This window comes from Serratia sp. NGAS9, assembly GCF_009905295.1.
Classification (GTDB): Bacteria; Pseudomonadota; Gammaproteobacteria; order Enterobacterales; family Enterobacteriaceae; genus Serratia; species Serratia bockelmannii.
The window spans coordinates 286,396-344,066 of the sequence record NZ_CP047605.1 but is presented as its reverse complement, the minus strand read 5'-3'; the positions used below and the strand labels follow the sequence as shown (position 1 = coordinate 344,066).

37 protein-coding genes, 2 tRNA genes, 3 rRNA genes and 1 riboswitch (2 of these 43 only partly in view) are annotated in these 57,671 nt (G+C 60.1%); of the genes, 16 read left to right on the top strand and 26 right to left on the bottom strand.

Translation table 11 applies throughout. The features are described 5' to 3' along the window. From GUC32_RS01515 to fes, 6 genes are all read right to left on the bottom strand, one after another. Positions 1-471 carry the 5' portion of a (2,3-dihydroxybenzoyl)adenylate synthase gene (locus tag GUC32_RS01515; RefSeq protein ID WP_369435512.1) on the bottom strand. It extends 1,158 nt beyond the left edge of the window, so only the first 471 of its 1,629 coding nucleotides appear in the window; the start codon lies at positions 469-471; its stop codon lies off the left edge, out of view. Positions 472-478: 7 nt separating this feature from the next. Then, a complete protein-coding gene (locus GUC32_RS01510) occupies positions 479-1,684 on the bottom strand; it encodes an isochorismate synthase (protein WP_369435511.1) in 1,206 nt (401 codons plus the stop codon). Between the two features lie 211 nt (positions 1,685-1,895). Further along, positions 1,896-3,152 carry an enterobactin transporter EntS gene (gene entS / locus GUC32_RS01505; protein ID WP_369435510.1) on the bottom strand — a complete coding sequence of 419 codons (1,257 nt, stop codon included), beginning with the start codon at positions 3,150-3,152 and terminating at the stop codon, positions 1,896-1,898. Positions 3,153-3,328: 176 nt separating this feature from the next. Continuing rightward, positions 3,329-7,273, bottom strand: a complete 3,945-nt coding sequence (locus GUC32_RS01500; protein ID WP_369435509.1) for an enterobactin synthase subunit F — start codon at positions 7,271-7,273, stop codon at positions 3,329-3,331. 32 nt (positions 7,274-7,305) lie between these two features. Then, complete coding sequence (locus tag GUC32_RS01495; protein WP_025304965.1) at positions 7,306-7,512, bottom strand: MbtH family protein; 207 nt, start codon at positions 7,510-7,512, stop codon at positions 7,306-7,308. Further along, positions 7,487-8,860, bottom strand: coding sequence for an enterochelin esterase (fes, locus tag GUC32_RS01490; RefSeq protein WP_075201420.1), 1,374 nt, complete (start codon positions 8,858-8,860; stop codon positions 7,487-7,489). The genes GUC32_RS01495 and fes overlap by 26 nt, the downstream gene beginning before the upstream one ends. A 284-nt stretch (positions 8,861-9,144) precedes the next feature. Here fes and GUC32_RS01485 point away from each other — a divergent pair, with 284 nt between their 5' ends. Further along, entirely contained in the window at positions 9,145-11,427 is a 2,283-nt protein-coding gene (locus GUC32_RS01485; RefSeq protein WP_369435508.1) for a TonB-dependent siderophore receptor, read from the top strand. A 58-nt stretch (positions 11,428-11,485) separates the two neighbouring features. On the opposite strand, the gene GUC32_RS01480 is transcribed toward GUC32_RS01485, so the two are convergent. The 3 genes from GUC32_RS01480 to GUC32_RS01470 form a co-directional block, all read right to left on the bottom strand. Beyond that, positions 11,486-12,718, bottom strand: a complete 1,233-nt coding sequence (locus GUC32_RS01480) for a YncE family protein (protein WP_342094066.1) — start codon at positions 12,716-12,718, stop codon at positions 11,486-11,488. Positions 12,719-12,765: 47 nt separating this feature from the next. Beyond that, positions 12,766-15,675, bottom strand: coding sequence for a condensation domain-containing protein (locus GUC32_RS01475; RefSeq protein ID WP_369435507.1), 2,910 nt, complete (start codon positions 15,673-15,675; stop codon positions 12,766-12,768). 79 nt (positions 15,676-15,754) lie between these two features. Continuing rightward, positions 15,755-17,848, bottom strand: coding sequence for a TonB-dependent receptor (locus GUC32_RS01470; protein ID WP_025304960.1), 2,094 nt, complete (start codon positions 17,846-17,848; stop codon positions 15,755-15,757). A gap of 534 nt (positions 17,849-18,382) precedes the next feature. Here GUC32_RS01470 and GUC32_RS01465 point away from each other — a divergent pair. Continuing rightward, the gene (locus tag GUC32_RS01465; protein WP_049207227.1) at positions 18,383-19,993 is read left to right on the top strand and encodes a condensation domain-containing protein; all 1,611 of its coding nucleotides are present in this window, start codon (positions 18,383-18,385) and stop codon (positions 19,991-19,993) included. A gap of 33 nt (positions 19,994-20,026) precedes the next feature. Beyond that, positions 20,027-23,107, top strand: a complete 3,081-nt coding sequence (locus GUC32_RS01460) for an amino acid adenylation domain-containing protein (protein ID WP_369435506.1) — start codon at positions 20,027-20,029, stop codon at positions 23,105-23,107. Between the two features lie 42 nt (positions 23,108-23,149). Here the strand turns inward: GUC32_RS01460 and GUC32_RS01455 are convergent, their stop codons facing one another. Further along, the gene (locus GUC32_RS01455) at positions 23,150-24,493 is read right to left on the bottom strand and encodes a condensation domain-containing protein (protein WP_164066309.1); all 1,344 of its coding nucleotides are present in this window, start codon (positions 24,491-24,493) and stop codon (positions 23,150-23,152) included. Between the two features lie 274 nt (positions 24,494-24,767). Beyond that, positions 24,768-26,084, bottom strand: a complete 1,317-nt coding sequence (gltP, locus tag GUC32_RS01450) for a glutamate/aspartate:proton symporter GltP (RefSeq protein ID WP_043142347.1) — start codon at positions 26,082-26,084, stop codon at positions 24,768-24,770. Between the two features lie 901 nt (positions 26,085-26,985). Between gltP and acs the strand changes: the two genes are divergently transcribed. From acs to actP, 3 genes are all read left to right on the top strand, one after another. Then, positions 26,986-28,944, top strand: a complete 1,959-nt coding sequence (acs, locus tag GUC32_RS01445; RefSeq protein ID WP_025304955.1) for an acetate--CoA ligase — start codon at positions 26,986-26,988, stop codon at positions 28,942-28,944. Positions 28,945-29,036: 92 nt separating this feature from the next. Continuing rightward, entirely contained in the window at positions 29,037-29,348 is a 312-nt protein-coding gene (locus GUC32_RS01440; RefSeq protein WP_004930047.1) for a DUF485 domain-containing protein, read from the top strand. Continuing rightward, positions 29,345-30,997: a cation/acetate symporter ActP gene (gene actP, locus GUC32_RS01435; RefSeq protein WP_025304954.1), complete on the top strand. Its 1,653-nt coding sequence runs from the start codon at positions 29,345-29,347 to the stop codon at positions 30,995-30,997. Before GUC32_RS01440 ends, actP begins: the two co-directional genes overlap by 4 nt. 178 nt (positions 30,998-31,175) lie before the next feature. On the opposite strand, the gene rrf is transcribed toward actP, so the two are convergent. The 5 genes from rrf to GUC32_RS01410 form a co-directional block, all read right to left on the bottom strand. After that, positions 31,176-31,291: ribosomal RNA gene (gene rrf, locus GUC32_RS01430) — 5S ribosomal RNA — on the bottom strand. 100 nt (positions 31,292-31,391) lie between these two features. Further along, positions 31,392-34,299, bottom strand: a 23S ribosomal RNA gene (locus GUC32_RS01425). A gap of 207 nt (positions 34,300-34,506) precedes the next feature. Then, a tRNA-Ala gene (locus GUC32_RS01420) sits at positions 34,507-34,582 on the bottom strand. 38 nt (positions 34,583-34,620) lie between these two features. Next, positions 34,621-34,697: transfer RNA gene (locus GUC32_RS01415), tRNA-Ile, on the bottom strand. Between the two features lie 74 nt (positions 34,698-34,771). After that, positions 34,772-36,313 (bottom strand): 16S ribosomal RNA (locus tag GUC32_RS01410). Together the 16S, 23S and 5S rRNA genes with 2 tRNA genes alongside form the textbook arrangement of a ribosomal RNA operon. A gap of 637 nt (positions 36,314-36,950) precedes the next feature. On the opposite strand from GUC32_RS01410, the gene purH reads away from it, so the two are divergent. After that, positions 36,951-38,540 carry a bifunctional phosphoribosylaminoimidazolecarboxamide formyltransferase/IMP cyclohydrolase gene (gene purH, locus GUC32_RS01405; protein ID WP_089180508.1) on the top strand — a complete coding sequence of 530 codons (1,590 nt, stop codon included), beginning with the start codon at positions 36,951-36,953 and terminating at the stop codon, positions 38,538-38,540. A gap of 48 nt (positions 38,541-38,588) precedes the next feature. Continuing rightward, complete coding sequence (gene purD / locus GUC32_RS01400) at positions 38,589-39,872, top strand: phosphoribosylamine--glycine ligase (RefSeq protein WP_015376331.1); 1,284 nt, start codon at positions 38,589-38,591, stop codon at positions 39,870-39,872. A gap of 49 nt (positions 39,873-39,921) precedes the next feature. Here the strand turns inward: purD and GUC32_RS01395 are convergent, their stop codons facing one another. The 6 genes from GUC32_RS01395 to nudC all read right to left on the bottom strand — a co-directional run bounded on the left by GUC32_RS01395 (position 39,922) and on the right by nudC (position 44,297). After that, the gene (locus GUC32_RS01395) at positions 39,922-40,593 is read right to left on the bottom strand and encodes a DUF1481 domain-containing protein (protein ID WP_080271274.1); all 672 of its coding nucleotides are present in this window, start codon (positions 40,591-40,593) and stop codon (positions 39,922-39,924) included. A gap of 36 nt (positions 40,594-40,629) precedes the next feature. Then, the gene (gene hupA, locus GUC32_RS01390) at positions 40,630-40,902 is read right to left on the bottom strand and encodes a nucleoid-associated protein HU-alpha (protein WP_004929874.1); all 273 of its coding nucleotides are present in this window, start codon (positions 40,900-40,902) and stop codon (positions 40,630-40,632) included. Between the two features lie 189 nt (positions 40,903-41,091). Then, positions 41,092-41,682: a YjaG family protein gene (locus GUC32_RS01385; RefSeq protein ID WP_025304951.1), complete on the bottom strand. Its 591-nt coding sequence runs from the start codon at positions 41,680-41,682 to the stop codon at positions 41,092-41,094. A 48-nt stretch (positions 41,683-41,730) separates the two neighbouring features. Further along, positions 41,731-42,417 (bottom strand): deoxyribonuclease V, encoded by a 687-nt coding sequence (nfi, locus tag GUC32_RS01380; RefSeq protein ID WP_127147041.1) that lies wholly within the window; start codon positions 42,415-42,417, stop codon positions 41,731-41,733. Positions 42,418-42,426: 9 nt separating this feature from the next. After that, positions 42,427-43,491: a uroporphyrinogen decarboxylase gene (hemE, locus tag GUC32_RS01375; protein WP_369435505.1), complete on the bottom strand. Its 1,065-nt coding sequence runs from the start codon at positions 43,489-43,491 to the stop codon at positions 42,427-42,429. Positions 43,492-43,529: 38 nt separating this feature from the next. Beyond that, positions 43,530-44,297: an NAD(+) diphosphatase gene (gene nudC, locus GUC32_RS01370; protein WP_025304948.1), complete on the bottom strand. Its 768-nt coding sequence runs from the start codon at positions 44,295-44,297 to the stop codon at positions 43,530-43,532. Between the two features lie 101 nt (positions 44,298-44,398). Here nudC and GUC32_RS01365 point away from each other — a divergent pair, with 101 nt between their 5' ends. From GUC32_RS01365 to GUC32_RS01330, 8 genes are all read left to right on the top strand, one after another. Then, on the top strand, positions 44,399-44,902 hold the full coding sequence (locus tag GUC32_RS01365; protein ID WP_016929420.1) for an Rsd/AlgQ family anti-sigma factor: 504 nt from the start codon (positions 44,399-44,401) through the stop codon (positions 44,900-44,902). 39 nt (positions 44,903-44,941) lie between these two features. Further along, positions 44,942-45,066, top strand: a riboswitch (TPP riboswitch). A 114-nt stretch (positions 45,067-45,180) separates the two neighbouring features. Then, complete coding sequence (gene thiC, locus GUC32_RS01360; RefSeq protein WP_369435504.1) at positions 45,181-47,124, top strand: phosphomethylpyrimidine synthase ThiC; 1,944 nt, start codon at positions 45,181-45,183, stop codon at positions 47,122-47,124. Further along, the gene (thiE, locus tag GUC32_RS01355; protein ID WP_049206077.1) at positions 47,117-47,767 is read left to right on the top strand and encodes a thiamine phosphate synthase; all 651 of its coding nucleotides are present in this window, start codon (positions 47,117-47,119) and stop codon (positions 47,765-47,767) included. The genes thiC and thiE overlap by 8 nt, the downstream gene beginning before the upstream one ends. After that, on the top strand, positions 47,760-48,509 hold the full coding sequence (locus GUC32_RS01350; RefSeq protein ID WP_004929883.1) for a HesA/MoeB/ThiF family protein: 750 nt from the start codon (positions 47,760-47,762) through the stop codon (positions 48,507-48,509). The genes thiE and GUC32_RS01350 overlap by 8 nt, the downstream gene beginning before the upstream one ends. Next, positions 48,506-48,706 (top strand): sulfur carrier protein ThiS, encoded by a 201-nt coding sequence (thiS, locus tag GUC32_RS01345; RefSeq protein ID WP_016929423.1) that lies wholly within the window; start codon positions 48,506-48,508, stop codon positions 48,704-48,706. The genes GUC32_RS01350 and thiS overlap by 4 nt, the downstream gene beginning before the upstream one ends. Before the next feature lies 1 nt (position 48,707). Further along, positions 48,708-49,487 (top strand): thiazole synthase, encoded by a 780-nt coding sequence (locus GUC32_RS01340; RefSeq protein WP_033652706.1) that lies wholly within the window; start codon positions 48,708-48,710, stop codon positions 49,485-49,487. Next, entirely contained in the window at positions 49,487-50,620 is a 1,134-nt protein-coding gene (gene thiH, locus GUC32_RS01335) for a 2-iminoacetate synthase ThiH (RefSeq protein ID WP_043143695.1), read from the top strand. Before GUC32_RS01340 ends, thiH begins: the two co-directional genes overlap by 1 nt. An 823-nt stretch (positions 50,621-51,443) precedes the next feature. Continuing rightward, positions 51,444-52,139 (top strand): response regulator, encoded by a 696-nt coding sequence (locus tag GUC32_RS01330; RefSeq protein WP_346412629.1) that lies wholly within the window; start codon positions 51,444-51,446, stop codon positions 52,137-52,139. On the opposite strand, the gene GUC32_RS01325 is transcribed toward GUC32_RS01330, so the two are convergent. From GUC32_RS01325 to rpoC, 4 genes are all read right to left on the bottom strand, one after another. Continuing rightward, positions 52,125-53,399 carry a sensor histidine kinase gene (locus tag GUC32_RS01325; RefSeq protein ID WP_369435503.1) on the bottom strand — a complete coding sequence of 425 codons (1,275 nt, stop codon included), beginning with the start codon at positions 53,397-53,399 and terminating at the stop codon, positions 52,125-52,127. The genes GUC32_RS01330 and GUC32_RS01325 overlap by 15 nt on opposite strands. 1 nt (position 53,400) lies before the next feature. Then, positions 53,401-53,865 (bottom strand): oxidoreductase, encoded by a 465-nt coding sequence (locus GUC32_RS01320; RefSeq protein WP_043143693.1) that lies wholly within the window; start codon positions 53,863-53,865, stop codon positions 53,401-53,403. Then, entirely contained in the window at positions 53,865-54,311 is a 447-nt protein-coding gene (locus GUC32_RS01315; protein ID WP_025304940.1) for a GNAT family N-acetyltransferase, read from the bottom strand. Before GUC32_RS01315 ends, GUC32_RS01320 begins: the two co-directional genes overlap by 1 nt. A gap of 168 nt (positions 54,312-54,479) precedes the next feature. Further along, positions 54,480-57,671, bottom strand: partial view of a DNA-directed RNA polymerase subunit beta' gene (gene rpoC / locus GUC32_RS01310; protein WP_025304939.1) — the 3' portion only. Its footprint extends 1,032 nt past the window's final position; the window shows 3,192 of its 4,224 coding nt (coding positions 1,033-4,224); its start codon lies beyond the right edge, outside the window; its stop codon occupies positions 54,480-54,482.

The window sequence follows — 57,671 nt, the reverse complement described above, 5'->3', positions numbered from 1 at the left end:
CTGGCTGCGCAGCGCCACAACCCGCAGCGAAGGATGCGCATCGCGGAAGGTATTCAGGAATTGATCGTCGGCATACAGCCCGTGCTGGCGATCGGCGATCAGCAGCGCCGGTTTGATCTGCTCGGCATAGGCATTCAGTTCGCTGCGCTGATGGCTGAACAGCGCGTTGACCGGCGCCACGCCAATCTTCAGCAGCGCGAAGAACACGATATAGAACTCCGCCACGTTGCCCAGTTGGACCAACGCGGTGTCGCCGGATTTCACGCCGCGGCGCAACAAAGCGGCCGCCAGGCGATCGGCGCGCTGCTGCAGCTCGCGGTAGGTCAGGCTGCCCTGGGCATCGATAATCGCCGGGGCGTCGTTGTTGGCCTGGCGGTCGAGGATTTCGGTCAGCGGCTTGTCAGTCCAGTAGCCGCGCTCGCGATAGCGGCTGGCGAACTCCGCCGGCCAGGGGGTAAAGGCAATGCTCATCTTGTCGTTATCCTTGATTCATACCAAAGGCACGCAGAATGGTGCTGAGTTTGGTGCCTGTTTCATGCCATTCAGATTCGGGTGAAGAGTCTTCCACGATGCCGGCGCCGGCGAACAGCCGTACCCGGTTGCCGTCAACGGTGCCGCAGCGGATAGTCACAACCCACTCGCCGTTGCCTTCGTCGTCGCCCCAACCGACGATGCCGCCGAACAGGCCGCGATCGAACGGCTCCAGCTTGCCGATCAGGGCGTGCGCCTCGGCCGTCGGCATGCCGCACAGCGCCGGCGTCGGGTGCAGCAGGCAGGCCAGCGACAGGGCATTTTCGTCAGGAGACGCCGCCTCGCCGTCGATCGGCGTGGAGAGATGCCACAGCGTCGTGGTGGTCAGCAGTTCAGGGGTGTGCGGCACGTTCAGGTAGCGGCAGCGGCCGGCCAGCACGTCACGCATGCTTTCGGTGACGATGCGATGCTCGTGGCGATCTTTCGCCGAGGCCATCAGACGCTCCCCCACTTCGCGATCGCGCTGCGGGTCGGCCTCGCGCCGGGCGGAACCGGCCAGCGGGTTGGAATAGAAACGGCCGCCGTCCTGGCGCAGCAGCAGCTCTGGGCTGGCGCCCAACAGCGCGCCCTGCTCCAGCGGCACATGGAAATGGAAACCGTGCGGGTTCTGGGCGATCACGCGCGCCATTAGCGCATGGCGATCCACCGGCTGGCGCGTTTCGATCTCCAGCAGGCGCGACAAGACCACTTTATCCAGCTCACCGGCCTTCATCGCATCGACGGCATCGCTGACCATCTTCATAAACGGCTGCTGCGGCGGCAGCTCCGTCACTCCGGCCAGTTCAGGACCGTTCGCCGGCGGCCGAACGCCAGCCATAAAAGCGGCGCGATCGAACCAGCGGCTCTGCTGCGGAATAAACAGCGCCGAAGGCTGCCGGGTATCGAACGGGATGGCGCCGCACAGCAGCGGTTTTTTGATGCCGGCCTGACGGGCTTCGGCAAACGCCTGCCGTACGCTGCGCTGGAACTCGCCGTTCAGATCGGCGCCGTCCGCGGCCGGCAGGCGAATGCGGCTGAAACAACCGGTGGTGGTCAAGCTGCGGAAAGGGGAGGTAAAGAAGAAGCCCGACGCCGGAGAAAAATCAGCGGCGAACCGGTGTTCTTCGCGCTCCTGCATTTCCTTTCGATTGATGTCGTTCACGGCAGTATCCATCGCTTCGCCCTCATCTTTTGAAGTGATAACCAATATAATAATGATTATCATTTGAGTTAATTCCGCGCTAAATTACTCGCCGATATTTGCTATGTCAATAAACGTAAGCACTTCTTTCATTTCGAAATCATGACATAAACGCTGTGGGTTTTACGCATGCCGATGATAAGCATTGCTATTTGATCCCACAGCGTTGTCTTAACGCGTTCGACTACTTTTCTGTGGCGGGCTGCGGCTCCGGTTTGTGCAGCGTCACCTGGCGCAAACCGGTCATGGCGAACAGCAACAGGATGCCGAGCAGCGCCGCGCCGAAGCCGAAACCGCTGGCGCTCATCGCCGGCAGCATGAAGGCGCCCATCGCCCCCAGCAGCAGTGCGCCCAGCGCATCGCCCACCACGTTCTGCGCCGTCCACAGGCCGTTGATGCGGCCGAGGAAGTTGTCCGGCGTCAGGCTCTGGATCAGGCCGTATTGCAGCAGCGAGTTCAGCGCGCTCAGGTAGCCGAACGCCACCAGGCACAGCAACGCCAGGCTGTACCACGGTATCAGGCCGAACAGGCCAATGGCGGCGAATGCCGCGATCGCCGTCAGCAGCATCACCCAGCCGGGGCGCGCCACGTGCGCCACGCGCCCGCTGGTAAACGCGCCGATGGCCGCGCCGAGCGGCACGGCGGCGTACATATAACCGAGGTGGGCAGCGTCGATGTGCCAGCTTTCCGCCATCGCCGGGTACAGTACGCGCACCGCGCTGGCCATGGTCAGCAGCGCGCCGATCAGCGCCACCATGCCGATCACCTTGTTCTGGAACAGGAAGGTGAAGCCGCCCGCCAGCGCGCGCAGCGGGTGTTCACGCGGCTGCGGTGGCGGCATCAGCTGCGGCAGGCTCAGCAACGGCAGCAGCGTCAGCAGGGTGCCGAACGCCGCCAGGCCATAGTTCCAGGCAATGCCCATATGGGCGATCACCAGGCCGCCAATCGCCGGGGAAAGAATCGAGCCGAAGCGCACCGTCAGCATGCTGATGGCGCCCGCCTGCACGATGTTTTCGCGGCCCACCAGCGCCGGCGTGGCCGCCAGCAGCGCCGTCACCCCCACCGCGCCGAAGAAACCGTCCCACACCGCCAACAGATAAATGGCCGCCAGCGAAGGCGACGGCAACAGGGCATTGAGGCACAGGCCGACGAAGCCGATGCCGCAGGTGGATCGCGCGAACAGGATCAACCGGCGCCGCTCATAGCGATCGGCCAATACGCCCCCCATCAGCAGCCCGGCGAACATGCCGCCGCCGGCCAGCGTCACCGCCAACCCGACCTGCAGGGTGGAACCGGTCAGCGCCTGGATCTGCACCGGGATGGCGATCGCCATCAACCCCAGCGCCACAATGGAGATAAAGCGCGCGCAGAACACCGCGCGGAAAGCCCGGTTAGTTTTCAACAGGCTGAAATCAAGCAGGATGGAGGGTTTGCTACTCATCGGTTGTTCACCACATCTTTAAACGGGGATTCTGCAATTGCGGAGCGCTATGCTAGCACAGATGACGAAATCAATAATGATAATAAAAATCATTGATATTCAATTGTGAGCAACCGCAAGAAACGCCGCCACACGCGGGGTAATCCCCGTGCCTGGCGGCGAGATGACGGGCGCGATCACAGCGTGCGCAAGATCCGGTTCAGCAGCGGCCCCAGCACTTTGAACGACGCCGGCGAAACGATATCGACATGCGCGCAGTCCAGCTCGTGCGCCTGCAGCGCATCGACGTACTGCGACCAGGTCTGCTGCACGTCCATCCCTTCCTGCAGCGTGCGTTTAGCGACGAACAGCGTCGCCTGGCCGTGGAAGCGAGCGGTACGCGTGTGCGACAGCAACCGCACCGAATCGGCGTAGTTGGCTTCGATGTTGTCGAACATCGCCGTGCGCGTCTCGCCCAGCGCCGGATCGAGCGTATCCTGCGACACCGCCAGAAACTGCTCGCGCTCGCGCTGCACTTCCTTCAACACGTTGTCGTCCAGCATCACGTCCCAGTTTTGGGTCTCCGGCGGATAGGTATCCAGCAGGCCGAGGAACGCCACCTGCTCGCCGCGCGCCTGCAGCCGGGCGGCGATGCCCTGGGCCAGCGTGCCGCCCAGCGAGTAGCCGATGAAGTGGTACGGCCCGTGCGGCTGGACCTGCAACACCGTCTGCAGGTGGGCATCCACCACCTGATCCATATCTTCGCTCAGCGCCAGCGGGCCGTCCGGCCGCGGTGACTGAATACCGACCAGCGACCAGTGCTGATCGAGATAGCGTGGCAATACGCTGAACTGCCAGGAGAAACCGGACGCCGGGTGCAGACAGAACAGCGTCGGCCCCTCGGTGATGCGCAGCGGCAATACGCTGTCGAAGCCGCTGCGATCGGCCTCTTCCTGCGTGCGATCTTCCGCCAGCAAGACAGCCAGTTGCTCGACGCGCGACGCCACCATCACCTGGCCGACGGACACCGCCTTGCCCAGATCGCGGCGCAGCTCCGCCGCCAGCCGCATCGCCAGCAGCGAATGGCCACCGAGCGCGAAGAAGTCGTCATCGGCGAACACCTGCTCGCGCTGCAGCAAACGGGCGAACACCGCCGCGATCTCGCTTTCCAGCCCGGCCTGCGGCGGCCGTCCTGCCTTGCGCTCACCGCCCTGCGGCTGCGGCAAGGCCTTGCGATCCAGCTTGCCGTTGGCACTCAGCGGCAAATCACTCATTTCCACCAGCGCCACCGGTACCATGTGCGGCGGCAGACGGTCGGCCAGGGCCGCGCGCAGGGCTTGCGCATCCCAGCTCGCGCCAGGCTGCATCACCAGATAGCCCACCAGCTGGCGCGCATCGCCGCCGGCATCCACCGGCGTGCCCTGCAGCACCAGCGCGTGCGTCACCGCCTGGCGCACGCCCGGCAGCGACAGCAAGGCGTGGTCGATTTCACTCAGCTCGATACGCTGCCCGCGGATCTTCAGCTGATCGTCACTGCGGCCCAAATATTCCACCGTGCCGTCCGGCAGCCAGCGCGCCACGTCGCCGGTGCGGTACATGCGCCCGCCCTCGCCGAACGGATCGGCGACAAAGCGGCTGGCGGTCAGATCCGGCCGGCCCAGGTAGCCGTGCGCCAGCTGCACGCCGGTCAGATACAGATCGCCCGCCACGCCCGGCGGCACCGGCCGCAGGCGCGCGTCCAGAATGCGCAGCCCGGTGTTCCATACCGGCAGGCCGATCGGCACGTTGGCGCCGGTCACTTTCGCCAGTGCGTCGCCGTAAGCCGGATGCCAGGTCACGTCCACCGCCGCTTCGGTCGGGCCGTAGAGGTTGTGCAACGGCACCGCTGTGCGGCTTTGCCACAGGCGGCACAGCTCCGCCGGCAGCGCTTCGCCGCTGCAGAACACCTGGCGCAACGCGGCGCAGTTCGCCACCGCCGCGTCGTCGTCCAGTGCGGCCACGAAAGCCGCCAGCATCGACGGCACGAAGTGCATCGTGGTAATGCGGTGTTGTGCGATCAGCTGTTGCAGCTGCTGCGGATCGCGATGCGCCTCCGGCGGCGCCATCACCAGCCGGGCGCCGACCATCAGCGGCCAGAAGAATTCCCACACCGAGACGTCGAAACTGCACGGCGTTTTCTGCAGCACCGCGTCGTCCGCCCCCAGCGGATACTGGTGTTGCATCCACAGTAGGCGGTTGACGATCGCCTGATGGCCGACCAGCACGCCTTTCGGGCGCCCGGTGGAGCCGGAGGTAAAGATGATATAGGCCGCATGGTCCGGCGTCGGGCCCGCGATCGCCACCCCGGCGGCGTGATCGGCCGCCAGCGGCGCGTCATACAGCAAGATTTCGCCCTTGTCGGCGAAACGCGCCTGCTGCGCCGGGTTAGTGATGACCAGCCGGGGCGCGGCGTCTTCCAGCATCATCGCCAGCCGCTCGTCCGGATAACCGGTGTCCAGCGGCAGATAGGCGGCGCCCGCTTCCACGATCGCCATCAACGCCAGCGACAGGAACACCGAACGCGGCAGCGCCACCGCCACGATGTCGCCCGGCCGCACGCCCTGCGCCACCAGCTCGCGCGCCAGCGCCGTAACCTGCTCGCGCGTTTCGCGGTAGGTGAAATTGAAATGCGCATCCGCCAGCGCCGGTGCGTCCGGCGTGGTTTGCGCCTGCTGCGCCAGCAACTGGCTCAGCGTGGTCGCCGGCACCGGGTGCGCCGTGTCGTTGACCCGCGCCAGCAGCGCGTGATCGTCGGCGGTCAGCATATCGGCTTCGCCGATCGGCAACGTTGCCTGCGCGGCGAACTGCGCCAGCAGCAGCGGCAACCGCTGCAGGTGCGCCTGCAGTTCCTGGCGGCTGTAACGCTCGGCGTTGGCCAGCAGCTCCACCTTCAGCTGATGGTGTTCGTCGATAAACAGCGCAATCTCCAGATCGCGCACCGGCCCGGAGGCCAGATCGTGGGTAATGCCTTCGATACCGGCGAAATCCAGCTGGTAATCGAACATTTTGAAGTTGAAGACCGTGCCGTACAGCGGTTCGCCGTCGCCGATGCGGCCCAGATCGCGCTGCACCTGTTCGGCGTCGTAGCGCTGATGGCGGCGCACCGTTTTCAGCTCGCGGCTGATGCGGGTGGCAGCCTCATACAGCGTGGCCTGCGGCTCGAGGTGCATCTCCATCGGCAACACGTTGATCACCGGGCCGGCAGCGCACAGGGCGGCCGATCCGGTGCGGCGCATAAAGATAAAACCGGCGCTGAAGCTCGGTTGGCCGCTCAGGCGCGATACCCACAGCGCCACCAGCGCCACCGCCATATCGGCGGCGTTCAGCTTCTGCTGTGCGCCACACTGCACCAGTTCGGCGAAGGCCTGCGGATCGCAGCGCTGTTCCAATCGATGGATGCGCGGCGTGGGCGTTTGCCCAGCCAGCGGCTGCGGGCAGAGCGTGGCCGGCGGCGGCAACTGCCGCGCTTTTTCGCGCCAGAAATCGGCGTCGCGTTGCCAGGCCGGCGCCTGCCGGTAAGCCTGGTATTCCGCAACCACGTCGCTGAACGCCGTGAAAGGCGTCGGCTCCAGCGCGTCACCGCGGCAAAGGTGGGTATAAATCGCCGCCACGCGGCGCGCGATGGCGGTGAAGCTGAAACCGTCCACCAGCAAATGGTGATAGCGCTGATACCAGAACCAACGGTCATCCGCCAAACGCATCACCACATGGCGATACAGCGGTGCGCCGCTGCCGGCGCGCAGATCGCTCGCCAGATCGATGTCCATCAGGGCACGCGCGGCGGCTTCAGGGTCCGGCGACGTCGTCAGATCGACAAGTTCCGGCTCGTACACCGCCAGCGCGTCGTCCAGCCATTGCACCGGCACGCCGTCGCGTTCCGCAAAACGCAGGCGCAGCATGTCCACCTCGCTCAGGCCCTGGATGATGGCCTGCAGCAGAGGCTCTACGGTGACAGGGCCGTTGAGTTCGATGGCATGTGCTACCGCGTAGGCGTTGCGATGCGGGGAGATTTGATCGGCGACCCAGATGCCGGGTTGCGCCGCGACCAACGGCCATTCGCCCGCAAGCGCCGGGCCGCTGAGAGAGTTAGGGGTGTGTGACACTGCTTATTGCTCCCGTGATTACCTGGCGCCGGTCACGCCTCGCGTGCTGCGACCGGCAGAATGTCTTGCCAATGCTGTTCCAGCCATTCGGCGCACGCGGTGTGCGCCGCCGGGCCAAAGACGATCGTCCACTCGGACGGAATGGCGCGGAAATCCGGCCACAAACTGTATTGTTGTTGTACGTTGCGCAGCACCAGGCTGCGCTGCTGTTGATCATCGAACGGATTCAGGCTTTCCATCATGTGTTCCTCGTGCCGTCGCCGATGCCGGGTAAGCGGTGGCGAAAGCGGAAGCCCAGACCGCCTGCAGCCCATCGGTCAGGCCGCTGCGCCAACACAGCGCGTCGTGCCCGCCTTCCACCACCCGGTAGTGCACCCGATGGCCGGCGTCGCTCAGGCGCACCGCCATTTCGCCGCTGACCCGGTGCACCAGCTTTTCCTGCGAACCGGCTTCCATAAATACCTTCAGCGCGCCGTGGTTGCCCAAACCGTGCCGTTCCACCTGCTGCATCAGCCAGCAGGCATCGTCGGGAATGCTCGGCAGCTGCAGCATGTCGCGCCGCGGCCACCAATAGGAACCGGACTGGGTGATCACCGCGCCGAAGCGCTGCGGCCAGCGCAGCCCGGCATACAGGGAAGCCAGGCCGCCAAAGCTTTGCCCCGCCACCACCGTGTCGGCCGGTTTGTCGCTGTGCGGCGCCCAGTCGGCCAGCTGCGGCATCAATTCTTCCTGCACCGCCAGCCAGAAATCGTCCTTGCAGGTTAATTCTCGCGCCCGGTGCGGCAGATCGATGATGTCGATCAGCACATACACCGCTTCCGGCAACGCCCCCTCGCGGGTCAGCTGCATCAGCGGCTCCCAAACCGGCATCTGCTTCGCCCAGAACTGGCCGTCGAGCAGGATCGCGAGCGGGCGCTCGGCCGGCTTACTGTCGCCGGTCGTGTAGATCCAGACATCGCGGCTGTTGCCCAGGCGCTCACTGCACCAGGTATGGCGCTGCAAACGCGCCGGCAGCGGCGGCGTGCAGCGCCCGCTGGCGATCTCATACTCGTCGAACGAGCGCCATACCGGCTGCGGCGGCGCATCCGGCATGTGCAGGCCGGAGACGCTGTGGCCGCTGGCGCTTTGCCAGGAGCGATAAGGGTTGAGCAGATCGGGGGTGGCGCTGGCGAACACCTGATGCCACCAGTGGCGCAGGTTGTGCATGTTGGCGTGCGCATCGTCGCCGCTGAACGCCGGCGGCCGCTCGTCAAAACAGGGGATAAAGCAGTAGCTGCCGCGCCAGGCGCCGCTCAGCTCGGTCTGCCAGTACCACACGTCGGTACCGGCCAAACGCTGCAGGCTTTGCGGCGGATTCGGCTGGTGATGGTCGGTCAAGCAGTTAATGTTAATCCACACGCGACGGTAGGCGGAGGTCAATTCGCATCCCTGAGGATCGCGCCAGAAAAAGGTGGTTCGCCAGCGGCCGTTACCCGCCGGTTCTACCCATGGCGTACCGCGCCGTGCCACCGTCAACCACCACCCTGGACTGCCCGCATTGCTGCTGGCCAATAATCTGCTGCTTTCTGACTGTAGTTCTGTATTCACAACGCCTACCCATTTTGTAGTTGGCGGCACCGGGAACGTCGACTTTTCCCTATCGCCGGCCACCGCCCGAACGCACTGTACGCCAAATACTATTGATAATAATTTGCATTTGCAATAGTGTGTAAGGCTTGGAGATCGTGCTGGTATTGCGCGCAACGGACAGGGATCGGGGATACATCAATGGCATCCCTTGCCGCAGCCGATTTTCTATTTCCGACTACACAAAAACTACAACCGCCCTTCCCCCCGTTCGGCGAGGGATGGCAGCAAGGTAGGACACTCAAATGAAAAGCAAGCTATCACGTTATTCTTTAGCCACTCTTATCGGCTTGGGATTGGGCGCGTCCGCGTTCGCCAACGCCGCGCAGCAGACCGACACCCCCACCACGGAAGAAAACAGCGGCACAGCGGATAAAAAGCCGCGCGGCGAAGACACCATCGTCGTGACCGCCGCCCGGCAGAACCTGCAGGCGCCGGGGGTGTCCACCATCACCGCCGAAGAGATCAAAAAACGCCCGCCGGCGCGCGACATCAGCGAACTGATCCGCACCATGCCCGGGGTTAACCTGACCGGCAACTCCACCAGCGGCCAGCGCGGCAACAACCGCCAGATCGATATCCGCGGTATGGGCCCGGAAAATACCCTGATTCTGATCGACGGCAAACCGGCCTCCAGCCGCAACTCGGTGCGTCAGGGCTGGCGCGGCGAGCGCGACTCGCGCGGCGATACCGCCTGGGTGCCGCCAGAAATGATCGAGCGCATCGAAGTGCTGCGCGGCCCTGCCGCAGCGCGCTACGGCAACGGCGCCGCGGGCGGCGTGGTCAACATCATCACCAAGAAGGCCGGCGATGCGCTGCACGGCTCGCTGAATGGCTACTTCAACGTGCCGCAGCACAAGCAGGAAGGCGCCACCAAGCGCACCGACTTCAGCCTGTCCGGCCCGCTGAGCGACTCCCTGAGCTTCCGCCTGTTCGGCGGCTACAGCAAAACGCAGGCCGACGCCTGGGACATTAACGAATCACACAAGTCCGAACGCGTAGGCGCCTACGCCAACAGCCTGCCCGCCGGGCGTGAAGGGGTGGTCGATAAAAACATCGACGCCTTGCTGCACTGGGACTTCGCCCATCTGCAGTCATTGGAGTTCGAGTACGCCTATGGCCGCCAGGGCAACCTGTATTCTGGCGATACCCAGAACACCAACACCAATGCCCTGGTGCAGAGCAACTACGGCAAAGAGACCAACCGCATCTACCGTGAAACCTTCGGCCTGACCCACCGCGGCGCCTGGGACAACGGCGTGAGCACCAACAACTACGTGCAGTTCGAGCGCACCCGCAATACCCGCCTGAACGAAGGGCTGGCCGGCGGCACCGAAGGCATCTTCGACACCAAAAATACCGGTTTCGGCACCACCAAGCTGGACGACTTCCTGGCGCACAGCGAAGTCAGCGTGCCGTTTGAGCTGGGCGTTTCACAGACCGCCACGCTGGGTACCGAGTGGACCCAACAGCGGATGAAAGACGGCACGTCCACCAGCCAAACGCTGATGGGCGGCACTATTCCCGGCATGGGCAACGGCACGCGCAGCCCTTACGCTTCCGCGCATATCTTCTCGCTGTTCGCCGAAGACAACATCGAGCTGACCGACACCACCATGCTGACGCCGGGTCTGCGTTACGATCTGCATTCAGAATCCGGCAACAACTGGAGCCCGGCGCTGAACCTGTCGCAGGAACTGGGCGACTACTTCACGCTGAAAATGGGCATCGCCCGTTCTTACAAGGCGCCGACCCTGTACCAGACCAACGGCAACTACCTGCTGTACAGCAAAGGCCAAGGGTGTGCGGGCAGCGATGTCAGAAACGGCTGCTACCTGCTCGGTAACGACGATCTGAAGGCGGAAACCAGCGTCAACAAAGAGATCGGGCTGGAGTTCCATAACGAAGGCTGGCTGGCCGGCGTCACCTACTTCCGCAACGATTACCACAACAAGATTGAAGCGGGTAACTCGCGCATCGCCACCAGCAGCACCGGTACGGCGGTCTATCAGTGGGAGAACGTTCCGAAGGCGGTGGTGCAGGGGCTGGAAGGCTCGTTGAACGTGCCGGTCAGTGAGACCGTCACCTGGAGCAACAACGCCACCTACATGATCGAGAACAAGAACAAGACCACCGGCGATTACCTGTCGGTGATCCCGAAGTTCACCGTCAACTCGACCCTCAGCTGGCAGGCTACGCAGGATCTGTCGATGCAGTCCACCCTGACCTGGTACGGCCGTCAGAAGCCGAAGAAGTACAACTACCAGGGTAAACCGGCCACCGGCGGCGAAACCCGCGAGGTTAGCCCTTACGCCATCGTCGGCGCCAGTGCGACCTATGACCTGACCAAAAACGTCAGCGTCACCGCCGGCATCGACAACCTGTTCGACAAACGCCAGTTCCGCGCCGGTAACGCGCAGAACGTGGGCGACCCGATTACCGGCGCGATCAACATCGCCGGCGCGGGCGCGGCCACCTACAACGAACCGGGCCGTACCTACTACATGAGCATCAACACCCACTTCTGATGACATGACCCAACGAAAAAGGGGCGCCGCGGCGCCCCTTTTTACTTTCGCTCTCTCGTTACCTGGTGTGCAGCTGAATGCGCACCACGCTTTCCGGCTTGCCGGCCTTGGTGGAAGCGCCGTCGTTTTTCACCGTCACAAACAGCGCGTCACCTTTCGGATCCAACGCCAGGCTGTTAGGGTGCGGCGGCAGGTCTACGGTTTGCAGGCGTTTGAGCGTCTTGGCGTCGAACACCGTCAGCGTCCCGGCGCCATGATCCACGCGCACGCCTTTGCGGTTGGCGACATACAGCCGCTGGCTGCGTTCGTCGAGCAGCAGGCCGATCGGCACCTCATCCGTCAGCTCGCTGGCCAGCACCTTGCCGCTGTCCGCATCCAGCGCAAACACCCGGTGGCCGCTGCTGCGCTTCACGTAGTCGTGCCCCAGATGATGGTTGCGGTAGTCGTCGCGATCGATACCCTGATCGACGCCCAACAGGCGATTGCTCGCCGGGTCATACACCAGGTTTAGCAGCTGATCGGCCTGTACTTCGTGGGTGGCAGTGATCACCAGCGTGTCAGCGTTCAGGGTGATCACCTGCCCCTGCATGTTGGAGACGAATACCCGACGGCCCTTCTCATCCAGCGTGATGCCCACCGCGTTGTAGCCGAAGCCCGGGATCACTTTCTCCAGCTTGCCGGCTTTGGTATCGACCACGTACAGCACGCTGTCGACGCCAAAGCCCAGGCCCGGCAGGAACAGACGGCCGCTTTGCGCGTCATACTTGAGCTCGCGGAGGCGGTACAGGTAGTCCTCGGTGATTTTGAATTTCTTCAGCTCCGCCAACAGGAAGTCCAGGCGCTTGCCGCTGATGCCCGCCTGCTTGTAAGCCTGCTCCAGCACCGCTTTGTCCAGCAGCTTGATGCTGCCCAGCGCGTGGTTGGTAGTGGTGTCCACCACCCCGACTTCGCCGTTGAAGGCCTGCGTCAGGTACAGGCGATTGCCCGCGTCGTTCAGCGCCACGCCGAAGCCTTTCACCTGCAGTGGGATCTCTGCCTTGATCGCCAGGGTGTTGGGATCCAGCCGCAGCACGCGGGAGCGCGCCTCTTCCTTCCAGTCCGGCGCGCTGACGAACAGCGCCTGTTGCGAGGTGCTGTAGGCCATCTCCACCACCGTCGACGATAGCGCCTCACGCTTGATGTCCTGCGGTTTGATGCCGACATCGTCCGCCTGCGCGGCGCCGGCGACCACCAGAGAGGCCGCCACCAGCAGCGACAGTAGCGCGCGCGGGGTTGCTAGGGTTCCAGACATCCTTTTATCTCCTTGAAAATCATGCTTTCGGTTAGAGTGAAACAACGTCATGCCTGCGGCCCGGGCGGCAACGCCGCCAGAGCGATATCGCCAGCGATGTGCTGCGCAAACTGGGTAAAGACGTGCTGAACGCCATCGGCGATCAGATTGGCCTGCTCCCGGCTGTAGTGGTCCTGACGGTAGGTCATCATCACCCGCAGGGATTTCTTCCCGGCCAGATCGTCTTCCATCACCTCAAACTGCAGGCCGAGCAACGATTCGGCTTTCTCCGGCTCCACCTGACGGTAGGCGATCGTGCTGCCGTCCTGCAGCCGGAACTCGCCGTTCAGCTTGATGCGGCTGTGGATCTGGATGAACACTTCGAACATGTGGTTCTTGCGGTCGGCGTCCACGCCGAACAGCCCTTCTTCCACCAGATCGATCGGAATGTCGGTGTACGGCAGCGAGCCATTGATGGTGTTTTTCACCTGGCTGACCAACCCGGCCACCGTCAGCCCCTCGTCGAAGCGCACGCGGTGCACCACCACGGTGGTGAAATAGCCGACGGTATCGAAGAACTCGGCGTCGTTACGGCCGGAAGTCGAGGTGCCCACCAGCAGATCCGCCGGGCCGCCCAGCAGACGCAGCGCCGAGGTAATCCCGGCATACACCACGTTGAACAGCGACGCGTTGTTGCGGCGGGCAAGCTGATACAGGCCTTCCGCCACGGCAGGATCGACCTCGAACTCCAGCCAGCCGCCGTTGACGTCCGCCGGTGCCGGCACAGCCGGATGGGTGGATGCTTCTTGCCGGAAGATCGGCTGGCCGACCGGCGCGCCGCGCAGCGCATCAAGCCAGTAGTCCAGATGTTGCTGCTGCACCCCGGAGGCCCGCTGCTGCCGGGCGAAAGTGTGGAACTGCGGCGGCTGCCCGCTCCACTGCGGCGCCTGGCCGACGACGCGATAGCGATAGGCGACGCCCAGCTCGTCCATCATCAGGTTGAGCGACCATTCATCCAGCACCACATGGTGGAACAGCAGCGACAGCAGCTGTTGGCCGTTGTCCGCATCGCGCAGCAGCGTGGCGCGCAGCGGCAGCTCGGCGGCCAGATCGAACCGGTGCTGGCCGGCGTCGGCCAACAGGGCGGCGGCATTACCCGCCGGCGTCTCGTGGGAGAAGCGGAACCACTGATAATCCGGCAATTCTGCGGCCGGCACCACCACCTGCACCACCTCCCCCTGCTGCTCGACGAAGCGTGAACGCAGCACGGTATGACGAGTCATGACGTCGATAAACGCCTGGTGCAGCGCCGTTTCGTCCACCGCATCGAAGAAGCGCAGAGAGAACGGCAGGTTGAAAATCTCGTCATGGCCGAAGGCTTCATACACCTTCCACAGCGATTCCTGCGCCAGCGACAGCGGCGCCTGCGCCCCCTCATGATCGTCGGCGATGGCTAGCGCGGCATTCGGCTGCGCAACGTTCAGGCGTTTGGCGTAGCCCGCCAACCCGCGCGCCGTCGGATGGCTGAACAGATCGTTAATGTTGATTTCGATCTGATGCAGGCTCAGCAAGCGGCCGATCACCCGGGTAGCGACCAGCGAATGGCCGCCGCGATCGAAGAAGTCTTCATCCAGGGTCATTTCCGGCGCCACCAGCGCCTCACGGAACTCCTGCAAAATCAGCGGCGCAACGCTTTCGTCGGCGTCGCCGTTCGCCGCCGGCGCGGCCATTGCCGGGGAAACGGCCTCAGCCACCGGCAATGCGACGGCAATTCGCTGCCCGGCCAGGAACGCGCTGAACTGCTCCAGCAGGAAAGGCGCCGCGTGCGGAGACAGGCGCGGGTCGGTGACCAGCTCCAGCGTTAACGCTTCCGCTTCGGGCAAGCCCAATAGCAGCGCCAGTTCAAACGGCGTATGCAGCGGCGGCAGCAACAGGCGTTCGGCGTGAACGCCTTCCAGCCGCCACTCTGCGGCCAGATCGTCACGCCAGGCCACCAGCAACTGCGCCCGCTGCGGATCCGGCTGTTCAGCCACGGCCTGCGCCAGCAGCCGCTGCCCGACGTCGCCCTCGCCATGCTGCACGGTCAGGCGCATCAGCGGCGCCGCCGTCAGGCCCAGATCCAGGCCGACGAACTCTGCCGTTTCTGCGGCCGGCACGCACAGCTGCACCGCTTGGCCGCCGGCCTGCGCGGCGACGAACTCGGCAAACCGTGCCGCCACCGCCGCCAGCAAGGCCCGCGGCGTGTCGTTGGCGGGCAACAGCGAGCGATCAATGCGTGTGACCACGCGCGCGCCCACCGGCGGCAACGCTTCAGTACGCTGCGCCGGGCTGCGGTAATCCTGCAGCGAGACCGCCTGGCGCGCCCAGGGCAGCTGTGGCGCCGGGATTTCCGGCAGCTCGACCGGCGCCGCCGCGAAAGGCAGAGGCATCGCATCTCCGTTATAGCGGGCGGACAGCATCGCCGGCAGATGGCGCCACGGCAGCGCTTCCGCCAGGATGTCATGCAATACCACGCCCAAAATCACGTCATCGGCAGGCGTGAGCAACAGCAGGCAGCGCAGCGGCGCTTCGCTTTCCAGTTCAAATGGCGCCGCCTGCACGTGCAGCAGACGACAAATGGCATGTTGTTCATCCGCCACCTGACGCAGGCTCACCGGCAACGGCGCCGAATCGGCAGCGCGTTTAACCAAACCGTTTTCGTCATCAAAAACGTAACGCACGTTCACGCCCGGCGTTTCCCGCACCAGCGCTTGCAGCGCCGCCGTCAGTTGGGCGATATCCACCTCTCCCGTCAGGCGCCAGGCCAGCGCCCGCTGCCCGCGTGCGTCACCCTGCTGCAGATGGGCAAACCATGCCCGTTCTTCGGCTTCGCTTACCGGCCGCTCGCCGTTCGCCGACGGCGCGCCCAGCGCCTGAAACGCGCTCTCCAGCCGCTGGGCCTCTTCATCGCTCAGAATGCTGTCAAAATCACCGATCACTGCGTTATCTCCTTTGCCCGGCCGTGCCGGGATAGCGCATAAAACGGGGGACATTCGTCCCCCCATCATCGCGATAGCGTTAGAAATTCAGCTCAACCGCCGCGCCGACCAGGCGGCCTCGCTGGAGAGTCGCCGTGTAAATGTCATTGCTTCTGACCATCTCACGACGGTCGGAATCAAACAGGTTTTTCGCATACAGCGTGGCGCGACCGTAGTCGAAGGTGTAAGCCAGCTGGGCGTTAGCCGTCCAATAGGAGCCGATGCGCCCGCGCGAGTCGTTGTCGTATTGCGAATAGTAGGAGTCGGTAAACGCCACGTTGCTGCTCAGCTCCCATCCTTTCAGGAACTGATATTTGGCCCCCATGTTGGCGGTGTAAGCCGGTGCGCGCGCCAGCTCATGCCCTTCCACGCCGCTGCCCGAGAACTTCTTGATGTCGGTTTTCAGCAGGCCGAGGTTGCCGAACAGCTCGAAATCCCAGCGCGGCTGCCAGGTGGCGCCGATTTCCGCACCGTAGGTTTCCACCTTGTCGGCGTTGCGGATCACGCTGGAGTTCTCACCCAGCGAGTACGGCAGCTGCATGTCTTTGTAATCGTTGTAGAAGATGTTACCTGTCAGCACCACGTTGGCGTCTTTCAGGTGATGGCGGGTGTACAACTCGTAGTTCCAGACATACTCGGAACCGTAGGTGTAGCTGACCACCGGCGTGCCGATCGTGATGCCGCCGCCGCCGGCGTTATAGCCGCGGGCAATCTTGGCACCGTAGGTTTGGGTATCCGTCGGTTTCCAGGCCACGTCCAGCTTCGGCAGGAACACGGTGTAGGTTTCGTCGAAATCGATGCGCACCGCCTGGCTGCCGCCGTCGCGGCGACGGTGTTCGCGTTCCAGGCGGCTGGCGGCAGTCACGTCCACCTGCGGCGTCAGCGCATAGGTCAGCTCGGCGAACGCCGAATGGGTATCGGTTTTATCTTTGAAGGTCGATCCGCCGAAGATGTTGACGAACTCATCCTGCGTGCCGTGGAAGTAACGCAGCCCCGCTAGCCCGTGCAGGCGGCTGTCCGCACCGCCGAAGCGCACCACCGGCTCCACGTGAACTTCCTGGCCGTCGATCTCGGCGTATTGGATGTTGTAAGCGGTCGGACGGTTGATGTTGAAATCGGTATAGATAACGCGGTTTTCAAACGTCAGCGCATCAGAGGCCTCCCAGGCCAGATCCCAGATGGTGCTGTTCATGTTGCTTTTGAACACGGCGCGGCGCGGATCGTGGCGCGGGTTGGTCGGATGCGGCTGCGGGTTGAGGCTTTCGTTCTGTGGCGCGGTGCTGCCGAAGTGGTTAAAGGTCAGCTTGGTGGTCAGATCGCGCAGGCCGGCCGGATTGAACAACAGCTTGGCACGGGCGGTGGTGGCTTCCACTTCGCGTGGATCGCCCACCGGCGCATAGGCCGGCAGATCGGCTTCGCTGCGGCGGCGCTGGCGATCGACGCTGACGCGGAACGCCAGCTGATCTTCCACCAGCGGGCCGGACGCCATGGCGGCCAGCTGTGAAGAGTGCTGGTTGCCGGCCCCGCCCTTGAAGGCGCTTTCCCATTCGAAGGTCGGATCTTTACTGGCCATGACGATGGCGCCGGCGATGGCGTTGCGCCCCTGAATGTAGCTTTGCGGGCCGAGGAACACTTCGACGCGATCCAGATCCCACAGCGACTGTGGGCCGAAAGCCTGTTCGTTATAGGTCAGCGAACGGCCATCCAACGACAGATTGAGGCGCGGACGGGTGCCGCTGAGGAAGGCATTGGCGCCAACGTTCGGGCCGGAACCGTCGATGCCGCGCACGGTCGGCAGTTCGTTGCCGATGCCTAGATCCACCACGTTGGGGGTCATGCGCAGCAGATCGGGGATCTGCACTGCGTCAGGCATCGAGGCGATGCGGTTGCTGTCGAACACCTGCACGCTGGAGCCGGTGTCGAAAATGGAACGTTTGATCTTCTCACCGGTGACCAGCAGCGTTTCCGCGTCCTGGTAGGTTTCGTTGCTCTTGGTTTCCGCCGCGTTGACGTTACCGATCGCCAGTGAACAAACCCCTAAAAATACGGAGGAAAACGCCCCAATGGCTTTCAACCCCGCCTTTTCCCCGTTTCCTACGCTTTCATGCCGTTGAGCCGCAAAATGCTTGCCCATAGATGTCTTCTCCTTTCATCCCAGAGGTGCACAAAATTTGATTTTTTTTACACAACCTACATCGACACTCACACAGACCATGACGCTGCGGCCTTCCCGGCCTTGCTGTTGCTTATCCCTGCGGCAAACCCATGCCTTTCGCGGCCGGACGGGCGCGGCCCCGTCCACGGCTAAGCCGCCGGCGGAGCGGCCGGCAGCTTGTATAAAAACGTAAAATAATGTTAAGAATGATAATATTTTGCATTTTCTAATGCAAATCATTATCAACAAAGGTGTGAGGCCTGACAAGATAACTGCCAGAAACCCTTATACTTTCGCAGGAAAAACGAGCGCTGCAATAACAAGCAATCATTTCAATGCTAAGAATAATATAGATAAATTATTCACACCCAATGCCCTCACTGCCCGGCGTCGCTAAAACGCCTTATAGATAGCACCCGATCGCCAAATGGATCAAATAATAATAATTTTCATTCCTATTAACATTTGGATATATTCTTGCAGTCTCGTTGGCTGAATCAAAATGGATACCCGATGAAAGCTTTGACCACGATGCAGGCCGCCTATTGGGTAGGCCGACAGTCCGCTCCTCCCCTCGGCGGCATGGCCGCCCACCTGTATGCGGAATTCGACGGCGGCGAGCTGGATACCGCTCGGCTGCGCCAGGCCGTCGAGGCGCTGTACCTGCACCATCCGCTGTTACGCCTGCGCATTACCGACGATGGCCGGCAGACGATCGCGCCTCCCGGCCCTCGGCACGCCTTGCATCTCGACGATTGGCAGCACGCCGATGAAGCAACGCTGGCAGCCGCGCTCGCCGCCAAACGCCAGGCAAAAAGCACCCAGCTGCTGCCGCTGGAACAGGGCGTGCCCTGCGATATCAGCCTGAGCCTGTTGCCGGAAGGGCGCAGCCGCCTGCATGTCGATCTCGACATGATCGCCGGCGATGCCATGAGCTTTCGCCTGTTGATGGAGGATCTGACGGCGTTTTATCACCGGTGTCCGCCGCCCCCCTCCGATGACGCACCAGCGGCCTACTTTGATCACCTCGAACGACGCGACGCCGACGAGGCGCTACGCCAGCGGCGCGAACGCGGCCAGCGTTGGTGGCGTGAACGCCTGGCGCAGGTGCCCCCGGCGCCGCGCCTGCTGCGCACGCCGGACCGCTGCCGCAGCGATCGCCTGGCCGTACAGCTGAATGCAGAAGAAAGCCGCGCGCTGGAGAATGTCGCCAAGCGGCACCACACCTCCCTCTCTACGCTGTTTTTAGCGCTGTTCGCACTGGCCGTCGGCCAGGGTTGGAATATGACGCGCTTCCGGCTCAACGTGCCGCTGTTCCACCGCGAAAGCGAACGGGAGGACGCGCATCGTCTTATCGGCGATTTCTCTAACCTGGTGCTGCTCGGCGTGGAGCTGAACCCGACGGAAAACCTGAGCGCTTTCTGCCGGCGCCTGATGGCACAGCTGGCAGAGCTTATCGAACATGCGGATTACCCCGGCGTGAGCGTGATGCGCGATCTGTCGCGCCTGCACGGCAGCCTGCAGCCTTCTCCGGTGGTGTTTACCGCCGGTTTCGGCATCCGCGGCAAGACGCTGTTTTCCGAACGGGTCACCGACACCTTCGGCCGTCTCGGCTGGGTCATCTCTCAAGGACCGCAGGTTGCGCTGGATGCGCAGGTCGCCCACGTCGACGACGGCATTCTGATTAACTGGGACGTGCGGCTGGACGCATTCCCCGAGCACGCGCTGCCGCGCCTGCTGGCCTGTTATCGTGCGCTGCTGCACCTGGCCGCACGGCAAACGGAGGCGTTCGATCGCCCGCTGTCACAGCTGTTGGCGCAATGCACACCCGACGCGCTGGCGCAGCAGGCACCGGTGCGCCAGGTGCTGCACCGGCTGCTGGCGCGGGTGGCTCCCGAGGCCAGCTTGCACGACCACGACGATATCCACCGCTTGGCCCTGCCGGATGCTGGGGTGAACGCGCTGCTGACGGTGCTCAACAAATATCTGGCGGCGGCGCTGACGGCGCAGGATCTGGCGGCGCATCCCTCTCCGGCGGCGCTGGCGGCATTGATCTGCCAACGCTCGCCCGAGGCAGGACGGAATGCGAAAACGCTGCTCGCCGCGCTGGCGCCGCAGCACTGAGATTTAATCGGTTAGCGACTATAGGGAAGTACCATGGAGACACCATTAACCGCACTGCAGCAGGCCTATCTTCTGGGCCGCAGCGATCGATGGCCGCTGGGCGGCGTGGCGATGCACGACTTTCGCGAATACCGTGCCCGGCAGCTGGACGTACCGCGCCTTGAAGCGCGCCTGACCGAGCTGGTTCAACACTACCCGGCACTGCGCACCTGCATCGATGTGCCGCGCGGCACGCAGCACGTACGCCCGGAGGTGACGCTGCATCTGGATAGACACGATCTGCGTGCCCTTGATGGTGAAGCGGCGCAGCGCCAGGTCGAACAACTGCGCGCGCGTTACTCCCACCAGCGCCACGATCCGAGCCAACCGCTGTGGCGCATCGCCGTGATCCAACTTGCCGAACAGCAGGATCCGACGGGATCGCCGTACGATACGCTGATCTTTACCAGCTTCGATGCCTTGATCTTAGACGGCCAGGGGATCTCCACCGTGATCGCGCGCCTGTTCGACGATCGCCCTCTGGCGCCGACCGCCGCCGCCTTGACGCCCCCCGCCGCATCGGCGGCGCAACGCCAGGCCGATGCCGCCTACTGGCGCGAAAAGCTGCAGGATGTCACCACCCCGTCGGCGTTGCCGTGGCGCGCCCCGCTCGCCAATCTCACCTCATCACGCTATCGCCGCGCCAGCCTGACGTTGCCGCACGACACGGTTAAACAGCTTGGCCGTCTGGGATCGCCGCATGCGCTGCTGCGCAACATGATCCTCGATACGCTGGCCCACTGGACCACCGACGGCGAGCTGTGCGTCGGGGTGCCGGTGGCGTTCCCCGCCGCCGACGGCGCCCTGGGCAACGCCTCCAGCTTCGTGGCGGTGCGCTATTCCCGCCACGGCGAAGATTTTATCCAGCGCGCGCAAGCCTTGCAGGACGACGTGCTCGGCGCGCTCGATCACCTGGCATTTTCCGGCGTCGATCTGGCGCGGCAATTGCTCGGCCAAAGCCAAGGCGGCCCGGCGCTGCCGGTGATCCTGACCAACTGCCTGGGCTGGGAGACGCTGCCGGCCGAGGCGCCGGTGCGCTTCCACGACGGCCTGACCCAAACGCCGCAGGTCGCCATCGATATCCGCCTGACGCTGGACAGCGAAAAAAACCTGCAGCTGTGCGTAGACTACGCCGAGCAGGCGCTGCAGGGCGAACAGGTAGAAGCGATGCTGGCCGCGTTGCAGCGACGCATCCTGCACAGTTGCCAACGGGCCGACCTGGCGATCGCGCCGCGCGACTTCATCGATCTGGCGCATTACCGCCACAACGACAGCGAAGCGAATTACGCGCCTTATCCTTATCTGGCGCAGCTGGCCGAGCGGCTGTTCGGCGCGCAAGACGGCGGCAATGCGCTGATCTGCGGCGAGCAGACGCTAACCTACCGCGAGCTGGGCCAGCGGATCGCCACGGCGATCGCCAACCTGCAGAGCCGCGGCGTGCAGCCGGGCAACGTGGTGGCACTGTATCTGCCGCGCAGCCCGGAACAGATCATCTTCAGCCTCGCCTGCGCCCTGCAGGGCGTGGTCTGGGTGCCTATCGATATCAACTCGCCGCCGGAACGCACCGCCTACCTGCTGGAGAATTGCCGGCCGACGCTGGTAGTGCACGGCGGCGATCTCGAAACGCCGATCGGCGTGACGCCGGCGACCCTGCTGGCGCAGGCGGATCGCGCACCCGCGCTGCCGGATGAACGGACGCTGGTTGAACGCAGCGCCAGCCAGGCCGCGAGCTACTACCTGTATACCTCCGGCACCACCGGTAAGCCTAAATGCGTGGTGCTTAACAACCGCGCCACCGCCAACGTCGTGCACCAAACCCAACAGCGCTGGAGAGTCACCGCCGACGATGTCTTCATTTCCGTTACGCCGCCGCACCATGACATGTCGATGTTCGATCTGTTCGGTTCGCTGTGCGCCGGCGCCACGCTGGTGCTGCCGGCGCCACATCAGGAAAAGGATGCCATCAGCTGGAACCAACTGGTGGAAAAACATCGGGTCACCCTGTGGTGTTCGGTACCCGCCATTCTGGAGATGCTGCTCACCTGCAAAACGGCCGACAGCCTGCGCTCGCTGCGCCTGGTGGCGCAAGGCGGCGACTATATCAAGCCGGCGACGGTACAAACCCTGCGTACCCTGCACCAGGATCTCGCGCTGTTCTCACTCGGCGGGCCGACCGAAACCACCATCTGGAGCATCTGGCACCCGATCGCCCCACAGGAGAGCGGCACCGTGCCTTACGGCCGCCCGCTGCCGGCTAACCGCTACTTCATCTGCCATGACGACGGCAGCCACTGCCCGGCCGGCGTGGTCGGCCGCATTCACACCGCCGGGGTGAACCTGGCGTTAGGCTATCTGGAGCAGGGGGAGCTGAAGCAGCACGATTTCGTTACCCTCGAAGGACCGGACGGGCAACCGCTGCGCGCTTTCCGCACCGGCGATCAGGGCTATTACCGTGCGGACGGCAACATCATGTTCGCCACCCGGGTGAACGGCTATGTGAAGATCCGCGGCGTGCGCGTCTCGCTGCCGGAAATCGAAGACGTGCTGCGCCGCCATCCGGCGATCCTGGATATGGTAGTAGTGGATTATCCCAGCGGAGAGAACAACGAGGCAGCGCTCGGCGCCCTGTATCTGACCCGCGACGGCAAGCCGCTGCCGCTGTCCGAGATCCGCGCCTTCGCCACCGGCTATCTGCCCTGTACCCATATCCCCACGCGCTTTATCCATGCCGAAGCGCTGCCGCTGTCCGCCAACGGTAAAACCGATCGCCATCGCATCCGCGCCGACCTGAGCCACCAGCAAACCGCGCCGGCGTTGAACGCCTGCGCGGCCCCGCCGCCGAACGCACCGGTGGCGCGCAGCGCCGAGATCCTGACCATTTACTGGCAGGCGATTGGCGTAACGCCGCGCCCGGAATGGGGGGAAGAGACGGCGTTTATCGCCATGGGACTGAAGCTGCCGCATATCAAACAGGTGGCGGCACGCCTCAATGACGCTTTCGGCACCCGTCTGGTAAGCAGTGCGCTCTTGCCATGCAAGAACGCACGCGAAGTGGCGGCTTTGCTGGTCAGCTGAAACCATACCACTCGGGCGGGGACATCCCCCGCCCGCATTTTCTCAGGCGGGTAACGCCGTCAGGGCCGCCAGCGGTTGCTCCCAGGCTTCCTGCTGCAGCGCACGCAACAGAAATTCTTGCAGCGCCTCGCCATAGTCCAACGCATCCTCCGTCGGGAACTGTTCCAGATAAATATCGATATCCACCTGCAGATCGCGGGCGTCGGTGCGGCCGCGATACGTCAGGTTAAAACCGTCGCCCGAGCCGCCGGCCAATACGCTGCGGGTACCGCGACAGCCAGTAAAACGAGGCGCATCGAAGGGTTGCACGTTGATGAAGGGGGAAATAAAGAAGCGCGAGCCCGGATCCACACCGCGATCGGCGGCCAATTGGCGCAGACGGTAGCCGGCGTGGCTGCGCAGCTCCCGCAGCTGTTGCGTCAGCGTGGTGAGAAAGCTCCCCAGCGTCTCCGCTTGCGGCGGTGACACCAGCAGCGGCAGAGTGTTGACCGCCAGCGAAGGCACGTTAGTGGCTGCCTGCCCACGGCGATTCATCGCCGGCATCCACATCGGCAGCGTATCGCCTTGCCGGGCACAGCGCGGCATCACCTGAAACAGCCAGGCCGCCGACAGCGCCACCAGCAAGTCGGGCCAATTGATGCCGCTACGCTCCGCCAACTGCGCAAGAGAGTGCGACACCGCCGCTGGCAGCCGGTGGTGGGTGCTCAGACGCCGTACGCCATAGGCCTCACCGCCCTTGCGCACCGTCGGCAGCACCTGCGACGGCGGCAGATAGGTCTGCCAAAAGCGCCGATCGCGCTCGCATCGCTCAGAATCAGCGTAGGCCAGCTCGGCCTGTTGAAAGACGTCGAAGGCGCCCAGAGGCATACCTGCGCTGCCCTCACCCAGATAGTGCGCATATAACGCGGCGCAGCGGTGTTCGATCAGGGCCATGCCGAAGCCATCAACCAGAATATGGTGCGCACGCACGTACCAGAGGTAGCGCTCCGGCCCCAGCTTGAGCAGCCAGGCTGCGGCTAACGGTTCGCTGTGCAGCGCCCGGCGCTGCGCGATATCTTCGCGCATCAGGTTTTGCGCCGCCTGCCAGGGATCGTCGTGCGTTTGCAGATCGATGCGTTGCAATGGCGGTGTGCGCTGTGGATCGTAACGTAACAGCGGGGGAGAGTCGCCATGCCGCTCACCAAAGCGCAAGGCAAACGCCTGCGTCTCGGCGAGAGTGGTGGCGATCGCCCGGCAGAGCGTCGCTTCCTCTACCGCGCCGCACAGTTCGGTGCAATGTGCGACGGTGGACAGAGTCTGCCCAGGGTGCAAGGTGTGTTCTTCCCAGAAATCAAGCTGCGCTGGCGCCAGCGGCAACCATTCAGAGGCCAAAGCGGTGTCCGACATGTTACCTACCTTTGATAAGCCCGAATAAAGACGCCGAACGGGCGTAACCCCACTGTTCAACGGCTTTTGCGTGTCTCCATACATCATCAAATGAAAATGATAATAACATCTATTATCATTTCTATTAATTTGGTAACACTTTAGATTTTGTTAAGCGGGGATGCAAGTCGCGCTGTAGAGCAGAGAAAAGAAAGTGGCGGGTTGGAGGGCCATAAAAACAAAACGCCCCGGCACAACTGCCTGGGGCGTTTTTAACGTCGGCGATACTCGGTGATTAGGCCTGGTTGGCCGGCTTCACCTTCTGTGCCAGGAACTCCGTTTCGTAGGCCAGCGCCTTCTTGCGATCGAACTGGTGCTCCCACTTGGCGATCACCAGTACCGCCAGCGCGTTGCCCACCACGTTCAGCGCGGTACGCGCCATATCCAGGATACGGTCCACGCCGGCGATGAACGCCAGGCCTTCCAGCGGGATGCCGACGCTGCCCAACGTCGCCAGCAGCACCACGAACGAGACCCCCGGCACGCCGGCGATCCCTTTCGAGGTTACCATCAGCGTCAGCACCAGCACGATCTCCTGCCCCAACGACAGTTCGATGCCGTACAGCTGGGCGATAAAGATAGCGGCGATGCTCTGGTACAGCGTCGAGCCATCCAGGTTAAAGGAGTAGCCAGTCGGCACCACGAAGCTAGTGATCGACTTGGGCGCGCCGTAAGCCTCCATCTTTTCGATGATGCGCGGCAGCACCGTTTCCGAGCTGGCGGTGGAATAAGCCAGGATCAGTTCGTCTTTCAGGATGCGGATCAGCGTCCAGATGCGCAGATTGCACAGCCGGGCGACCGCCCCCAGCACCACCAGGGCGAAGAACGCGATGGCGAAGTATACCAGCAGCACCAGCTTGGCCAGCGGCAGCAGCGAAGCGAAACCGAAGTTGGCTACCGTGACCGAAATCAGACCGAATACCCCGATCGGCGCATAGCGCATGATCATGTGGGTGACTTTGAACATGCTCTCGGACACCGCCTTGAACACCTTCAGCAACGGCTCTTTGGTCTCTTTCGGCAACGACGACAGCCCCAGACCGAACAGCACCGAGAAGAAGATAATCGGCAGCATGTCGCCCTTGGCCATCGACGAGAAGACGTTCGATGGGATCAGCGACAGAATGGTCGCCACCAGACTGTGCGAACCGCTTTGCACCTGTTCGGTGGTTTTCTCATACTGCGAAATGTCCACCGTGGTCAACGTCGACATGTCGATGCCGTGGCCGGGTTGGAATACGTTGGCCAGCGTCAACCCCACCACGATGGCGATCGTGGTGATCACTTCGAAGTAAATAATGGTTTTCAATCCGATGCGGCCCAGCTTTTTCGCATCCCCCACGCCGGCAATACCGACGATCAGCGTGGAAATAACGATCGGCACCACAATCATCTTGATCAGACGAATAAAGATATCACCCGCCGGGCTGAGAATATTGCTGACCAGCCACTCACGAGATTCTGTCTGGTTGTGCAATACCGCGCCAACAATAATACCCAGTACCAACGCGATCAGGATTTGCCAAGCCAGGCTAATTTTTACACTTTTCATACCCAAAAAGTCCTCAAAGACTCTTTGCGCCGTACAAAGTCGCAACACGGCGAAAAGAATACTTAATCATTTATTACAGGCTTATGTTAATTCAGTGGAAGCGTTCACCTGCCCTGGGTGCGACGCAGTATAAATCTGTATCATCCGGGCGGCATGCTCTGCAAGCCTTGATTTGTCAGGGTTGAGCGCTGAATCGAATCACAAAAATTTCGCGTAACTATTTCAAATGGCATAATTGCTTGTTATTAAAAACATAATTTTTCAGATAATGAAGCACATAACCGCGCCGGTGACGTTTTTTTGAACGCGATTAAAATGCGTTATTTTTCGTCCATTCTGCATATTTAGTCCGCACCGAATGTTTATATTTTGTTACTCAAAAGTCAAATAAATGGGAATTGGCCGAGTGACATTTTCACCCATAAATGCAGCGCCATTTTATATTTAGATTAAAAATCGAACGATACCGCAGGATGAATGCCATAGGGTATTTCCCGAGTTTTCATCAGGTATGAAGCATTAATAGAACGTTATTTCACGATGTGCCGTCCATCGTTATATCGCGTTAATACCAACTTCGAATATTAATAGCGAAAAATAATCAAAAAAGATTTATAGCGCGAAATAATGCTGGTCTCTCCCATCCTTATTAATCGCGAGGCAAATACCCTCGCCTTTTTTTATTCTTTTTTGTTCTTTAGATAAGTGTTTTTGGTTAAAAACGTGGGTTTATGAGGATTTAAGCGCCAAATAGATAGATATGCCCTGCAAATGCGACAGAACGATTACAAATCAATATCTTTGTTGCGTGATCTGCCGCGCAAAAAAGAAACAAAGAATCGTAGCAAACTATACTTAACCTTCAGTTGACATATCATTAACAACTTCAAGGAGAAAAGCTATGAGCCAACTGCATAAACACGCTATTCCTTCTGCAATTGCAGAACGCGCCCTGATTAATCCGGCACAATACCAACAGTATTATCAACAGTCGGTTCAAGACCCAGAGGCTTTCTGGGGTGAGCATGGCAAAATCCTGGACTGGATCAAACCCTATACCAAAGTCAAAAACACCTCGTTCGATCCGGGCCACGTCAGCATCCGTTGGTTTGAAGACGGCACGTTGAACCTGGCGGCCAACTGTCTGGATCGTCATTTGGCCGAGCGCGGCGACCAGACCGCCATTATCTGGGAAGGCGACGACCCGACCCAATCCAAAAAGGTGACTTACAAACAGCTGCACCATGACGTCTGCCAGTTCGCCAACGTGCTGAAAAAGCTCGGCGTGAAAAAAGGTGACGTGGTGGCTATCTATATGCCGATGGTGCCGGAAGCGGCGGTCGCGATGCTGGCCTGCGCGCGTATCGGCGCCGTACATTCGGTGATCTTCGGCGGCTTCTCACCGGAAGCGGTCGCCGGACGCATTATCGACTCCAACGCCAGGCTGGTGATCACCGCCGATGAAGGCCTGCGCGCCGGCCGTGCCGTGCCGCTGAAAAAGAACGTCGACGATGCGCTGAAAAATCCCGGCGTAGTCAGCGTGGCCAACGTCGTGGTGTTCCAACGCACCGGGAAACCGGGCTACTGGCAGGAAGGGCGCGATCTGTGGTGGCATGAGCTGACCCAGGGCGTCTCCGCCGACTGCCCGCCGGCAGAAGTGAACGCCGAAGATCCGCTGTTTATCCTGTATACCTCCGGTTCGACCGGCAAGCCGAAAGGCGTGCTGCACACCACCGGCGGCTACCTGGTCTACGCCGCGATGACCTTTAAGTATGTGTTCGACTACCACGACGGCGACATCTATTGGTGCACCGCCGACGTGGGCTGGGTCACCGGCCACAGCTATCTGCTGTACGGCCCGCTGGCCTGCGGCGCCACCACGCTGATGTTCGAAGGCGTGCCTAACTATCCGGGCGTTAATCGCCTGTCGCAAGTGATCGACAAGCACCAGGTCAACATTCTGTATACCGCACCGACCGCCATTCGCGCCCTGATGGCCGAAGGCGACAAGGCGATCGAGGGCACACGACGCGATTCGCTGCGTATCATGGGCTCGGTCGGCGAGCCGATCAACCCGGAAGCCTGGGAGTGGTACTACAACAAGATAGGCAATGCAAAGTGCCCGATCGTCGACACCTGGTGGCAAACCGAAACCGGCGGCTTCATGATTACCCCGCTGCCTGGCGCCACCGAGCTGAAAGCCGGGTCTGCTACGCGGCCTTTCTTCGGCGTACAGCCGGCATTGGTCGATAACGTCGGCACACCGCAGGAAGGCGCCTGCGAAGGCAACCTGGTGATCGTCGATTCCTGGCCGGGCCAGGCGCGTACCCTGTTCGGCGATCATGACCGCTTCGAGCAAACCTACTTCTCGACTTTCAAAGGCATGTACTTCAGCGGTGACGGCGCACGCCGCGACGAAGACGGTTACTACTGGATCACCGGCCGCGTCGATGACGTGCTGAACGTCTCCGGCCACCGTCTGGGCACCGCCGAGATTGAGTCCGCGCTGGTATCGCACCCGAAAATCGCCGAAGCGGCAGTGGTCGGCATTCCTCATAACATCAAAGGCCAGGCGATCTACGCCTACATCACGCTGAACCACGGCGAAGAACCGACGCCGGAGCTCTATACCGAAGTGCGCAACTGGGTGCGCAAAGAGATAGGGCCGATCGCCACGCCGGACGTACTGCACTGGACAGATTCGCTGCCCAAAACGCGCTCCGGCAAGATCATGCGGCGTATCCTGCGCAAAATTGCCGCCGGCGACACCAGCAACCTGGGGGATACCTCTACGCTGGCGGATCCGGCCGTCGTCGACAAGCTGTTGGAAGAAAAACAATCAATGAAAGTGCCGTCATAATTTATGCCGCTTCAGGCCGCTCAATCCGGATCACGCACCGTTGAGCGGCCCTGGCGCGGCGTACTCTCTCAATACCGACTGGAGACACTCTGATGAATGACACCATTTATCAAGGGATTGAAGAAAACCCGCGCTTTAAAGAGCTGGTGAGAAAACGCGGCCGGTTCGCCTGGCTGCTTTCACTGATTACGCTGGCGCTGTACGTCGGCTTTATTCTGTTGATCGCCTTCGATCCGCAATGGCTCGGCACGCCGATCGCCGCCGGATCGACCATCACCCGCGGGATCCCGGTCGGCGTCGGGCTGATCGTGATCTCTTTCGTCTTGACCGGGATCTACGTGTTTCGCGCCAACGGCGAATTCGATCGCCTCACCGCAGAGATTCTGCGCGAGGTGAAACAATGAAGCGCTTATTGTCCGCCGCCGCGCTGCTGTTGCTGCCCGGTCTGGCCTGCGCCGACGCCATTGGCGGCGAGGTGCATCGCCAGCCGCTGAACATCCAGGCGATCGTGATGTTTATCCTGTTTGTCGGCGCCACCCTGTACATCACCTACTGGGCTTCCAAACGCACCCGTTCCCGTCAGGACTACTACACCGCGGGCGGGCGCATCACCGGTCTGCAAAACGGGCTGGCGATCGCCGGTGACTTCATGTCCGCCGCCTCGTTCCTCGGTATCTCCGCCCTGGTCTACACCTCGGGCTATGACGGACTGATTTACTCCATCGGCTTCCTCATCGGCTGGCCGATCATTCTGTTCCTGATCGCGGAGCGCTTGCGCAACCTCGGCCGCTATACCTTTGCCGATGTCGCCTCTTACCGTCTGCAGCAGAAACCGATCCGCACCCTCTCGGCCTGCGGCTCGTTGGTGGTGGTGGCGCTGTATCTGATCGCGCAGATGGTCGGCGCCGGCAAGCTGATCCAGCTGCTGTTCGGGCTCAACTACCATGTGGCGGTGATCCTGGTCGGCATCCTGATGGTGCTGTACGTGCTGTTCGGCGGCATGCTGGCCACCACCTGGGTGCAGATCATCAAGGCGGTGCTGCTGCTGGCCGGCGCCAGTTTTATGGCGCTGATGGTGATGAAGTCGGTTAACTTCGACTTCAATACCCTGTTCGCCGAAGCGGTGAAGGTGCATCCGAAAGGCATCGCCATCATGAGCCCCGGTGGTCTGGTGTCCGATCCGATTTCCGCGTTGTCGCTCGGTCTCGCGCTGATGTTCGGCACCGCCGGTCTGCCGCACATCCTGATGCGTTTCTTCACCGTCAGTGACGCCAAGGAAGCGCGCAAGAGCGTGTTCTACGCCACCGGCTTTATCGGTTACTTCTATATTCTGACCTTTATCATCGGCTTCGGCGCCATCTTGCTGGTCAGCGCCAATCCGGCGTTCAAAGACGCCACCGGCGCGCTGCTGGGCGGTACCAACATGGCGGCGGTGCACCTGGCCAATGCCGTTGGCGGTAACTTCTTCCTCGGCTTTATCTCGGCGGTAGCCTTTGCCACCATTCTGGCGGTCGTCGCGGGCCTGACGCTGGCCGGCGCCTCAGCGGTTTCCCACGATCTGTACGCCAGCGTGATGAAAAACGGCAAGGCGACCGAGCGTGACGAGCTGAAGGTCTCCAAGATCACCGTCGTGGTATTGGGCCTGGTTGCTATTGCCCTGGGGATTTTGTTCGAGAAGCAGAATATCGCCTTTATGGTCGGGCTGGCGTTCTCTATCGCTGCCAGCTGTAACTTCCCTATCATCATCCTGTCGATGTACTGGTCGCGTTTGACGACCCGCGGCGCGATGATTGGCGGCTGGCTGGGTCTGTTAACGGCGGTGATTCTGATGATCCTCGGCCCGACGATCTGGGTGCAGATCCTCGGCCATGAAAAACCGATTTACCCGTATGAATACCCGGCGCTGTTCTCGATGATCGTGGCCTTTGTCGGCACCTGGCTGTTCTCGATCACCGACAGCTCGCTGGCCGGGCAGCAGGAGCGGGAACGCTTCCGGGCGCAGTTTGTCCGTTCGCAAACCGGGCTGGGTATCTCTCAGGGCAGCTCGCATTAATCGAATAATAAGTGAAAAAAAGCAAACACACCCTAATCAAAGGCCCTTCGGGGCCTTTTCTCTGGCTGTCTGTCGGAGATAAGCTGGGGAGAGCAGCGCAGCGTAGCTGCGCTTTTTTACGTTTTACGCATAGCAAAAAGCCCTGAACGTCAGTTCAGGGCTTTCGGCTTTATTTGATGCCTGGCAGTGTCCTACTCTCGCATGGGGAGACCCCACACTACCATCGGCGCTACGGCGTTTCACTTCTGAGTTCGGCATGGGGTCAGGTGGGACCACCGCGCTATTGCCGCCAGGCAAATTCTGTTTCATTCCAACCGCCTCACTCCCGTGAAGCCATCAGAACCAATCTCGGAACTTCGCTGAAAATCTCTCTAAAAAACACCTTCGGTGTTGTAAGGTTAAGCCTCACGGATCATTAGTACTGGTTAGCTCAATGCATCGCTGCACTTACACACCCAGCCTATCAACGTCTTAGTCTTAAACGTTCCTTCAGGGGCCTTAAAGGCCCAGGGAAGACTCATCTTGAGGCAAGTTTCGCGCTTAGATGCTTTCAGCGCTTATCTTTTCCGCACTTAGCTACCGGGCAATGCCATTGGCATGACAACCCGAACACCAGTGGTGCGTTCACTCCGGTCCTCTCGTACTAGGAGCAACCCCTCTCAATCTTCCAACGCCCACGGCAGATAGGGACCGAACTGTCTCACGACGTTCTAAACCCAGCTCGCGTACCACTTTAAATGGCGAACAGCCATACCCTTGGGACCTACTTCAGCCCCAGGATGTGATGAGCCGACATCGAGGTGCCAAACACCGCCGTCGATATGAACTCTTGGGCGGTATCAGCCTGTTATCCCCGGAGTACCTTTTATCCGTTGAGCGATGGCCCTTCCATTCAGAACCACCGGATCACTAAGACCTACTTTCGTACCTGCTCGAGCCGTCACTCTCGCAGTCAAGCTAGCTTATGCCTTTGCACTAACCTCACGATGTCCGACCGTGATTAGCTAACCTTCGTGCTCCTCCGTTACTCTTTGGGAGGAGACCGCCCCAGTCAAACTACCCACCAGACACTGTCCTCACCCCAGATTATGGGGCCGAGTTAGAACATCAAACATTAAAGGGTGGTATTTCAAGGATGGCTCCACGCAGACTGGCGTCCACGCTTCAAAGCCTCCCACCTATCCTACACATCAAGGCTCAATGTTCAGTGTCAAGCTATAGTAAAGGTTCACGGGGTCTTTCCGTCTTGCCGCGGGTACACTGCATCTTCACAGCGAGTTCAATTTCACTGAGTCTCGGGTGGAGACAGCCTGGCCATCATTACGCCATTCGTGCAGGTCGGAACTTACCCGACAAGGAATTTCGCTACCTTAGGACCGTTATAGTTACGGCCGCCGTTTACTGGGGCTTCGATCAAGAGCTTCGCCTTGCGGCTGACCCCATCAATTAACCTTCCAGCACCGGGCAGGCGTCACACCGTATACGTCCACTTTCGTGTTTGCACAGTGCTGTGTTTTTATTAAACAGTTGCAGCCAGCTGGTATCTTCGACTGGCTTCAGCTCCATCCGCAAGGGACTTCACCTACATGCCAGCGTGCCTTCTCCCGAAGTTACGGCACCATTTTGCCTAGTTCCTTCACCCGAGTTCTCTCAAGCGCCTTGGTATTCTCTACCTGACCACCTGTGTCGGTTTGGGGTACGATTTAATGTTACCTGGAGCTTAGAGGATTTTCCTGGAAGCAGGGCATCAACTACTTCTGCACCGTAGTGCATCGTCATCACGCCTCAGGGTTAGTATGCAACCGGATTTACCAGGTCACACCCCCTACACGCTTAAACCGGGACAACCGTCGCCCGGCTAGCCTAGCCTTCTCCGTCCCCCCTTCGCAGTAACACCAAGTACAGGAATATTAACCTGTTTCCCATCGACTACGCTTTTCAGCCTCGCCTTAGGGGTCGACTCACCCTGCCCCGATTAACGTTGGACAGGAACCCTTGGTCTTCCGGCGAGCGGGCTTTTCACCCGCTTTATCGTTACTTATGTCAGCATTCGCACTTCTGATACCTCCAGCAACCCTCACAGGCCACCTTCAACGGCTTACAGAACGCTCCCCTACCCAACAACGCCTAAGCGTCGCTGCCGCAGCTTCGGTGCATGGTTTAGCCCCGTTACATCTTCCGCGCAGGCCGACTCGACCAGTGAGCTATTACGCTTTCTTTAAATGATGGCTGCTTCTAAGCCAACATCCTGGCTGTCTATGCCTTCCCACATCGTTTCCCACTTAACCATGACTTTGGGACCTTAGCTGGCGGTCTGGGTTGTTTCCCTCTTCACGACGGACGTTAGCACCCGCCGTGTGTCTCCCGTGATAACATTCTTCGGTATTCGGAGTTTGCATCGGTTTGGTAAGCCGGGATGGCCCCCTAGCCGAAACAGTGCTCTACCCCCGAAGATGAGTTCACGAGGCGCTACCTAAATAGCTTTCGGGGAGAACCAGCTATCTCCCGGTTTGATTGGCCTTTCACCCCCAGCCACAAGTCATCCGCTAATTTTTCAACATTAGTCGGTTCGGTCCTCCAGTTAGTGTTACCCAACCTTCAACCTGCCCATGGCTAGATCACCGGGTTTCGGGTCTATACCTTGCAACTATTCGCCCAGTTAAGACTCGGTTTCCCTACGGCTCCCCTATACGGTTAACCTTGCTACAAAATATAAGTCGCTGACCCATTATACAAAAGGTACGCAGTCACACCACGAAGGTGCTCCCACTGCTTGTACGTACACGGTTTCAGGTTCTATTTCACTCCCCTCGCCGGGGTTCTTTTCGCCTTTCCCTCACGGTACTGGTTCACTATCGGTCAGTCAGGAGTATTTAGCCTTGGAGGATGGTCCCCCCATATTCAGACAGGATGTCACGTGTCCCGCCCTACTCATCGAACTCACGACCTGTGCATTTTAGTGTACGGGGCTATCACCCTTTGCTGCGCGACTTTCCAGACGCTTCCACTAACACACAAGCCGATTCAGGTTCTGGGCTCCTCCCCGTTCGCTCGCCGCTACTGGGGGAATCTCGGTTGATTTCTTTTCCTCGGGGTACTTAGATGTTTCAGTTCCCCCGGTTCGCCTCATGCCACTATGTATTCATGACATGATAGTGTGTCGAAACACACTGGGTTTCCCCATTCGGGTATCGCCGGTTATAACGGTTCATATCACCTTACCGACGCTTTTCGCAGATTAGCACGCCCTTCATCGCCTCTGACTGCCTAGGCATCCACCGTGTACGCTTAGTCACTTAACCTCACAACCCGAAGATGTTTCCATCGTTCGCGCTGCAAACATTTGAGAGACTCTATGACAGGTTACTCTTCATCCCAGTACATCTACGGAGGGATAAATTTCAGCCGTCATGTTTCAATTTTCAGCTTGTTCCAGATTGTTAAAGAGCAAAATACTTCGCAGCATACTGTCGCCAATATACTCTGAAGTATTGAAATACCGGACTATATGGTGGAGCTAAGCGGGATCGAACCGCTGACCTCCTGCGTGCAAGGCAGGCGCTCTCCCAGCTGAGCTATAGCCCCATACAGTCACGTGCAGTACCTTTTCCACTTCGAAGAAGTGGTAGGCCTGAGTGGACTTGAACCACCGACCTCACCCTTATCAGGGGTGCGCTCTAACCACCTGAGCTACAAGCCTATAAAGGTATTTCTGCTCGTTACTTTCTATCAGACAATCTGTGTGAGCACGCCACTCGAACTAATATCTTTAGGTAAGGAGGTGATCCAACCGCAGGTTCCCCTACGGTTACCTTGTTACGACTTCACCCCAGTCATGAATCACAAAGTGGTAAGCGCCCTCCCGAAGGTTAAGCTACCTACTTCTTTTGCAACCCACTCCCATGGTGTGACGGGCGGTGTGTACAAGGCCCGGGAACGTATTCACCGTAGCATTCTGATCTACGATTACTAGCGATTCCGACTTCATGGAGTCGAGTTGCAGACTCCAATCCGGACTACGACATACTTTATGAGGTCCGCTTGCTCTCGCGAGGTCGCTTCTCTTTGTATATGCCATTGTAGCACGTGTGTAGCCCTACTCGTAAGGGCCATGATGACTTGACGTCATCCCCACCTTCCTCCAGTTTATCACTGGCAGTCTCCTTTGAGTTCCCGGCCGAACCGCTGGCAACAAAGGATAAGGGTTGCGCTCGTTGCGGGACTTAACCCAACATTTCACAACACGAGCTGACGACAGCCATGCAGCACCTGTCTCAGAGTTCCCGAAGGCACCAAAGCATCTCTGCTAAGTTCTCTGGATGTCAAGAGTAGGTAAGGTTCTTCGCGTTGCATCGAATTAAACCACATGCTCCACCGCTTGTGCGGGCCCCCGTCAATTCATTTGAGTTTTAACCTTGCGGCCGTACTCCCCAGGCGGTCGATTTAACGCGTTAGCTCCGGAAGCCACGCCTCAAGGGCACAACCTCCAAATCGACATCGTTTACAGCGTGGACTACCAGGGTATCTAATCCTGTTTGCTCCCCACGCTTTCGCACCTGAGCGTCAGTCTTCGTCCAGGGGGCCGCCTTCGCCACCGGTATTCCTCCAGATCTCTACGCATTTCACCGCTACACCTGGAATTCTACCCCCCTCTACGAGACTCTAGCTTGCCAGTTTCAAATGCAGTTCCCAGGTTGAGCCCGGGGATTTCACATCTGACTTAACAAACCGCCTGCGTGCGCTTTACGCCCAGTAATTCCGATTAACGCTTGCACCCTCCGTATTACCGCGGCTGCTGGCACGGAGTTAGCCGGTGCTTCTTCTGCGAGTAACGTCAATTGATGAACGTATTAAGTTCACCACCTTCCTCCTCGCTGAAAGTGCTTTACAACCCGAAGGCCTTCTTCACACACGCGGCATGGCTGCATCAGGCTTGCGCCCATTGTGCAATATTCCCCACTGCTGCCTCCCGTAGGAGTCTGGACCGTGTCTCAGTTCCAGTGTGGCTGGTCATCCTCTCAGACCAGCTAGGGATCGTCGCCTAGGTGAGCCATTACCCCACCTACTAGCTAATCCCATCTGGGCACATCTGATGGCAAGAGGCCCGAAGGTCCCCCTCTTTGGTCTTGCGACGTTATGCGGTATTAGCTACCGTTTCCAGTAGTTATCCCCCTCCATCAGGCAGTTTCCCAGACATTACTCACCCGTCCGCCGCTCGTCACCCAGGGAGCAAGCTCCCCTGTGCTACCGCTCGACTTGCATGTGTTAAGCCTGCCGCCAGCGTTCAATCTGAGCCATGATCAAACTCTTCAATTAAAAGCTTGATTTGCTTCCACTCGAGAAGCGATGCTCAAAGATTTACTGCATGAATTTTACTTCAGTTAGTCACTCTTCAAGACTTGATATTTTTTTGCATCCGAAGATGCTGGATATCGTCTTGTGGAGTGCCCACACAGATTGTCTGATAAATTGTTAAAGAGCAGTGAGTTAGGTGCTTTCGCTTGCTAACTCGAGGTGGCGTATATTACGCTTTCCTCTTTCAGAGTCAACCCTAATTTTCAGGATTTTTTCTCTGCGACCCCCGGATACTCTGTGAAGTTGTTCACATGTTCCGTGTCGATGGAGGCGCATTATAGGGAGTTCCTCGCAGGCCGCAACAGGTATTTTCAGCAAAAACGATCGTTCGCTGCATTCCACAGCAAAACCCCGCCTTATACCAACTTGCGCACAGTGTTATCCACAGATGCGATTTGCACGGAAAATTTACGAGCGCCACGCAAACGTTTTCGCTACAATTCCCCGCGACGAAACGATCCCCCTTTTTATGGGGGCGCTACCTGAATATGTGCCTGACCCTCCCTTTATAAGGCAAAAAACCCTTCCTTATAGAGAGAACGAGGTGGACATTCACGTAACGCTCTTTAATTGCGACTCAAAGCCAAGGGATAAAACCATGCAACAACCTCGTCCAATCCGCCGGGCCCTGCTCAGCGTGTCTGACAAAGCCGGTATCGTTGAATTCGCCGAAGCGCTTTCCCAGCGCGGCGTTGAACTGCTCTCCACCGGCGGCACCGCCCGCCTGCTGGCAGACGCCGGTCTGCCCGTTACCGAAGTTTCCGACTACACCGGCTTCCCGGAGATGATGGACGGACGAGTTAAGACCCTGCACCCGAAAGTTCACGGCGGTATCCTCGGCCGCCGCGGCCAGGACGACGCGGTCATGAATCAGCATGACATCCAGCCTATCGACATGGTGGTCGTCAATCTGTACCCGTTCGCCCAAACCGTGGCGCGCCCAGATTGCTCGCTGGAAGACGCGGTCGAAAATATCGATATCGGCGGCCCGACCATGGTGCGCTCCGCCGCCAAGAACCATAAAGACGTCGCCATCGTCGTGAAGAGCAGCGACTACGCCGCCATCATTACCGAGATGGACAACAACGACGGCTCGCTGCGCTATGCCACCCGCTTCGATCTCGCCATCAAAGCCTTCGAACACACCGCCGCCTACGACAGCATGATCGCCAACTACTTCGGCGCGCTGGTGCCGGCGTACCACGGCGAGACCGAACAGCCGTCCGGCCACTTCCCGCGAACCCTGAACCTCAACTACATCAAGAAGCAGGATATGCGTTACGGTGAGAACAGCCACCAGCAGGCCGCCTTCTATATAGAAGAAGAGGTAAAGGAAGCGTCCGTCGCGACCGCCGAGCAGCTGCAGGGCAAAGCGCTGTCCTATAACAACATCGCCGATACCGACGCCGCGCTGGAATGCGTGAAAGAGTTCGCCGAACCGGCCTGCGTGATCGTCAAGCACGCCAACCCTTGCGGCGTGGCGATCGGCGACGACATCCTGGCCGCCTACGAGCGCGCTTACCAAACCGACCCGACTTCCGCCTTCGGCGGCATCATCGCCTTTAACCGCGAGCTGGACGCCGCCACCGCGCAGGCGATCATCAGCCGCCAGTTCGTGGAAGTGATCATCGCGCCAAACGTCACCCAGGAAGCGCGCTCCCTGCTGGCCGCCAAACAGAACGTGCGCGTGCTGGCCTGCGGCCAGTGGCAGCAACGCGTGGCGGGGCTGGACTTCAAGCGCGTCAACGGCGGGCTGCTGGTGCAGGATCGCGATCTCGGCATGGTGACCGCCGCCGATCTGCGCGTGGTATCCGAGCGCCAGCCGACCGAGCAGGAACTGCGTGACGCGCTGTTCTGCTGGAAAGTGGCCAAGTTCGTGAAATCCAACGCCATCGTTTATGCACGTGACAATATGACCATCGGCATAGGCGCCGGCCAGATGAGCCGCGTTTACTCCGCCAAGATCGCCGGTATCAAAGCGAGCGACGAAGGGCTGGAGGTGAAAGGATCCGCCATGGCCTCCGACGCCTTCTTCCCGTTCCGCGACGGCATCGATGCCGCAGCGGCAGTCGGCATCACCTGCGTGATCCAGCCGGGCGGCTCAATCCGCGACGACGAAGTGATCGCCGCCGCCAATGAACACGGCATCGCGATGATCTTCACCGACATGCGTCACTTCCGCCATTAATTCCTTTTGCCGCGTGCGCTCCGGCGCACGCCATTCGTGGAGCCCCTGATGAACATTTTGATTATCGGCAACGGCGGGCGCGAGCACGCGCTGGCCTGGAAAGCCGCCCAGTCTCCGCTGGCGGACAAAGTCTACGTTGCGCCGGGCAACGCCGGCACCGCGCTGGAAGCCAATCTGGAGAACGTGGCGATCGCCGCCACAGATATCCCTGCCCTGGTCGCGTTCGCCCAGAGCCATGACATCGGTCTGACCATCGTCGGGCCGGAAGCGCCGCTGGTGATCGGCGTAGTCGACGCCTTCCAGGCCGCCGGTCTGAAAATCTTCGGCCCGTCGCAGGCCGCCGCGCAGCTCGAAGGCTCTAAAGCCTTCACCAAGGATTTCCTGGCGCGCCACCGCATCCCGACCGCCGAATATGAAAACTTTACCGAGGTGGAGCCGGCACTCGCCTATGTGCGCCGCAAAGGCGCACCGATCGTCATCAAAGCCGATGGCCTGGCCGCCGGTAAAGGCGTGATCGTCGCGATGACGCTGCAGGAGGCGGAAGAAGCCGTGCGTGACATGCTGGCCGGCAACGCCTTCGGCGACGCCGGTCATCGCATCGTAGTGGAAGAGTTCCTCGACGGCGAAGAAGCCAGCTTCATCGTGATGGTCGATGGCGAGAACGTGGTGCCGATGGCCACCAGCCAGGACCACAAACGCGTCGGCGACGGCGACACCGGCCCGAACACCGGCGGTATGGGCGCCTACTCTCCGGCGCCAGTTGTGACCGACGAAATCCACCAGCGCGCCATGGACCAGGTGATCTGGCCGACGGTGCGCGGCATGGCGGCGGAAGGCAATACCTACGTCGGCTTCCTGTATGCCGGCCTGATGATCTCCGCCGACGGCCAGCCGAAGGTGATCGAATTCAACTGCCGTTTTGGCGATCCGGAAACTCAGCCGATCATGCTGCGCCTGCGCTCCGATCTGGTGGAGCTGTGCCTGGCGGGTGCCGAAGGCCGCCTGAACGAGAAAAGCTCTGACTGGGACGAACGCCCTGCGCTCGGCGTGGTGCTGGCGGCCGGCGGTTATCCGGGTGATTATCGCAACGGCGAGGTGATCCAGGGGTTACCGCAGCAGGAAAGCGCCGACGGTAAGGTCTTCCACGCCGGTACGCGCCTGCAGGGCGATGACGTCGTCACCAGCGGCGGCCGCGTGCTGTGCGTGACGGCGCTGGGCGACACCGTGGCGCAGGCGCAGCAACGCGCCTATCAGCTGGCGGAAGGCATTCAGTGGCCGGGCAGCTTCTGCCGCAAAGATATCGGTTATCGCGCGATTGCGCGCGGCAAGTGATTTGACCTGATAAGGTCATGACAAGAGGCTCCGCGGCGCGGGGCCTTTTTTATAGCTGGTCTTCTTTCGGTTCCCAGCTGCAGAAGTCGTCGTTCGCCACCAGCAGCAGTTCACTGCCTTCCGGCGCTTCCAACCAGGCGACACTCACCGGCCGGCTGCTGCTGCGGGCGCGTTTTTCGATCCAGCCGATGGCGGTGGCATCCAACCCGGGTTTTAAGCGCTGGCCGTCGCAGGTTTGCACCTCGCCCTGCATCCAACGCCCCTGCAGTAATTTGACCTTGCCGGCGCGCAGCGCATTGCTGACCTCGAGGATACGTCGCGCCTGATATTGGTACAGTGCTATCTCATCGCTGGTCAGCGGTTCGCGGCGTGTCGCCAGCTGGCGCTGCATAAAGCTCACCGTGCCGTCGTCGGCAAAGCGCAGTTGAATGGAGTCTCGATCGCCGTCGGCATCGTTGCGTTTGATTTGGCGCAGCACGTCGCCCTGATAGGTGTACAACGTAGTGATGGTGCCCGGCCCCCGGTAGGGACTATAGACACTGACCAGCACCTGCGGACGATGTTGCTCATCGTCTTTACGCCACAGGCGTATCACGCCCTGATCGGCCACAAAGCCGCTGGCGGTAAAGCTGGGAATATCGGAATGGAAACTGCAGGCGCTCAGACCGAGGGCGATGCCGGCGGCCATGAGCACCCGACGAGTAAACAAAAGGGGCGCCATCGCCCCTCTGTTTAATCTTTTCACCGAGGCGCGGTCTTATTTAACAGCGTCTTTCAGTGCTTTGCCAGAAACGAACGCAGGCACGTTGGCTGCTGCGATTTTGATTTCTTTGCCAGTCTGTGGGTTGCGGCCAGTGCGCTCGCTACGATGGTTTACTTTGAAAGTACCGAAGCCAACCAATTGTACTGCATCACCTTCTTTCAGAGACTCAGTAATAGCAGCCAGGGTGGATTCCAGAGCCAGTTTAGCTTGTGCTTTGGAAAGGTCAGCCTTGTCCGCGATTACATCAATCAGTTGAGTCTTGTTCATAAGTTATCCTTACAGTGTGTTTATCGTTTGCAAAGCATCGAGTGCGACGGATATGCCGATTGACAGCACTCTCCTGCATACACGCACCGATAGCCACTTTTTTTACGCCCCCCAAATGTAGACCAGACAGGGTGCGGATGTGAAGCCTTAAGGCATGACAAATCAGGCGTTAAATCACGTTTTGCTGCCTTATTGCGCTAAATTTATCCCGATGTTGCTGACACCGGCCTCTCGCAGGTCGGATCGCAGCCCCTTGATCAGGTCTATATCGCGCTCTTCACAGGCGTCCAACAGGCGGAAAATTTCCCATTGAATGTCCCATTCTTCCTCTACCGCAGGCAAACTGCCCAACTCTTCGTCGGTCATTTCCTTACCGGCTTGAGTCATTTCCAACATCGCCACGGTGCGAATCGATGTTTCGCTGATGGCGATGGCGTGCTCCAGCGTCTCCCCGCCGAGCCGCGAATGGATCAGTTCCCCTAATGCGATACAGGCATCAATTGCCGGGTAAACGCCGTAAAGATCGTAATCTTCCGCCGACGGAATCGCCTCTTCCAACTTCTCGAGCTGGCTGTCGAAGTTGACCTTGGCGTCCTTCACCACCAGCGTTTCCCACACCAAATCCAGAATGCGGCGATAAACCGCCGGATCGCCGAACTCGGTCTGTTTGCAGAACATCTGGTAATTCGGGTACATACGCTCGCACAAACTGGCCATAAAGGTCAAATGTTGCCAAGCCTCGTGCCGTTCCAGACGTAAATGAATCGGGTTACGTAGCATGCTTTACTCTCTTACGCGTTATCTGCGGCGCAGTGTACCCGAAATCGCTCATGGCGACACCTCCGGATGCTGCTGCAACCAACGCTGAAACGCCGGACGGCGCGACGCGATGGCATCAGCCCAACGGGTCGGCTCCGGCAAACGGTAGCCCGCCATGCAGCGTTGCACCCACGCCAGCGCGCTGTCGGCGCCCACGCGGTGACCGGTAGAGATGAACAGCGGGTTGCAGCGCGTCTTGCTGCGCCATACCCAGCCCAGCTGTTCACCCTTATCTTCCAACGGCGCCAGCGCACCGACGGCGGCCTCCAGCGGTGCGAATTTGCCGCACAAGCGCTTCTTGGCCACGCCGATGGTCGGCACATCGACCAGCAGGCCGAAATGGCTGGCGACGCCGAGACGCCGCGGATGCGAAATGCCATGCCCATCGACGAAGATCAGCCCCGGCTTTTGCCGCAGCTGTGCCCAGGCGGCCAACAGCGCCGGGTATTCGCGAAACGACAGGAAGCCCGGGATATAAGGCATGACGGTGGCGATACGCGCCACCTGATACTCCACCAGCTCCAGCGACGGATAGCGCAGGATGGCGATGGCGGCACGCGTCACCGCCCCCTCCTGCTCGAAGCCCACGTCGGCGCCGGCGATGAAGGCCGGCGGGTCGGCCGGCAGATCGTCGTAGCGAATGACTTCAGCCGCGCGCCGCAGCTGTTCGGCGCGCAGGGCCTGCATATCGATCACATCGAATCCTTAACGGTGGTATTTCGCCGACTGCGCGTGCACCGCCTCGACGAAGGCGCCGGCGTGCTCAGGCGGCACATCCTGATGGATGCCGTGGCCCAGGTTGAACACATGGCCGTTGCCGTGGCCGAAACCGGCCAGAATGGTCTCCACTTCTTCCGCGATGCGCGTCGGGGAAGCATAAAGCATCGACGGATCCATGTTGCCCTGCAGCGCCACTTTATCGCCCACGCGCCGACGCGCGTCGGCGATGTCGGTGGTCCAATCCAGCCCCAGCGCATCGCAGCCGGTGGCGGCCATCGCCTCCAGCCACTGCCCGCCGCCTTTGGTGAACAGCGTCACCGGCACGCGGCGGCCGTCATTTTCACGCAGCAGCCCGTCGACGATCTTGTGCATGTAGTGCAACGAGAACTCGCGGTAATCGCGCCCGGTCAACACGCCGCCCCAGGTGTCGAACACCATCACCGACTGCGCGCCGGCCTTGATCTGGGCGTTGAGGTACAGGATCACGCTGTCCGCCAGCTTGTCCAGCAACAGGTGCAGCGTGGCCGGTTCGGCATACATCATCTTTTTCAGCTTGGTGAAGGCCTTGCTGCTGCCGCCTTCAACCATATAGGTAGCCAACGTCCACGGGCTGCCGGAGAAGCCGATCAGCGGCACTTCGCCCTTCAGCTCGCGGCGGATGGTACGCACCGCGTTCATCACATAGCCCAACTCCACTTCCGGATCGAACACCGGCAGTTTGTCGACGTCAGCACGGCAGGTGACCGGTGAGCTGAAACGCGGGCCTTCGCCGGCTTCAAAGTACAGGCCGAGCCCCATGGCGTCGGGAATGGTGAGAATGTCGGAGAACAGGATGGCGGCGTCCAGCGCATAGCGGCGCAGCGGCTGCAGTGTAACCTCGCAGGCCAGCTCCGCGTTCTTGCACAGCGACATGAAATCACCGGCCTGGGCGCGGGTCGCCTTGTACTCCGGTAAATAACGACCGGCCTGGCGCATCATCCATACGGGGGTCACATCCACCGGCTGGCGCAACAGCGCGCGCAGGTAGCGATCGTTCTTCAACTCAGTCATTTATGGGGCTCCCTTAATAATCTGCCGGCCATTGTACATTATTCTGCCCGGCACAGCGCCACGGTGTCCTCAATCAACCGGCGCGCCACGGTGCCGGGCGGCGGCAACAGCGGCAGTTGGTCGTAGCGATACCAGCCGGCGTTGAGCAGCTCCTTGGGATCGTGACGAAGGTCGCCCTGATGGTAATCGGCCATAAAGGCCATCATCAGCGAGTGCGGGAACGGCCAGGGTTGTGAGGTGACGTAGCGCAGGTTCTTGATTTCGATATTGCTCTCTTCCATCACTTCGCGCGCTACCGCCTGTTCCAGCGTTTCGCCCACCTCGACGAAGCCGGCCAGCACCGTATGGATGCCGCCGCGATGGCGCACGTGTTGCGCCAGCAGGATCTGATCGTCGCGCCGAATGGCGACGATCACGCAGGGCGCAATCTGCGGGTAGTACCGCTCTTTGCAGTGGCCGCACAGGCAGGCGCTTTCGGAGCGGCTGAGGTGCATCTCATGGCCGCAGTAGCCGCAATAGCGATGAGAGCGGTAGAAATCCGCCAACTGAACGCCGCGCCCGGCAAGCTGGAACAGACCGCGATCCTGATCCAACAGCTGACGCACCGATCCCATCTCCCGCGGCATCGCCTGGCGTACCAGCCAGACCGGCGCGCCCTCCCATTCACCGATGGTGCGCGCCATGTGGCCCTGCAGCCCGAGGGCGGCGGCCGTCCCCGACGGTAATTCACCGTTCGGTAACCAAAGTTTGCTTTCATGGCTGACGATCCACCAGCCGTTTTCATTGCCCGTTAATGCAAGTTCCATATCGTTGTTGCACAACCTCAGCTTCACTGGCACTCTACAAATCGGCTTTGTTACATTTTAATAACTTACCGGTTACTTTTGTTACTTACACGGAGTCAAACATGCTCAACCGTTTGGAAAGGCTGACTCAGCGCGTTGGCGGTAGTAATGAATTAGTTGATCAATGGCTTCAGGCCCGCAAACAGTTGCTGGTCGCCTACTGCACGCTGGTAGGCCTCAAACCGAATAAAGAAAAGCATACGCCGCTGAATGAAAAAGCGCTGGAGAACTTTTGCCACAACCTGGTGGATTACCTCTCCGCAGGGCATTTTCATATCTATGACAGAATTATCAAACAAGTGGAAGGCGCAGCCAGTCCGAAAATGTCGCTGGCGGTGAACATCTATCCCAAGCTGTGGGCCAATACTGAACAGATCATGGCGTTCCACGATCGCTATACCGAAGTGGATATCGATCAGGAGGTTTGTCTGGAATTCCACCAGGCCTTGTCGGATATCGGCGAAACGCTGGCGGCGCGCTTTGCGCTGGAAGATAAGCTGATCCAGTTGGAAGCAGAAGCCGCGCAGCAACCGCTGCCGGACCAGACGCTGGATCCGGCGCGTTAAAATTTTATAGTTTTTTTTCATATCCCTCCTATACTGGGGGGCATCTTGTCGGAGTGCCTAGCGCCTGATTTGTTCATCGAATCAGCCAGGCTGAGACCGTTAATTCGGGATCCGCGGAACCTGATCGGGTTAATACCCGCGAAGGGAACAAGAGTAATCTATCGCCACAGGCACGGCCTCCCCCTTGCGGGCGCCCTGCCTTATCGGCCACCATCATTACTCCCTCCGAGCTCCAGACAAGCAACTTTCCCAACCCAACACACTGGTAGGAACTTGCTATGTCTAACATTAATCCACCGCGCGCCCGTAAAGCGCAACGCGAAGCCGCCCAGCAGTTTATCGACACGCTGCAAGGCATGGCTTTCCCAAACTCACGCCGCATCTACCTACAGGGCTCGCGCCGCGATATCCAGGTGCCGATGCGCGAAATTGAGCTCAGTCCGACCCTGGTCGGCGGCAGCAAAGATAGCCCGCAGTATGAACAGAACGAGGCGATCCCGGTATATGACACCGCGGGCCCCTACGGCGATCCGCAGGCCGAGCTCGATGTGCACGCCGGCCTGGCCAAGCTGCGCGCCGGCTGGATCGACGCGCGCGGCGATACTGCGACCCTGAGCGGCGCCAGTTCCGGCTTCACCCAACAGCGGCTGGCGGACGAGGGGCTGGATCACCTGCGCTTCGAACATCTGCCGCTGCCGCGCAAGGCGTTGCCGGGCAAGTGCGTGACCCAGCTGCACTATGCCCGCGCCGGCATCGTCACCCCGGAGATGGAGTTTATCGCCATCCGTGAAAACATGGGGCGCGAGCGCATTCGCGGCGAGGTGCTGCGCCACCAGCATCCGGGCCAGGGCTGGGGCGCCAACCTGCCGGACAACATCACGCCGGAGTTCGTGCGCCAGGAAGTGGCCGCCGGCCGCGCCATCATTCCTGCCAACATCAATCACCCGGAGGCGGAGCCGATGATCATCGGCCGCAATTTCCTGGTGAAGGTGAACGCCAATATCGGCAACTCGGCGGTCACGTCGTCGATCGAAGAAGAGGTGGAGAAGCTGGTGTGGGCCACCCGCTGGGGCGCAGACACCGTGATGGATCTCTCCACCGGCCGCTATATTCACGAAACCCGCGAGTGGATCCTGCGCAACAGCCCGGTGCCCATCGGCACCGTGCCTATCTACCAGGCGCTGGAGAAGGTCAACGGCGTGGCGGAAAACCTCACCTGGGCGATGTTCCGCGATACGCTGCTGGAACAGGCGGAACAAGGGGTCGATTACTTCACCATCCACGCCGGCGTGCTGCTGCGCTATGTGCCGATGACCGCCAAACGCCTGACCGGCATCGTGTCGCGCGGTGGCTCGATCATGGCCAAATGGTGCCTGTCGCACCATCAGGAAAACTTCCTCTATCAGCATTTCCGTGAAATCTGCGAGATCTGCGCCGCCTACGACGTTTCGCTGTCGCTCGGCGACGGCCTGCGCCCCGGCTCGATTCAGGACGCCAACGACGAAGCCCAGTTCGCCGAGCTGCATACGCTGGGCGAGCTGACCAAAATCGCCTGGGAATACGACGTGCAGGTGATGATCGAAGGCCCGGGCCATGTGCCGATGCAGATGATCCGCCGCAATATGACCGAAGAGCTGGAACACTGCCACGAAGCGCCGTTCTACACCCTCGGCCCGCTGACCACCGATATCGCCCCGGGCTATGACCATTTCACCTCCGGCATCGGCGCGGCGATGATCGGCTGGTTCGGCTGTGCCATGCTGTGTTACGTCACGCCGAAAGAGCACCTCGGCCTGCCGAACAAAGAAGACGTCAAACAGGGCCTGATCACCTACAAGATCGCCGCCCACGCCGCCGATCTGGCCAAGGGCCATCCGGGCGCGCAGATCCGCGATAACGCCATGTCCAAGGCGCGTTTCGAATTTCGCTGGGAAGATCAGTTCAATCTGGCGCTCGATCCGGCCACCGCGCGCGCCTATCACGACGAAACCCTGCCGCAGGAATCCGGCAAGGTCGCCCACTTCTGCTCAATGTGCGGGCCGAAATTCTGCTCGATGAAGATTTCGCAGGAGGTGCGCGACTACGCCGCCGCCCAGGAGACCGCCAAGCCGATCGAAGTGCAGCTGACCGGCATGGATAAAATGTCCGCCGAATTCCGTGCCCGCGGCAGCGAGCTGTATCACAGCGCCGGCACCCTGCAAGAGGAGACAAACAATGACTGATATCACGACCCCCTTCCCGGCAACGCCCCACAAGCTGGGACTCTACCCGGTCGTCGACAGCGTGGAATGGATCGCTCGCCTGCTGGAGGCCGGCGTTACCACGATCCAGCTGCGCATCAAGGATTTGCCTGACGAGCAGGTCGAAGAGGATATCGCCGCCGCCATCGCGCTGGGCCAGCGTTATCAGGCGCGCCTGTTCATCAACGACTACTGGCGGCTGGCGATCAAGCATGGCGCCTACGGCGTGCATCTGGGCCAGGAAGATCTCGATACCACCGATCTGGCTGCCATTCACCGCGCCGGGTTGCGGCTCGGCGTGTCCACCCATGACGACGCCGAACTGGCGCGCGCGCTGGCGGTGAAACCGTCCTACATCGCGCTGGGGCACATCTTCCCGACCCAAACCAAAGACATGCCTTCGGCGCCGCAGGGGCTGACGGAGTTGAAACGCCACATCGCCGGCCTGGCGGATTACCCGACGGTGGCGATCGGCGGGATCAGTATCGATCGCGTACCGGCAGTGCTGGCGTGCGGCGTCGGCAGCGTGGCGGTGGTCAGCGCCATCACCCAGGCGCCGGATTGGCGCGCGGCGACGGCCGAGCTGCTGCGGCTGATCGAAGGCGAGGGGTCGAGCGATGCTTAACGATCAGGAATTCCTGCGCTACAGCCGCCAGCTGCTGCTGGAGGACGTCGGCCCGGAAGGCCAGGAGAAACTCAAGCGCGCCACGGTGTTGATCGTCGGTTTGGGCGGGCTCGGTTCCCCGGCTTCGTTGTACCTGGCCGCCGCCGGCGTCGGCACGCTGCTGCTGGCCGACGACGACCAGCTGCACGTTACCAACCTGCAGCGGCAAATCCTCTACCGCAGCGCCGATACCGCCACCGGTAAGGCGGCGCTGGCGCAACGCCACCTGCAGGCGCTGAACCCGTTGGTGGAATCCATCCCGCTGGCGCAACGGCTACAGGGGCAAGCGCTGCGCGACGCGGTCGCCCGCGCCGATCTGGTGCTGGACTGCTGCGACAATATGGCGACCCGTCATGAGGTCAATGCCGCCTGCATCGCCGCCGCCAAGCCGCTGATCAGCGGCAGCGCGGTCGGTTTCAGCGGCCAGCTGCTGGTGCTCGAGCCGCCCTATGCGCACGGCTGCTACGCCTGCCTGTATCCGGAGCAGGAAGAACCGCAGCGCAACTGCCGCACTGCCGGGGTACTCGGCCCGGTGGTCGGCGTAATCGGCACCCTGCAAGCGCTGGAGGCCATCAAGATGCTGGCCGGCATGCCTTCCTCCCTCAGCGGGAAACTGCGGCTGTTCGACGGTAAGCAGCAGAGCTGGAGCACGCTGCAACTGAGCCAGGCCCGCGCCTGCCCGGTATGCGGAGGCGCAGCATGAAAATCCGGCTGAACGACCAACCGCTTGAGCTGGCGCAGCCGCTCAGCGTCGCCGCCCTGCTGACCCAGTTGGAACGCCACCAGCCGGGCACCGCGCTGGCGATCAACCAAACCATCATTCCACGCGCCGACTGGGCCGATCATCAGGTGCAGGACGGTGACGACATTTTGCTGTTTCAAGCGATCGCCGGAGGCTGACATGCTGAAAATCGCCGATACCACTTTTACCTCGCGCCTGTTCACCGGCACCGGCAAGTTCGCCACCCCGGCGTTGATGCTGGAGGCACTGGCGGCCTCCGGCTCACAGCTGGTGACCATGGCCATGAAGCGCGTCGATCTGCGCGGCGGCAACGACGCCATTTTGGCGCCGCTGCAGCAGTTGGGCGTCAGGCTGTTGCCCAACACCTCCGGCGCCAAAACGGCCGCCGAGGCGGTGTTCGCCGCCCGGCTGGCGCGTGAAGCGCTCGGCACCCACTGGGTGAAGCTGGAGATCCATCCCGATGTGAAATACCTGCTGCCTGATCCGATAGAAACGCTGAAAGCGGCGGAAACGCTGGTGAAAGACGGTTTTGTGGTGCTGCCCTACTGCGGCGCCGATCCGGTGCTGTGCAAACGGCTGGAAGAGGTGGGCTGTGCGGCGGTGATGCCGCTCGGTGCGCCTATCGGCTCCAACCGCGGTCTGCGCACCCGTGACTTCCTCGAAATCATCATCGAGCAAGCCAAGGTGCCGGTGGTGGTAGACGCCGGCATCGGCGCGCCAAGCCACGCGCTGGAGGCGATGGAGCTGGGTGCCGACGCGGTGCTGGTGAATACCGCCATTGCCGTGGCGCGCGATCCGGTGCAGATGGCACGGGCGTTTCGCCTGGCGCTGGAGGCCGGCGAGCTGGCACGCAGCGCCGGATTAGGCTCCAGCCAGCGCGGCGCGGTCGCGTCCAGCCCGCTGACCGCTTTTCTCAGCCAGCCAGAGGAGGCGCAATGATGGCCGACGATTTCAGTAGCCGCTGGCAACAGCTGGATTGGGACGACATTACGCTGCGCATCAACGGCAAAACTACGCGCGACGTAGAGCACGCGTTGAACGCCGACAAGCTGACGCGCGACGACTTTATGGCGCTGATCTCCCCCGCCGCCGCGCCGTATCTGGAACCGCTGGCGCAGCGCGCACAGCAGCTGACCCGCCAGCGGTTCGGTAACGTCGTCGGCTTCTATGTGCCGCTGTATCTCTCTAACCTGTGCGCCAACGACTGCACCTACTGCGGCTTTTCGATGAGCAACCGCATCAAGCGCAAAACGCTGGATGCGGCGGAGATCGCACGCGAGTGCGAAGCCATCAAGGCGCTGGGGTTCGAACATCTGTTGCTGGTCACCGGCGAACATCAGACCAAGGTTGGCATGGACTATTTCCGCCAGCACATCCCGACGATCCGCCGGCACTTCAGCTCGCTGATGATGGAAGTGCAGCCGCTGGCGCAGGAGGAATACGCCGAACTGAAAACGCTGGGCCTGGACGGCGTGCTGGTGTACCAGGAAACCTACCATCCGGCCACCTATCTGCAGCACCACCTGCGCGGCCAGAAGCAGGATTTCCATTGGCGCCTGGCCACGCCGGATCGCCTGGGGCGCGCCGGGATCGACAAGATCGGCCTCGGCGCATTGATCGGTCTGTCCAACAGTTGGCGCACCGACTGCTACCTGCTGGCGGAACATCTGTTCTACCTGCAGCAAACCTACTGGCAGAGCCGCTACTCGATCTCGTTCCCGCGTCTGCGCCCCTGCGCCGGTGGCATTGAACCGGCGTCGATCATGAGCGAGCCTCAGCTGGTGCAGCTGATCTGCGCCTTCCGGCTGTTCGCGCCAGACGTTGAGCTGTCGCTGTCTACCCGGGAGTCGCCTTACTTCCGCGATCATATGATCCCGGTGGCGATCAACAGCGTCAGCGCCGGATCCAAGACGCAGCCCGGCGGCTATGCCGATGACGTACCGCCGGAGCTGGAACAGTTCGAACCGCACGACGGCCGCACGCCGCAGCAGGTCGCCGAGGCCATCAGCCACGCCGGGCTGCAGCCGGTGTGGAAAGACTGGGACGGTTATCTGGGACGCGGCGCGCAATAAACAGCAACGTTTGCCGCCGTGTGAAGAAAACGCTGGAGCGGCCGCGCAATGCCGAACGGCAGCGCTGGCGCCGGCAAACGCGCCGACTATAGTGGCCTTGCCGACCGCCAAACCCGGCGTCGGCCGGGGCCGTCACCCTCTCGATGGCCCCGCCTTATCCCATCCCGGATCGCGCCGGAGATCCTCTTGCGCGACTCCGGCCCTCGTCCGCGGCAACGCGCATATGCCGTATCGCGGCCTGTAAGGGCGTACGGATAGGTTGTCTTGTCGGTTAATGGGCTGTCAGAAAGATGCGATATCTGCGTTCGGTATTCACTTAGGAGTGATATTCATAGGGCGCTATTGCGGCAGAACAGTGAGGAACGAGGAAAAAAGAAGATACAGCGACGAAGAGAGGTTCGAATGGTCATCCCCGATGCAGCCAATAGCCCTGGTGTTGACCGCAGATTTTTTTGCCGCCTGCTCCCTGCTTACGGACAAGAGCAGGCGGTTTATTTTGTGAGACTGGCACCCCCCCAGGACGCGAATCACACAGTATGTGCGCTAATTAACCACATAAACGATTAAATGTGAATGTCTTTTGAGTGTTTTTTTATTTAGTATCGAGTATGTTTTGAGTTTGCCAAAGGAAATCAAGCTGATATCACCGCAACCACCGGGGCATCATCTATAATCCAGCACGGGTTCTCGCGCAGGTTTTTCAGCGCTCGCGGTCAACATCAAAAAAGCCAAGGTTGTCATGAAGAAAACGCCAAATTATATCGATGCAATCAGCGCGTTGCTCACTCTGAAAGGAGTTGGCGACAGAAAACATGCCTCCACGATGGCCAACATACTGAACCTTCAGTACAACAGCGCCAAACAAAAACTGGATGGCAAAAGGGGCATCACCCTCGATGAAATCAAAAAGGTTTTTCAGTATTTCAACGAACCGTTTGCTGGCCAAAGGACGCATAACGGCGTCTTTATCATGAACAGCATTCACAAGCGCTGCAACATTGAGGTCGACGAGCGCCCGGCCACGCAAGCAGACAGCGACGAAACCTACGCCTACAAAAAAGACGATCTTTTCATCATCAACACCAACCGGGAACATGCCGCCGATGCCCCACGGTACAAAGTCAACAAGATAGACTTTCTGCCGGCTCCGCGTATCGCGATCCTGGACAATGACAGTGATATTCTCGAATTGTTGAAGAAGATCGCCTACCGCTACGGCATCGAGACCGAGACCTTTCAAACGGCGGACGCCATGCTGGCCGCGCTGGAGCACCAGTCTTTTGAGGCGTTTATTTTGGACTGGCTGTTGGACTTCGGCGAGACTTCCGAACGCGTCGTGAAGAAAATAAAGGACACCCTCGATCCGCATGCCCGCATCATCATTTTGACCGGCCAGCTGAATCACTACGAGAAAAACATCGGCGATATGATCCTGCACTATGACGTGCATCTGGTGGAAAAACCGACCAAACCGCTGATTATCTCTTCGCTGCTGCTGTCGAACTTATTCTTTAATTAGTTTGACCGGGATGCGGATCAAAAACGACGAGCCAACCCCTTCGACGGATTTGACCTTGATGTCGCCTTTCATCGTCGTGACGTAATTTTTGATAATGGTCAGCCCTAGCCCCAATCCCTGTCGCGTTTCCCTTTCCACCCCCTGATTGAACGCCTTATATAATCGTTCCAGATTATCGACGTTAAACCCGATGCCGGTGTCTTTTACCCATAAATACAGATTGCCGTGGCACACCTTCACATTGAGGATAATCGCACCGTGGTGAGTAAATTTGTCCGCGTTGCTGAGCAGATTGGCCAATATTCGGTAGAGCTTATATTTGTCGGAGCAAATCAAACCAACATAGGATGAACGACGCACCACGATGCGATTACCGCGCCCGGCGCTGATACTGGTCATGGCATCGTCCACCACCTCATTCAGACGGAAGGTGGATATATTCACTTTGACCTCCCCCATCTCTAGCCGCGAATAATCCATCACCTCGCGCGTTTGTTCGGTGATCTTATTGCCGTGATAGGAGATCAGGCGAGCTTCTTTTTTCAACTCTTCCTGCGCTAGCTCGTGCTCCATGATATCCGCAGCAATGACGATGGCCTGAGTCGAGCCGGCGATCTCGTGGTAGATGGAAGAGATAAAGATGTTCTTATTCTTGATGATCTCTTTTAACGAGAAGGCATTTCTCAGCACCAGGAACATCATCAGGAACACCAACATCAGCGAAAAGAGGGCAAACATCTCGGCTTTACTCGAGTTGTCCTGGATGATGCCTTTCACTTCGGTAAAGTTTTTAATCTGTATCCGATAAATAATTTCCTGGATATCGACCAGCGTGCCCTCGATATCATCCATATAAGAGAGAATATCCGCCTTGTTTTTCTGCCCCACCAGCAAGCCGGCGGAGAGATCGTCCAACGTGCGGTACTGCTGCTTCAGCAGCGCAACATTCTTGATGAACTCGTCGTCGTAATAAAAAGAGTCGCTGAAGGTCGAACGGCTCTCCAGGATCTGAATCTTCGAGTAAAAGATTTTCTTCTTGATCAGGAAAGCGTCGTAGTCGTTATTTTCACTGAGCAGCAGCGCGGTTTTGGTCCTTTCAAACGCCAGAAAGAGGATCTCGGCCACCGAGTAGTTGTCCAGATTGGGCTCGATCTGCTTATAGCGCTCTTTTACGCCACCGAAGTTAATAGCAATCAACAAAATCAATAAAGAGAAGATGGCAACCAACGCGATAAGAGTACCGATCAGTTTTTTGCTCATCTTATTTCATCTCCAACCGTTTAACTTGCCAGACGGTTTTCGCATTCACATCCAGGTTATTCAGCTCAGCGTAGCCATCGCGCGGATAAATAATGGCGAATGGCCCCAGCTCCCCCACGTCGATCGGCTTACCGCCGCGCAGATAGGCGACAATCACGCGGTATTTAATCATCTCGTCAATCGGCATCGAGTAGGAGTAATCGTCCCAGGCGAAAGCGCGCACCGACTGGCCTTTCAGATGATAGGCTTTCACCAGCTCAGCAAACTCAACGCCGGTAAACGTATCTTCCGGGGTGAAATTGGTCGAGGTTTTAATCGTGTGCGGCGGCATCGCCTCCAGCATCTGCCGGGTGATTTTGATCTTCTCGCCGTCGAGCGGTTTCAGATAAAAATAGTCAACGGCCGCATACAGCGGCGCGCTAAACAGCGAAAGCAGCAGTAACGTCATCAATCCTTTGATTTTCATCATTCACCCTCTTTGCGTTTCACCAGTTCGGCCTGGCCAAATTCATCCTGCCCGACCACGACCCAGCCGTGACGTTGATAAAAGCCTTCGGCCTTGGAGCCGAGATCGGTGGTTAAGTGGATCGCTTCGGCGCCGTGCTCAAACATCCAGTGAGTGACCCGTGCCAGTAAGGCAGAGCCGATCCCCTTAGACTGGTATTCCGGCTTCACGAACAGGCCGCCGATCAGCGGTTCAGGGATGAATAACCCGAAGCCAACGCCGGCATAGTCGTCGCCATACTTGCAGATCCAACCGCCGCCCTGGTTGATGTCCTCCAGCGCCTGTTTGCGCTGCAGATACTGGACCTGATGCGGATGCAGCAGGTTTTCTTCAACGGAAAAGCGGATCTCATACAGGTATGGCAGGTGTTGCGCCGTCAATTTTTCGAAGGTAATGAGGCTGTCCATGTTTCACACTGTCCTTAATTGTCAGATAAAAAGCGCCGGTCAATTTCTGCTGGAACCATAGTAGCAAAGTTTGTCTTAACCCGGCACGAGGCGAAAAAAAACCGCCCCCGAAGGGGCGGTTTATCTGGCGATGGGCCCGGCGTACCGGGCCCGCGGCGCGGATGACGATTACTCGTCGTCGCTGCCGCCCAGGCCTGCGTTGAGCAGCTCGGCCAGGTTAGCCGTCGCTTCTTCCGCGCTGACTTGCGGAACAACCGGCGCTTCACCCTGAGCACGGCGACGCATACGATCCTGATGATAAGCGTAACCGGTACCGGCTGGGATCAGACGGCCCACGATAACGTTCTCTTTCAGGCCACGCAGTTCATCACGCTTGCCGGCTACGGCAGCTTCGGTCAGAACGCGCGTCGTTTCCTGGAACGATGCAGCGGAGATGAAGGACTCGGTCGCCAAGGAAGCCTTGGTGATACCCAGCAGATCGCGCGAGAAGGTTGCCGCGATTTTACCTTCAGCTTCCAGCTGACGGTTGGCAATCTTGACGCGAGACACTTCAGCCTGCTCGCCTTCCAGGAACTCGGAGCCACCAGCGCTAACGATGGTGCCTTTACGCAGCATCTGACGAACGATAACTTCGATGTGCTTATCGTTAATCTTAACGCCTTGCAGACGGTAAACTTCCTGCACTTCGTTGGTGATGTAGCGGGTAACCGCATGCACGCCACGCAGACGCAGAATGTCGTGCGGAGACTCTGGGCCGTCGGAAACGACGTCACCACGTTCCACCACTTCGCCTTCGAACACGTTGAGCTGACGCCATTTCGGGATCATCTCTTCGTAAGCGTCGCTGCCGTCCAGCGGAGAGATCACCAGGCGACGTTTGCCTTTGGTCTCTTTACCGAACGAGATAATCCCGCTGATTTCAGCCAGGATTGCCGGCTCTTTCGGACGACGTGCTTCGAACAGGTCGGCAACGCGCGGCAGACCACCGGTAATATCCTTGGTACCGCCGGATTCCTGAGGAATACGCGCCAGGGTATCACCCGCACCGATCTGAATGCCGTCTTCCAGCTGAACGATCGCTTTGCCCGGCAGGAAGTATTGAGCAGGCATATCAGTACCTGGGATCAATACGTCTTCGCCCTGAGCGTCAACGATTTTCAGTGCCGGACGCAGGTCTTTACCGCTACCGGTACGCTCTGCGCTGTCCAGTACGACCAGAGAAGACAAACCGGTCAGTTCGTCGGTCTGGCGAGTAATGGTCTGGCCGTCAACCATATCCGCGAAGCGAATGAAGCCGCTGACTTCACTGATGACCGGCATGGTGTGCGGATCCCAGTTAGCAACGGTTTCGCCGCCGTTAACTTCTTCACCGTCGCCTTTGCCCATCACGGCACCGTAAGGCACCTTGTAGCTTTCTTTGGTACGGCCGAATTCGTCGATCAGTTTCAGTTCGGTGTTACGCGAGGTGATCACCAGCTTGCCCGCGGCGTTCATAACGAACTTCACGTTGCTCAGCTTGAGGCTACCCTTGTTTTTCACCTGGATGCTGGATTCAGCAGCCGCACGAGATGCCGCACCACCGATGTGGAACGTACGCATCGTCAGCTGTGTACCCGGCTCACCGATGGACTGTGCCGCGATAACGCCGATGGCTTCACCTTTGTTGATGATGTGGCCACGTGCCAGGTCGCGACCGTAGCAGTTTGCACACACACCAAAGTCGGTTTCACAGCTCACTACGGAACGGACTTTAACGCTGTCGACAGAATTCTCTTCCAACAGGTCACACGCCTTCTCGTTCAGCAGGGTGTTGCGTGGCACCAGAATGTCCGCCGTACCCGGCTTGAGGACGTCTTCTGCCGTCACACGGCCCAGAACGCGTTCACGCAGCGGCTCTTTCACGTCGCCACCTTCGATAACCGGAGTCATCAGGATGCCGTCGTGGGTGCCACAGTCGTCTTCGGTCACAACCAGATCCTGCGCCACGTCAACCAGACGACGGGTCAGATAACCGGAGTTCGCGGTTTTCAGTGCGGTATCCGCCAGACCTTTACGAGCACCGTGGGTGGAGATGAAGTACTGGAGTACGTTCAGACCTTCACGGAAGTTCGCGGTGATTGGCGTTTCGATGATGGAGCCGTCCGGCTTCGCCATCAGGCCACGCATACCGGCCAGCTGACGAATCTGAGCGGCGGAACCACGCGCACCGGAGTCGGCCATCATAAAGATGCTGTTGAAGGAAACTTGCTGTTCCACTTCGCCGTCACGGTTAACCACGTCTTCTACCGACAGGTTTTCCATCATCGCTTTCGCAACGCGTTCGTTCGCTGCAGCCCAGATATCGATCACTTTGTTGTAGCGTTCGCCGGCGGTAACCAGACCAGACTGGAACTGCTCCTGGATCTCGGCAACTTCGGTTTCCGCTTCTTCGATGATCTCCGCTTTCTTGGCCGGGATAACCATGTCGTCGATACCTACGGAAGCGCCTGAACGGGCTGCGTAAGCAAAACCGGTGTACATGATCTGGTCAGCAAAGATAACGGTCGGCTTCAGGCCCAGGATGCGGTAACAGGTGTTCAGCATCTTGGAGATCGCTTTCTTGCCCAAAGGCTGGTTAACGATCGAGTACGGCAGACCTTTCGGTACGATCATCCACAGGATGGCGCGGCCGATGGTGGTGTCGATGATGCTGGTCTGAGAAGTCCATTCGCCTTCGGCGTTTTTGACGTCTTCGGTGATACGCACTTTAACGCGCGCATGCAGAGACGCCAGGCCGGCGCGGTAAACACGCTCAGCTTCTTTGGAACCGTTCAGCACCATGCCTTCGCCCTTGGCGTTAACACAGTCGCGGGTCATGTAGTACAGACCCAGTACAACGTCCTGAGAAGGAACGATGATTGGCTCGCCGTTCGCTGGGGACAGGATGTTGTTGGTAGACATCATCAGCGCACGCGCTTCCAGCTGGGCTTCCAGCGTCAGCGGTACGTGAACAGCCATCTGGTCACCATCGAAGTCGGCGTTATAGGCCGCACAAACCAGTGGGTGCAGCTGGATCGCTTTACCTTCGATCAGAACCGGTTCAAACGCCTGGATACCCAAACGGTGCAGGGTTGGTGCACGGTTCAGCAGTACCGGGTGTTCGCGGATCACTTCGTCCAGGATATCCCAAACGACGGCTTCTTCACGCTCAACCATTTTCTTGGCGGCTTTGATGGTGGTGGCCAGGCCACGCAGCTCCAACTTGCCGTAGATGAACGGTTTGAACAGCTCCAGCGCCATCTTTTTAGGCAGACCGCACTGATGCAGACGCAGGTATGGACCTACGGTGATTACGGAACGGCCGGAGTAGTCAACGCGTTT

What these genes read in the sequence shown, in the direction of transcription:
- GUC32_RS01510 (WP_369435511.1), bottom strand. Translation starts at nt 1,684, where the DNA reads ATGGATACTGCCGTGAACGACATCAATCGAAAGGAAATGCAGGAGCGC.
- entS (WP_369435510.1), bottom strand. Translation starts at nt 3,152, where the DNA reads ATGAGTAGCAAACCCTCCATCCTGCTTGATTTCAGCCTGTTGAAAACT.
- GUC32_RS01495 (WP_025304965.1), bottom strand. Translation starts at nt 7,512, where the DNA reads ATGGAAAGCCTGAATCCGTTCGATGATCAACAGCAGCGCAGCCTGGTG.
- GUC32_RS01485 (WP_369435508.1), top strand. Translation starts at nt 9,145, where the DNA reads ATGAAAAGCAAGCTATCACGTTATTCTTTAGCCACTCTTATCGGCTTG.
- GUC32_RS01480 (WP_342094066.1), bottom strand. Translation starts at nt 12,718, where the DNA reads ATGTCTGGAACCCTAGCAACCCCGCGCGCGCTACTGTCGCTGCTGGTG.
- GUC32_RS01470 (WP_025304960.1), bottom strand. Translation starts at nt 17,848, where the DNA reads ATGGGCAAGCATTTTGCGGCTCAACGGCATGAAAGCGTAGGAAACGGG.
- GUC32_RS01465 (WP_049207227.1), top strand. Translation starts at nt 18,383, where the DNA reads ATGAAAGCTTTGACCACGATGCAGGCCGCCTATTGGGTAGGCCGACAG.
- GUC32_RS01460 (WP_369435506.1), top strand. Translation starts at nt 20,027, where the DNA reads ATGGAGACACCATTAACCGCACTGCAGCAGGCCTATCTTCTGGGCCGC.
- GUC32_RS01455 (WP_164066309.1), bottom strand. Translation starts at nt 24,493, where the DNA reads ATGTCGGACACCGCTTTGGCCTCTGAATGGTTGCCGCTGGCGCCAGCG.
- gltP (WP_043142347.1), bottom strand. Translation starts at nt 26,084, where the DNA reads ATGAAAAGTGTAAAAATTAGCCTGGCTTGGCAAATCCTGATCGCGTTG.
- acs (WP_025304955.1), top strand. Translation starts at nt 26,986, where the DNA reads ATGAGCCAACTGCATAAACACGCTATTCCTTCTGCAATTGCAGAACGC.
- GUC32_RS01440 (WP_004930047.1), top strand. Translation starts at nt 29,037, where the DNA reads ATGAATGACACCATTTATCAAGGGATTGAAGAAAACCCGCGCTTTAAA.
- actP (WP_025304954.1), top strand. Translation starts at nt 29,345, where the DNA reads ATGAAGCGCTTATTGTCCGCCGCCGCGCTGCTGTTGCTGCCCGGTCTG.
- purH (WP_089180508.1), top strand. Translation starts at nt 36,951, where the DNA reads ATGCAACAACCTCGTCCAATCCGCCGGGCCCTGCTCAGCGTGTCTGAC.
- purD (WP_015376331.1), top strand. Translation starts at nt 38,589, where the DNA reads ATGAACATTTTGATTATCGGCAACGGCGGGCGCGAGCACGCGCTGGCC.
- GUC32_RS01395 (WP_080271274.1), bottom strand. Translation starts at nt 40,593, where the DNA reads ATGGCGCCCCTTTTGTTTACTCGTCGGGTGCTCATGGCCGCCGGCATC.
- hupA (WP_004929874.1), bottom strand. Translation starts at nt 40,902, where the DNA reads ATGAACAAGACTCAACTGATTGATGTAATCGCGGACAAGGCTGACCTT.
- GUC32_RS01385 (WP_025304951.1), bottom strand. Translation starts at nt 41,682, where the DNA reads ATGCTACGTAACCCGATTCATTTACGTCTGGAACGGCACGAGGCTTGG.
- hemE (WP_369435505.1), bottom strand. Translation starts at nt 43,491, where the DNA reads ATGACTGAGTTGAAGAACGATCGCTACCTGCGCGCGCTGTTGCGCCAG.
- nudC (WP_025304948.1), bottom strand. Translation starts at nt 44,297, where the DNA reads ATGGAACTTGCATTAACGGGCAATGAAAACGGCTGGTGGATCGTCAGC.
- GUC32_RS01365 (WP_016929420.1), top strand. Translation starts at nt 44,399, where the DNA reads ATGCTCAACCGTTTGGAAAGGCTGACTCAGCGCGTTGGCGGTAGTAAT.
- thiC (WP_369435504.1), top strand. Translation starts at nt 45,181, where the DNA reads ATGTCTAACATTAATCCACCGCGCGCCCGTAAAGCGCAACGCGAAGCC.
- thiE (WP_049206077.1), top strand. Translation starts at nt 47,117, where the DNA reads ATGACTGATATCACGACCCCCTTCCCGGCAACGCCCCACAAGCTGGGA.
- GUC32_RS01350 (WP_004929883.1), top strand. Translation starts at nt 47,760, where the DNA reads ATGCTTAACGATCAGGAATTCCTGCGCTACAGCCGCCAGCTGCTGCTG.
- thiS (WP_016929423.1), top strand. Translation starts at nt 48,506, where the DNA reads ATGAAAATCCGGCTGAACGACCAACCGCTTGAGCTGGCGCAGCCGCTC.
- GUC32_RS01340 (WP_033652706.1), top strand. Translation starts at nt 48,708, where the DNA reads ATGCTGAAAATCGCCGATACCACTTTTACCTCGCGCCTGTTCACCGGC.
- thiH (WP_043143695.1), top strand. Translation starts at nt 49,487, where the DNA reads ATGGCCGACGATTTCAGTAGCCGCTGGCAACAGCTGGATTGGGACGAC.
- GUC32_RS01330 (WP_346412629.1), top strand. Translation starts at nt 51,444, where the DNA reads ATGGCCAACATACTGAACCTTCAGTACAACAGCGCCAAACAAAAACTG.
- GUC32_RS01325 (WP_369435503.1), bottom strand. Translation starts at nt 53,399, where the DNA reads ATGAGCAAAAAACTGATCGGTACTCTTATCGCGTTGGTTGCCATCTTC.
- GUC32_RS01320 (WP_043143693.1), bottom strand. Translation starts at nt 53,865, where the DNA reads ATGAAAATCAAAGGATTGATGACGTTACTGCTGCTTTCGCTGTTTAGC.
- GUC32_RS01315 (WP_025304940.1), bottom strand. Translation starts at nt 54,311, where the DNA reads ATGGACAGCCTCATTACCTTCGAAAAATTGACGGCGCAACACCTGCCA.